49 protein-coding genes (1 of these 49 cut by a window edge) are annotated in these 57,034 nt (G+C 66.4%); 23 read left to right on the top strand and 26 right to left on the bottom strand.

What is annotated here, in order from left to right:
- Window positions 1-127, top strand: the final stretch of a protein-coding gene (locus BLP96_RS17320) for an SMP-30/gluconolactonase/LRE family protein (protein ID WP_089688675.1). The gene continues 776 nt to the left of window position 1, outside the view; only the last 127 of its 903 coding nucleotides appear in the window; its start codon lies off the left edge, out of view; the stop codon is at window positions 125-127.
- Here the strand turns inward: BLP96_RS17320 and BLP96_RS17315 are convergent.
- Together BLP96_RS17315 and BLP96_RS17310 are read right to left on the bottom strand one after the other, a co-directional pair.
- The gene (locus BLP96_RS17315) at window positions 124-888 is read right to left on the bottom strand and encodes a FadR/GntR family transcriptional regulator (protein ID WP_089688673.1); all 765 of its coding nucleotides are present in this window, start codon (window positions 886-888) and stop codon (window positions 124-126) included. The two genes, BLP96_RS17320 and BLP96_RS17315, sit on opposite strands and share 4 nt — an antisense overlap.
- A 132-nt stretch (window positions 889-1,020) precedes the next feature.
- Window positions 1,021-2,235, bottom strand: a complete 1,215-nt coding sequence (locus BLP96_RS17310) for an ROK family transcriptional regulator (RefSeq protein WP_089688671.1) — start codon at window positions 2,233-2,235, stop codon at window positions 1,021-1,023.
- A gap of 242 nt (window positions 2,236-2,477) precedes the next feature.
- Between BLP96_RS17310 and BLP96_RS17305 the strand changes: the two genes are divergently transcribed.
- The 9 genes from BLP96_RS17305 to BLP96_RS17265 all read left to right on the top strand — a co-directional run bounded on the left by BLP96_RS17305 (window position 2,478) and on the right by BLP96_RS17265 (window position 12,793).
- Window positions 2,478-3,248, top strand: coding sequence for an SDR family NAD(P)-dependent oxidoreductase (locus tag BLP96_RS17305; protein WP_089688702.1), 771 nt, complete (start codon window positions 2,478-2,480; stop codon window positions 3,246-3,248).
- The gene (locus BLP96_RS17300; RefSeq protein WP_089688669.1) at window positions 3,248-4,777 is read left to right on the top strand and encodes a sugar ABC transporter ATP-binding protein; all 1,530 of its coding nucleotides are present in this window, start codon (window positions 3,248-3,250) and stop codon (window positions 4,775-4,777) included. The genes BLP96_RS17305 and BLP96_RS17300 overlap by 1 nt, the downstream gene beginning before the upstream one ends.
- Window positions 4,758-5,777, top strand: a complete 1,020-nt coding sequence (locus tag BLP96_RS17295; protein WP_089688667.1) for an ABC transporter permease — start codon at window positions 4,758-4,760, stop codon at window positions 5,775-5,777. The genes BLP96_RS17300 and BLP96_RS17295 overlap by 20 nt, the downstream gene beginning before the upstream one ends.
- 50 nt (window positions 5,778-5,827) lie before the next feature.
- Entirely contained in the window at window positions 5,828-6,781 is a 954-nt protein-coding gene (locus BLP96_RS17290) for an ABC transporter substrate-binding protein (protein ID WP_089688665.1), read from the top strand.
- 69 nt (window positions 6,782-6,850) lie between these two features.
- Entirely contained in the window at window positions 6,851-7,906 is a 1,056-nt protein-coding gene (locus BLP96_RS17285; RefSeq protein ID WP_089688663.1) for a sugar phosphate isomerase/epimerase family protein, read from the top strand.
- A 17-nt stretch (window positions 7,907-7,923) separates the two neighbouring features.
- Window positions 7,924-9,084 (top strand): Gfo/Idh/MocA family protein, encoded by a 1,161-nt coding sequence (locus tag BLP96_RS17280; protein ID WP_245682300.1) that lies wholly within the window; start codon window positions 7,924-7,926, stop codon window positions 9,082-9,084.
- A 9-nt stretch (window positions 9,085-9,093) separates the two neighbouring features.
- Complete coding sequence (locus BLP96_RS17275; RefSeq protein ID WP_089688661.1) at window positions 9,094-9,987, top strand: aldose 1-epimerase; 894 nt, start codon at window positions 9,094-9,096, stop codon at window positions 9,985-9,987.
- Between the two features lie 82 nt (window positions 9,988-10,069).
- Entirely contained in the window at window positions 10,070-11,869 is a 1,800-nt protein-coding gene (locus BLP96_RS17270) for an IlvD/Edd family dehydratase (protein WP_089688659.1), read from the top strand.
- A 36-nt stretch (window positions 11,870-11,905) separates the two neighbouring features.
- Window positions 11,906-12,793 (top strand): SMP-30/gluconolactonase/LRE family protein, encoded by an 888-nt coding sequence (locus BLP96_RS17265; protein ID WP_245682299.1) that lies wholly within the window; start codon window positions 11,906-11,908, stop codon window positions 12,791-12,793.
- A gap of 10 nt (window positions 12,794-12,803) precedes the next feature.
- Here BLP96_RS17265 and kduD read toward each other — a convergent pair whose 3' ends face one another.
- From kduD to BLP96_RS17210, 11 genes are all read right to left on the bottom strand, one after another.
- A complete protein-coding gene (gene kduD, locus BLP96_RS17260) occupies window positions 12,804-13,556 on the bottom strand; it encodes a 2-dehydro-3-deoxy-D-gluconate 5-dehydrogenase KduD (protein WP_089688656.1) in 753 nt (250 codons plus the stop codon).
- A 20-nt stretch (window positions 13,557-13,576) separates the two neighbouring features.
- On the bottom strand, window positions 13,577-14,242 hold the full coding sequence (locus BLP96_RS17255; protein WP_089688654.1) for an HAD-IA family hydrolase: 666 nt from the start codon (window positions 14,240-14,242) through the stop codon (window positions 13,577-13,579).
- A 63-nt stretch (window positions 14,243-14,305) separates the two neighbouring features.
- Complete coding sequence (locus BLP96_RS17250; protein WP_089688651.1) at window positions 14,306-15,613, bottom strand: TRAP transporter large permease; 1,308 nt, start codon at window positions 15,611-15,613, stop codon at window positions 14,306-14,308.
- Window positions 15,610-16,230 (bottom strand): TRAP transporter small permease, encoded by a 621-nt coding sequence (locus BLP96_RS17245; RefSeq protein WP_089688649.1) that lies wholly within the window; start codon window positions 16,228-16,230, stop codon window positions 15,610-15,612. The genes BLP96_RS17250 and BLP96_RS17245 overlap by 4 nt, the downstream gene beginning before the upstream one ends.
- A gap of 55 nt (window positions 16,231-16,285) precedes the next feature.
- The gene (locus tag BLP96_RS17240; RefSeq protein ID WP_089688647.1) at window positions 16,286-17,305 is read right to left on the bottom strand and encodes a TRAP transporter substrate-binding protein; all 1,020 of its coding nucleotides are present in this window, start codon (window positions 17,303-17,305) and stop codon (window positions 16,286-16,288) included.
- Window positions 17,306-17,373: 68 nt separating this feature from the next.
- Window positions 17,374-18,444 carry a LacI family DNA-binding transcriptional regulator gene (locus BLP96_RS17235; RefSeq protein WP_089688644.1) on the bottom strand — a complete coding sequence of 357 codons (1,071 nt, stop codon included), beginning with the start codon at window positions 18,442-18,444 and terminating at the stop codon, window positions 17,374-17,376.
- Between the two features lie 111 nt (window positions 18,445-18,555).
- Entirely contained in the window at window positions 18,556-19,542 is a 987-nt protein-coding gene (locus tag BLP96_RS17230; protein ID WP_089688642.1) for a 2-hydroxyacid dehydrogenase, read from the bottom strand.
- A 13-nt stretch (window positions 19,543-19,555) separates the two neighbouring features.
- Window positions 19,556-20,530 carry a sugar kinase gene (locus BLP96_RS17225; RefSeq protein WP_089688640.1) on the bottom strand — a complete coding sequence of 325 codons (975 nt, stop codon included), beginning with the start codon at window positions 20,528-20,530 and terminating at the stop codon, window positions 19,556-19,558.
- Window positions 20,527-21,582, bottom strand: a complete 1,056-nt coding sequence (locus tag BLP96_RS17220; protein WP_089688638.1) for a LacI family DNA-binding transcriptional regulator — start codon at window positions 21,580-21,582, stop codon at window positions 20,527-20,529. The genes BLP96_RS17225 and BLP96_RS17220 overlap by 4 nt, the downstream gene beginning before the upstream one ends.
- Before the next feature lie 70 nt (window positions 21,583-21,652).
- A complete protein-coding gene (locus tag BLP96_RS17215) occupies window positions 21,653-22,690 on the bottom strand; it encodes a sodium:calcium antiporter (RefSeq protein ID WP_089688636.1) in 1,038 nt (345 codons plus the stop codon).
- An 81-nt stretch (window positions 22,691-22,771) separates the two neighbouring features.
- Window positions 22,772-23,320, bottom strand: coding sequence for a COG4315 family predicted lipoprotein (locus tag BLP96_RS17210; RefSeq protein ID WP_176761552.1), 549 nt, complete (start codon window positions 23,318-23,320; stop codon window positions 22,772-22,774).
- 360 nt (window positions 23,321-23,680) lie between these two features.
- Between BLP96_RS17210 and BLP96_RS17205 the strand changes: the two genes are divergently transcribed.
- Window positions 23,681-23,962: a hypothetical protein gene (locus BLP96_RS17205; protein WP_245682298.1), complete on the top strand. Its 282-nt coding sequence runs from the start codon at window positions 23,681-23,683 to the stop codon at window positions 23,960-23,962.
- Between the two features lie 124 nt (window positions 23,963-24,086).
- Here BLP96_RS17205 and fba read toward each other — a convergent pair whose 3' ends face one another.
- The 3 genes from fba to BLP96_RS17190 all read right to left on the bottom strand — a co-directional run bounded on the left by fba (window position 24,087) and on the right by BLP96_RS17190 (window position 27,481).
- Window positions 24,087-25,151: a class II fructose-bisphosphate aldolase gene (fba, locus tag BLP96_RS17200; protein WP_089688632.1), complete on the bottom strand. Its 1,065-nt coding sequence runs from the start codon at window positions 25,149-25,151 to the stop codon at window positions 24,087-24,089.
- Between the two features lie 84 nt (window positions 25,152-25,235).
- The gene (locus BLP96_RS17195; RefSeq protein WP_089688630.1) at window positions 25,236-26,405 is read right to left on the bottom strand and encodes a phosphoglycerate kinase; all 1,170 of its coding nucleotides are present in this window, start codon (window positions 26,403-26,405) and stop codon (window positions 25,236-25,238) included.
- Entirely contained in the window at window positions 26,402-27,481 is a 1,080-nt protein-coding gene (locus BLP96_RS17190) for a type I glyceraldehyde-3-phosphate dehydrogenase (RefSeq protein WP_089688628.1), read from the bottom strand. Before BLP96_RS17190 ends, BLP96_RS17195 begins: the two co-directional genes overlap by 4 nt.
- 197 nt (window positions 27,482-27,678) lie before the next feature.
- On the opposite strand from BLP96_RS17190, the gene BLP96_RS17185 reads away from it, so the two are divergent.
- From BLP96_RS17185 to BLP96_RS17175, 3 genes are all read left to right on the top strand, one after another.
- The gene (locus tag BLP96_RS17185) at window positions 27,679-28,137 is read left to right on the top strand and encodes an Hsp20/alpha crystallin family protein (RefSeq protein WP_089688626.1); all 459 of its coding nucleotides are present in this window, start codon (window positions 27,679-27,681) and stop codon (window positions 28,135-28,137) included.
- Between the two features lie 44 nt (window positions 28,138-28,181).
- A complete protein-coding gene (locus BLP96_RS17180) occupies window positions 28,182-28,589 on the top strand; it encodes an Hsp20/alpha crystallin family protein (RefSeq protein ID WP_089688624.1) in 408 nt (135 codons plus the stop codon).
- Window positions 28,590-28,726: 137 nt separating this feature from the next.
- Entirely contained in the window at window positions 28,727-29,779 is a 1,053-nt protein-coding gene (locus tag BLP96_RS17175; RefSeq protein WP_089688622.1) for a class I fructose-bisphosphate aldolase, read from the top strand.
- Between the two features lie 88 nt (window positions 29,780-29,867).
- Here BLP96_RS17175 and tkt read toward each other — a convergent pair whose 3' ends face one another.
- Window positions 29,868-31,862 carry a transketolase gene (gene tkt / locus BLP96_RS17170; RefSeq protein WP_089688621.1) on the bottom strand — a complete coding sequence of 665 codons (1,995 nt, stop codon included), beginning with the start codon at window positions 31,860-31,862 and terminating at the stop codon, window positions 29,868-29,870.
- A gap of 309 nt (window positions 31,863-32,171) precedes the next feature.
- On the opposite strand from tkt, the gene metK reads away from it, so the two are divergent.
- The 3 genes from metK (at window position 32,172) to ahcY (ending at window position 36,658) form a co-directional block, all read left to right on the top strand.
- On the top strand, window positions 32,172-33,392 hold the full coding sequence (gene metK / locus BLP96_RS17165; RefSeq protein ID WP_089688619.1) for a methionine adenosyltransferase: 1,221 nt from the start codon (window positions 32,172-32,174) through the stop codon (window positions 33,390-33,392).
- Between the two features lie 101 nt (window positions 33,393-33,493).
- Window positions 33,494-35,170, top strand: a complete 1,677-nt coding sequence (gene ligB / locus BLP96_RS17160; protein WP_089688616.1) for an NAD-dependent DNA ligase LigB — start codon at window positions 33,494-33,496, stop codon at window positions 35,168-35,170.
- Window positions 35,171-35,248: 78 nt separating this feature from the next.
- Window positions 35,249-36,658: an adenosylhomocysteinase gene (gene ahcY, locus BLP96_RS17155; RefSeq protein ID WP_176761551.1), complete on the top strand. Its 1,410-nt coding sequence runs from the start codon at window positions 35,249-35,251 to the stop codon at window positions 36,656-36,658.
- Between the two features lie 103 nt (window positions 36,659-36,761).
- On the opposite strand, the gene BLP96_RS17150 is transcribed toward ahcY, so the two are convergent.
- Window positions 36,762-37,352: a TetR/AcrR family transcriptional regulator gene (locus tag BLP96_RS17150; protein ID WP_089688613.1), complete on the bottom strand. Its 591-nt coding sequence runs from the start codon at window positions 37,350-37,352 to the stop codon at window positions 36,762-36,764.
- Between the two features lie 115 nt (window positions 37,353-37,467).
- Between BLP96_RS17150 and BLP96_RS17145 the strand changes: the two genes are divergently transcribed.
- On the top strand, window positions 37,468-38,121 hold the full coding sequence (locus BLP96_RS17145) for a glutathione S-transferase family protein (protein WP_089688611.1): 654 nt from the start codon (window positions 37,468-37,470) through the stop codon (window positions 38,119-38,121).
- 12 nt (window positions 38,122-38,133) lie between these two features.
- Here the strand turns inward: BLP96_RS17145 and BLP96_RS17140 are convergent, their stop codons facing one another.
- Entirely contained in the window at window positions 38,134-39,057 is a 924-nt protein-coding gene (locus tag BLP96_RS17140) for an AEC family transporter (protein WP_089688609.1), read from the bottom strand.
- A 166-nt stretch (window positions 39,058-39,223) separates the two neighbouring features.
- Here BLP96_RS17140 and metF point away from each other — a divergent pair, with 166 nt between their 5' ends.
- Window positions 39,224-40,066, top strand: a complete 843-nt coding sequence (gene metF / locus BLP96_RS17135) for a methylenetetrahydrofolate reductase [NAD(P)H] (protein WP_089688607.1) — start codon at window positions 39,224-39,226, stop codon at window positions 40,064-40,066.
- 89 nt (window positions 40,067-40,155) lie between these two features.
- Here the strand turns inward: metF and BLP96_RS17130 are convergent, their stop codons facing one another.
- From BLP96_RS17130 to prlC, 4 genes are all read right to left on the bottom strand, one after another.
- Entirely contained in the window at window positions 40,156-42,351 is a 2,196-nt protein-coding gene (locus BLP96_RS17130) for a TRAP transporter permease (protein ID WP_089688605.1), read from the bottom strand.
- 94 nt (window positions 42,352-42,445) lie between these two features.
- On the bottom strand, window positions 42,446-43,429 hold the full coding sequence (locus BLP96_RS17125; RefSeq protein WP_089688602.1) for a TAXI family TRAP transporter solute-binding subunit: 984 nt from the start codon (window positions 43,427-43,429) through the stop codon (window positions 42,446-42,448).
- Between the two features lie 339 nt (window positions 43,430-43,768).
- Window positions 43,769-44,011: a YheV family putative zinc ribbon protein gene (locus BLP96_RS17120; protein ID WP_089688601.1), complete on the bottom strand. Its 243-nt coding sequence runs from the start codon at window positions 44,009-44,011 to the stop codon at window positions 43,769-43,771.
- A 62-nt stretch (window positions 44,012-44,073) separates the two neighbouring features.
- A complete protein-coding gene (gene prlC / locus BLP96_RS17115) occupies window positions 44,074-46,122 on the bottom strand; it encodes an oligopeptidase A (protein WP_089688599.1) in 2,049 nt (682 codons plus the stop codon).
- A 147-nt stretch (window positions 46,123-46,269) separates the two neighbouring features.
- On the opposite strand from prlC, the gene BLP96_RS17110 reads away from it, so the two are divergent.
- Together BLP96_RS17110 and BLP96_RS17105 are read left to right on the top strand one after the other, a co-directional pair.
- On the top strand, window positions 46,270-47,610 hold the full coding sequence (locus BLP96_RS17110; RefSeq protein ID WP_089688597.1) for a sodium-dependent transporter: 1,341 nt from the start codon (window positions 46,270-46,272) through the stop codon (window positions 47,608-47,610).
- A 16-nt stretch (window positions 47,611-47,626) separates the two neighbouring features.
- Entirely contained in the window at window positions 47,627-48,199 is a 573-nt protein-coding gene (locus BLP96_RS17105) for a gamma carbonic anhydrase family protein (RefSeq protein ID WP_245682297.1), read from the top strand.
- On the opposite strand, the gene BLP96_RS17100 is transcribed toward BLP96_RS17105, so the two are convergent.
- The 3 genes from BLP96_RS17100 to BLP96_RS17090 are packed head-to-tail and all read right to left on the bottom strand — an operon-like array spanning window position 48,181 to window position 52,262.
- A complete protein-coding gene (locus BLP96_RS17100; protein WP_089688594.1) occupies window positions 48,181-49,563 on the bottom strand; it encodes a sigma-54-dependent transcriptional regulator in 1,383 nt (460 codons plus the stop codon). The genes BLP96_RS17105 and BLP96_RS17100 overlap by 19 nt on opposite strands.
- Window positions 49,556-51,478, bottom strand: a complete 1,923-nt coding sequence (locus BLP96_RS17095; protein ID WP_089688593.1) for a sensor histidine kinase — start codon at window positions 51,476-51,478, stop codon at window positions 49,556-49,558. Before BLP96_RS17095 ends, BLP96_RS17100 begins: the two co-directional genes overlap by 8 nt.
- Window positions 51,479-51,488: 10 nt before the next feature.
- Entirely contained in the window at window positions 51,489-52,262 is a 774-nt protein-coding gene (locus BLP96_RS17090; RefSeq protein WP_089688591.1) for a GntR family transcriptional regulator, read from the bottom strand.
- A gap of 353 nt (window positions 52,263-52,615) precedes the next feature.
- Here BLP96_RS17090 and lldD point away from each other — a divergent pair, with 353 nt between their 5' ends.
- Both lldD and BLP96_RS17080 read left to right on the top strand, forming a co-directional pair.
- Complete coding sequence (lldD, locus tag BLP96_RS17085) at window positions 52,616-53,770, top strand: FMN-dependent L-lactate dehydrogenase LldD (protein ID WP_089688589.1); 1,155 nt, start codon at window positions 52,616-52,618, stop codon at window positions 53,768-53,770.
- A 47-nt stretch (window positions 53,771-53,817) separates the two neighbouring features.
- Window positions 53,818-56,658, top strand: a complete 2,841-nt coding sequence (locus BLP96_RS17080) for an FAD-binding and (Fe-S)-binding domain-containing protein (RefSeq protein WP_089688587.1) — start codon at window positions 53,818-53,820, stop codon at window positions 56,656-56,658.
- Window positions 56,659-57,034: the final 376 nt, after the last annotated feature.

Below are 57,034 nucleotides of genomic sequence, written 5' to 3'. Positions count from 1 at the left end.
TACCACCGCGGCCGACGGCCGCGACCAGGAAGCGCTGGCGGGCAGCCTGTTCCGCGTCGCGCCTGGGTTTCGAGGCCTGGCATCACCGGCATTCGCGGTTCCGCGTAACGTGCCAGCTCAGCGCTAGGCCGGTTCCGGCCAGCTGCCCAGAGTGCCGTTGCCGGGCTCGATGCCCAGCGCCTCGGCCGTTCCCTGCAGTACCTCGCGGGCAGCCAGGAAGGCGTCGCGGGGCCGGCGAGCGCGAATCGCCTCCATCACCTGGCGATGACGCTCGAAGCTGGCCTCGGGGTCGGCGGTACTGTCGTTGGAGGTTTCCACCAGCAAGTGGATCGAGGGTCGCAGGATATGCGAGAGCTGCGCCCAGACGATGTTGTGGCTGGCCTTGAAGATGGCCACGTGGAAGGCGACATCGTGGTCGCTGTAGCGCTGCTTCTCTTCGGCACTCTCGGCATGCAGGTGGCGGTTCATGCCCTCCAGAGCCTCCTCGATGGCCACCAGGTCGAGCGCCTTGGCGTGCCGAGCTGCCGTCATCGCCACGTAGGGTTCGACGTCCAGGCGGAAGGCGAGGATCTCACGCTGGATGCGCGGGTTGGGCGAGGCGTAGCGGGTCATCCACTCGGTCACCGACGGATCGAGGATGTTCCACTCCTCGTAGTCGCGAATCTTGGAGCCATGTCCGGAAATCCGCGCGATGATGCCGACGTCGACCAGCTGTCGCAGGTCGCTTCTCACCGCCGAGCGGTTGATGGCGAACTGCTCGCACAGGTCGATCTCCCTGGGAACGAAATCGCCGGGCTGATAGCGCCCGGAGAAGATGGCTTCGGCGAGGTACTCGACCACGCTGGGACGGGTAGGCTTGACGGGGCGCTTGGGCGGTGTCGCGGTCATGGCGGCTCATGTCGATGATCTGCCCCATAACCTGCCATATGTTCAACATACGAACAATGCGGCCTAGGTCGTAACGTCGCGGCAGCGGGCGGTACATGGCCATTGCTCGGTTGGGACCGGCGCCTGGTGGCGTTAGCTGGACAGGTCGGTCAGCCGCATGGGGTCGGTGGCCTCCAGAATCAGCCCGATGCCCCCCAGGCAGGTCATGTCGCGATCCCAGGGGTGGGTGGCGAGCCGGCTCGCGCCGACCAGCTCGGGAACCAGGGCCTCGTCGATGGCCGCTTCCAATGCCGGTTGCATGGCCGCGTAGCCGCGCACGCCGGAGCCGGTGACCAGTACCAAATCCGGATTGAACAGCGCCAGCACGTTGGCGATGCCGTAGCCCAGGGCTCGCCCCGCCTTGTGGTAGATCTGTCGCGCCACCGGATCGCCTTGCTCGGCAAGACGTACCAGGGCCTGCATCTGCGCCTCCGAAGGATGGGCACTATCGCCCGGTGGCAGTGACAGCAGGGCGTGCGCTTCACGGTAGAGGGCGTAGTCGCTGGCATAGGCTTCGATACAGCCGCGTCGGCCGCAGGCACACAGGGCGCCTCCGGGCTCGAACTTGCTATGGCCGATCTCGGCGGCCGATCCATTGGCACCGAGAAGCGGCCTGCCATCGATCAGCACCGACATGCCGATGCCGTAACCCAGCATGATCACCGCCAGGTTGGGAGTGTCGGCGTAGGCTGGCTGGCGAGCCAGGATGCTGGCGATGCAGTTGGTGTCGTTCTCGAGCATCACCGGACAGCCGAGGCGCTCGGCCAGTGGGCCAGTCAGCGGGGTATTGCGGAAGCGTAGCGCCGGCGACCAGATGAGCATGCCGCTGGCCGGCGATACCACCCCCTGGATGGCTAGGCAGATGCCGTCGAGGCGACGCGGCCCACCCGGCAGAGCCGCGCTCACCGCCTGGATGTGCTCCTCCAGGACGTCGCACAGTGTGTCAGGCGTCAGTGTCGCCGTGGTCAGAGAGTGGGTTTCGGCATGGCGCACCTGGCCGGCGAAATCGCCGGCGACTACCTGGACTTCATTGAGCGACAGCTTGACGCAGACCACGTGGGCTGCCTCGGGCTCGAGGCGAATCAGCGTCTTGGGCCTGCCCCTTCCGCCCTGGCGGTGAGGTTCGGCAGGCAGCTCGCTGACCAGGCCGTGGCGCAGCAACTCGGTGGTGATCGCCGTCACCGTGGCCGAGCTGATGCCGTTTGCCGTACCCAGGTCGATGCGAGCCATGGGGCCCTGATTGCGCAGGGTGTCGACGATGGCGAGCGTGTTGTCTCTCCTGGTGGGATCGGGCACTAGGCTGGTCATGGTGACGTCGCTTCCAGATTATTTTGAGTGCTGAATTATATCAGCGCAAAACCGCTGAGAATTCCAGTCGACGATCGTGTTTTCTGCCAGAAAAGGCGATTCCTGACGAGATGCCAGCATGTGGGCCCCGTCTCCCCATGACTGACATGCGACCAAAGTTGAGTCTGCAGTCATTTATTTTTATGGCTAAAGTAAATCGTGAGTCGGCTCAGCCATGCCTACAACAACAAACGGTGATGCTCATGTCAGACCCTTCCGCCCGCTACCCCAGCCTGGATGCCCGCGTGGTCTTCGTCACTGGCGGCGGTAGCGGCATCGGTGCCGCCCTGGTGCGCGCCTTTCACCGGCAGGGGGCGAGAGTCGCGTTCGTCGACATCGACGATGCGTCCAGCCGCCGCTTATGCCGAGAGCTCGACCAGGAGAGCGGTCGCGCACCACTCTATCGACACTGCGACATCCGCGACATCCCCGCATTGCTGGCGGTGCTGGATGAGGTGCACGAGGCGCTGGGGCCGGTCGGCACCCTGGTCAACAACGCTGCCAACGATGAGCGCCACGACTGGCGCGAACTCAGTGTCGACGACTGGGACGAGCGCATGTCGGTCAATCTGCGCCCCATGTTCTTTGCCATTCAGGCCGTGGCCGAGCGCATGGCGGCGGCCGGTGGCGGCTCGATCATCAACTTCGGCTCGATCAGCGTACAGAACGCCATCGGTAATCTCTCCGCCTACGTCACCGCCAAGGCGGCGGTGCATGGCCTGACCCGCAGCCTGGCCCGCGATCTCGGCACCCGGAACATTCGCGTCAACACCGTGGTGCCCGGCTGCATCCTTACCTCACGTCAGCTCGAACGCTGGATAGGCCCGGAGGACGAGGCGCGAATTCAGGAGCACCAGTGTCTCAAGGTGCGCTTGTTGCCCGAGCACGTGGCGCCCACGGTGCTGTTTTTGGCTGCCGACGACAGCGCCCAGCTGACCGGTGCCGCCATCCCGGTCGACGGAGGGTGGGGCTGATGAGTCAGGAACGCTCTACCGTACTCGAGGCGCGTGGCATCGACCGCGCCTTCGGGGGCAACCAGGTGCTGTTCGGCGTCGACATGGCGTTGCACCCCGGCGAGGTACACGCCTTGCTGGGCGAGAACGGCGCCGGCAAGTCGACCCTGGTCAAGATTCTGGCCGGCTATCTACCGCCCAGCGGCGGGGAAGTGCGCGTCGACGGCGAGCCGAGGCGCTTTCGCGGCAGCGGCGAGGCCGAGGCCGAGGGTATCGTGATGATCCACCAGGAGCTGGCGTTGGCCGAGCAACTGACGGTGGAGGAGAACATCTTCCTGGGCCGCGAACTTCGCCGCGGCCCCTTCCTGGACCGCCGGGCGATGCGCGAGCGTTGCCGCGAGGCTCTGGCCGAGCTGGAAACCCGCGTCGATCCCCGGACCCGAGTCAAGGAACTGTCGACGTCCGACCAGCAGATGGTGGAGATCGCCAAAGCGGTGACTCGCGACGTGCGCGTGCTGATCATGGACGAGCCCACCGCCAGCCTGACCGAGCACGAGGTCGAGGTGCTCTTCGCTCTGGTCGACCGGCTGCGCCAGCGTGGCGTGGCGATTCTCTACATCTCCCACAAGCTGCGTGAAATCGAACGCATCGCCGATCGTGTCACCGTGCTGCGTGACGGCCACCTCATCGATTCCGGGCCCATGGCAGGACGCAGCAAGGAAGAGCTGGCACGACTGATGGTGGGGCGCGAGATCACCGAGATGTATCCCGAGCGCACGCCGGCTACCGATGATGCGCCGCTCGTGATGGAGGCCTACGACATCGTGGTGCCCGGAGCGGTGCGCCGGGCCAGCTTCACCCTGCGTCGCGGTGAGGTGTTGGGCTTCGGTGGCGTGGTGGGAGCGGGGCGCACGGCGCTCATCGAGTCGTTGCTGGGCCTGCGGCCCCGCACCGGCGGCGAGGTGCGTCGCAACGGACGACCCGTGCGCCTGCGCCACCTGCGCGACGCCGTGCGCGAGCGTATCGCCTACCTCACCGAGGATCGCAAGGGCAAGGGGCTGGTGCTCAATATGGGCCTGCGCCCCAACTTCACCCTGCTCAATCTGCGCGCCTACTGTCGGCCGCTGATCGATCGTCGCCGCGAAGAGCAGGCCTTCCAGGAGGCCGTCGAGCGTTTCGACATCCGCCTGCGCACCTCGGTGCGCAGTGCCGGCGAACTCTCCGGCGGCAATCAGCAGAAGCTGCTGCTGGCCAAGGTCATGTCCATCGACCCCGAGATCGTCATCATCAACGAGCCGACCCGGGGTATCGACGTGGGCACCAAGCAGGAAATCTATCGCTTCATCCGCGAGCTTACCGACGCCGGGCGATCGGTGATCCTCATCTCATCGGAGATGCCCGAACTGATCGGCCTGGCACACCGGGTCGCAGTGATGTGTGCCGGCGAGCTGACCGGCATCCTCGAGGGCGAGCAGATCAATGAACAAGAAATCATGCAGTACGCATCCGGCATCAAAGGGGGAGAAGCGGATGAACGACGTCGTGCCTGAGCGCAAAGCGCAACCGTCCAGCGGTGGTGGCTTCTCTCTGGATCTCAAGACCTGGGGGCCGTTCATCGCCCTGCTCGCCCTGGCGTTGCTGGGGGTGCTGATCAATCCCGCCTTTCTGGGGCTGGACAACCTCTCGAACATGCTCACCCGCAGCGCCTTCATCGGCATCATCGCCGTGGGAGCCACCTTCGTCATCACCGCTGGCGGTCTGGACCTCTCGGTGGGTTCCATGGCGGCCTTCATCGCCGGGGTGATGATCATCCTGATGAACGGTCTGGTGGAGCAGTTCGGGCCTGGCCTGACCACGGTGCTGTTGGGCGTCGGTGCCTCGCTGATCCTGGGCGTCGGTGCCGGCTTCATCAACGGCATCGTCACCACCAAGGGCAAGATCGAGGCGTTCATCGTCACCCTGGGCACCATGGGTATCTACCGTTCGCTGGTCACCTACCTGGCCGACGGCGGCACCCTGACCCTGGACTGGGACGTGCGCGACGTCTATCGCCCGGTCTACTACGACAGCCTGCTGGGCGTGCCCATCCCGGTGCTGGTATTTCTGGGAGTGGCGCTCGCCGGCTACGTGCTGCTCAACCACACCCGTTTCGGGCGCTACTGTTTCGCCATCGGCTCCAACGAGAAAGTGGCGGAGTACAGCGCGATCCGAGTCGATCGCATCAAGACCCTGACCTATGTATTGCAGGGTGTCTGCGTCGCCGTGGCGACCATCATCTACGTGCCGCGGCTGGGCTCGGCTTCGGGTGCCACCGGGGTGCTCTGGGAGCTCGAGGCGATCGCCGCGGTGATCATCGGTGGCACCGTGCTCAAGGGCGGCCATGGCCGCATCTGGGGGACGGTGGTGGGCGCCATCATGCTGACCATGATCGGCAACATCCTCAACCTCACCGACGCCATCTCCAACTATCTCAACGGTACGGTGCAGGGGATCATCATCATCGTGGCGGTCTACCTGCAGCGCGCATCGTGGAGGAAGGCGGGACCGTGATCCCGTCAGCACTGGCAGCGACAACAAGCACAAGTACGAGGAGCAAGAGCATGCCACACATCAAGAAGACACTACTCGCCCTGGCCGTCTCGGCGGCCGTCGGCGTGCCGACCGCCGCCACGGCACAGGAGGTCACCATCGGGGTCTCGATTCCCGCGGCGACTCACGGCTGGACTGGCGGTGTCAATTTCCACGCCGAGCAGGCCAAGGAGCGCCTCGAGTCGCTCTATCCCGACATCGAGATCACCATCTCCACCGCCGGCGACCCTGGCGAGCAGGCCAACGACCTCGAGGACCTGGTGTCGCAGCGCGACATCGACGCCCTGGTGGTGCTGCCGTTCGAGTCGGGGCCGCTCACCGACCCGGTGCGGCGGGTCAAGGAGGAAGGCGTCTTCGTCACAGTGGTCGACCGCGGCCTCGACCAGGAGGGTATCGAAGACCTTTACGTGGCCGGCAACAACCACGAGCTGGGGCGCGTCTCCGGCGAGTACATCCGCGAGCGTCTCGATGGCGAAGGCGAGATCGTGGTGCTGCGCGGCATTCCCACGGTCATCGACGACGAGCGGGTGCAGGGCTTCCAGGAGGCCATCGAGGGCAGCGACATCGAGATCCTCGACATGCAGCACGCCAACTGGAACCGCGACGACGGCTTCGAGGTGATGCAGGACTTCCTGGCCCGCTTCGACAACATCGACGCCGTCTGGGCCCAGGACGACGACATCGCTCTGGGGGTGATCGAGGCGGTTCGCCAGGCCGAGCGTGAGGATGAGCTGTTCATCGTCGGCGGCGCCGGCATGAAAGACATCATCGAGCGGGTGATGGAGGGCGACGACCTGGTACCCGTGGACGTGCTCTATCCGCCGGCGATGATTGCCACCGCCATGGATCTCACCGTGCAACACTTCACGTCCAATGGCCCGGTGGTCGGCGAATACATCCTCGGCTCGCCGCTGATCACACCGGAGAACGCCGAAGAGTACTACTACCCCGACTCTCCGTTCTGAACGGCGCGGCGGCACCCCGGGGTGTCGCCGCGCTCTCGACGTTCGTGACACCGGCAAGAGAGGCTAGACATGAAAACCATCAAGGGGCCGGCGCTCTTCCTGGCGCAGTTCGCCGGCGACGAGGCGCCGTTCAACAGCCTGGAAAGCATTGCGGCCTGGGCGGCGGGTCTTGGCTACGAGGGCGTACAGCTGCCCAGTTGGGATGCGCGCCTGATCGACCTGAAGAAGGCGGCCGAGAGCCAGACCTACTGTGATGAAATCAAGGGCACCCTGGCCGAGCACGGCCTGGCGCTGACCGAACTCTCCACCCATTTGCAGGGCCAACTGGTGGCCGTGCATCCCGTCTACGACGAGATGTTCGACGGCTTCGCGGTACCCGAGGTGCGCGGCAATCCGCAGGCCCGGCAGGCCTGGGCGGTGGAGCAACTGCACCTGGCGGCTCGCGCCTCGCGCAACCTGGGGTTGACCGACCACGGCACCTTCTCCGGCGCCCTGGCCTGGCCCTTCGTCTACCCCTGGCCACAGCGCCCGGCGGGGCTGATCGACAGCGCCTTCGACGAGCTGGCCAGGCGTTGGCGACCGATCCTCGATGCCTTCGACGAAGCCGGAGTGAATCTCTGCTACGAAATCCACCCCGGAGAGGATCTGCACGACGGCATCACCTTCGAGATGTTCCTGGAGCGCGTCGGGCATCATCCGCGCTGCCATATCCTCTACGACCCCAGCCACCTGATCCTGCAGCAGCTCGACTACCGGGGCTTTCTGGACGTCTACCGCGAGCGCATCCAGATGTTTCATGTCAAGGATGCCGAGTTCAATCCCAGCCCCAAACAGGGCGTCTACTCCGGCTACCAGGGCTGGACTCAGCGTGCCGGGCGTTTTCGCTCGCTGGGCGACGGCCAAGTGGACTTCAAGCACATTTTTTCGTGGATGGCGGCCAACGACTACCATGGCTGGGCGGTGCTCGAGTGGGAGTGCTGCCTCAAGCACCCCGAGGCAGGGGCCCGGGAAGGCGCAGCCTTCATTCGCGACCACATCATCGAAGTCACCGAGCGTGCTTTCGACGACTTCGCCGACTCGGGCACCGACGAGGCCGCCAACCGGCGCATTCTGGGACTCGACTGAAAAAAGGAGCGAGAGACATGTCCCAACACCACAGCCAGCGCCGCCTGCGCCTTGGCATGGTCGGCGGCGGCCAGGGCGCCTTCATCGGCGGCGTGCATCGCATCGCCGCGCGCCTGGACGACCACTACGAGCTGGTGGCCGGGGCTTTCGCCTCGGACCCCGAGCGAAGCCGGGCCTCGGCGGCGGCCCTTCACGTCGCCGACGAGCGCGCCTATCCCGACTACCGCAGCATGGCCGAGGCCGAGCGGGATCGCGACGACGGCATCGACGTGGTAGCCATCGTCACCCCCAACCACCTGCACTTCGAGGTGGCCAGGACCTTCCTCGAGGCGGGCATCGACGTCATCTGCGACAAGCCCATGACCACCGACCTGGGCGAAGCTCGGGAACTCCAGCGGCTGGTCGAGTCCAGCGGGCGCTTCTTTGGCCTGACCCACAACTACAGCGGCTACTCGCTGATCCGCCAGGCCCGTGACATGGTCGCTGCCGGCGAGCTCGGCGAACTGCGCGTGGTGCAGGTCGAGTATCCCCAGGATTGGTTGGCCACCCGCGTCGAGGCCGAGGGCGTCAAGCAGGCCGAGTGGCGCACCGACCCCAAGCGCAGCGGTCCGGCCGGCTGCCTGGGCGACATCGGCACCCACGCCTATCATCTGGTGCGTTTCGTCACCGGCCTGGAGGTCGAATCGCTGGCCGCCGATCTGCACACCTTCGTGGACGGCCGTGCGCTGGACGACAACGTGCATCTGATGCTGCGTTTCAAGGGCGGTGCGCGCGGCATGCTGTGGTCGAGCCAAGTGGCACCGGGCAACGAGAACGGCCTCAAGCTGCGCGTCTACGGCAGCGAAGGCGGCCTGGAGTGGCGTCAGGAGGAGCCCAACGAGCTGCTGTTCACGCCTCAGGGCGAGCCGCCGCGGCGCCTGACTCGCCACGGCCCCGGCCTGGGCGAGGCAGCCATGGCCGCGGTGCGCATTCCGCCCGGCCACCCGGAGGGCTACTTGGAGGCCTTCGCTCAGCTCTACAGCGACTTCGCCGCCCATCTGCGGGCGCGACGTGGCGGCCCCGAGGTCGCCACCCACCAGCGCGACATCCCCGGGGTGGACGATGGCGTCGACGGCGTGCGGTTCATCACCCGGTCGCTGGAGTCCTCGCGGGCGGACGGTGCCTGGGTGACTTTCTGAGGGGCGGCGATGAGCGTGCGGTTGAACAACGACCGGCTTTGCCTGGAGGTCCTGCCCGAGTTGGGCGGTTGCGTGGTGCGCTTTGATGCGTTGATGCCGGATGGGCCAAAGCCGCTGTTCCGGCCCGGGAAGCGCACGTCCCGCGATCCGAACGACATGGGACTCTACCCGCTGTTACCATGGTCCAACCGCATCGCCAGCGGCGGCTTCCGCTGGAGGGGGAACCAGTATGGACTGACATCCAACCTGGCCGGGGAGCCGCTGCCGATTCACGGTGACGGCTGGCAGCAGCCGTGGGACGTGGCGCATGCCACGCAGGATGCGCTGCGGCTCACGCTGCGCTCGGCCCGGCAGCCGCCGTTCGCCTACCGTGCCGAGCTCGACTATCGCCTGGAGGGAGAGAGCCTGTGCATCGCACTGGCAGTGACTCACTTGGGAGACGCTCCTGTGCCCTACGGGGTGGGGCTGCATCCCTGGCTGCCGCGTACGCCCGATACTCGGCTCGAGGCTCCGGCCGAGGGCGTCTGGGAGGTGGACGACGCCCAGTTGCCGACCCGCTGGCGAGCCCTCGACGAGGCCGACCCCTGGTGTTTCGCCGCGGGGCGCGGATTGCCCGCCGGGCGCATCGACAATCTGTTCACCGGGTGGACCGGCCTGGCGCATGTCACCTGGCCGTCGCGGGGAGTGGCGCTGGCGGTGGAGAGCGACCCGGCCGGAGCGCGCTACCTGGTCTACTCTCCCGGGGCAGATGCCGACTTCTTCTGCTTCGAGCCGGTCTCCCACGACGTGAACGCCCACCACTTCGCCGATCCGCTCGCCCACGGGCTGGTCGAGTTGCTGCCGGGAGGGACGCTGAGCCAGGCGTGGCGTTTCACCTGCCTCGCCCCGCGCCGATGGGCCTGACGGCACGGCCGGCGCGTGACGTGAAGCGAGTGGCTGGTTCGATGGCAGCGACGGCAAGTCAATCTCGACCTAGGAAAAGACGATGACCGACCGCAAGATCACCCCCGACCAGCTGCGTTCGCGCTGGTGGTTCGACAATCCCGACCATCCGGGGACCACGGCGCTGTGCATCGAGCGCTACATGAACCAGGGCATCACCCTGGAAGAGCTCACCGGCGGCAGGCCGATCATCGGGATCTGCCAGTCGGGTTCCGATCTGACGCCCTGCAACCGCCATCACGTGGACCTCGCCCAACGCGTCAAGGACGGCATCCGTGCTGCCGGCGGCGTGCCCTTCGAGTTCCCCATGCACCCCATCCACGAGAACGTGCGCCGGCCCACCGCGGCGCTCGACCGCAACCTGGCCTATCTGGGTCTGGTGGAGGTGCTGCACGGCTACCCGCTGGACGGCGTGGTGCTGACCACCGGCTGCGACAAGACCACTCCGGCGGCGCTGATGGCTGCGGCCACCGTCAACATCCCGGCCATCGTGCTTTCCGGCGGCCCCATGCTCAACGGCTGGCACGGCGCCGAACGGGTGGGCTCGGGCACCATCGTGTGGGAGATGCGCAAGCGGCTCGCGGCGGGCGACATCGATTACGCCGAATTCCTGTCGCGGATCACCGAATCCGCCCCCTCGGTGGGCCACTGCAACACCATGGGCACCGCCTCCACCATGAACTCCATGGCCGAGGCGCTGGGCATGAGCCTGCCCGGTTCGGCGATGATCCCCGGCCCCTACAAGGAGCGCGGCCTGGTCGCCTACGCGACCGGCGCGCGGATCGTCGACATGGTGTGGGAGGACCTGCGGCCGTGCGACGTCCTGACTCGCGAGGCCTTCGAGAACGCCATCGTCACCTGCTCGGCGCTGGGCGGCTCTTCCAACGCCCCCATCCACGTCAACGCCATCGCCCGCCATGCCGGGGTCGAACTCGACAACGACGACTGGCAGCGCCTGGGCCACGAGATCCCGCTGCTGGCCAACGTCATGCCGGCCGGGGCCTTTCTCGGCGAGGAATTCCACCGCGCCGGCGGCGTGCCGGCGGTGATGCACGAGCTGCTGGGCGCTGGCCGGCTCCACGGCGAGGTGCTCACCGTCAACGGCCGTCCGCTCGCGGACAACCTCGAGGGCCTCGAGACCCGGGATACCGAGGTGATCCGCCGCTACGGCGATCCGCTCGTCGAGCATGCCGGCTTTCTCAACCTCAAGGGCAACCTGTTCGACTCGGCGCTGATGAAGACCAGCGTGATCTCGACGGACTTTCGTGAGCGTTTCCTGAGCGACCCGGACGATCCCGATGCCTTCGAAGGCAAGGTGGCGGTGTTCGACGGCTCCGAGGACTACCACGCGCGCATCGACGATCCGGCGCTCGGCATCGACGAGCGCACCATTCTGGTGATGCGTGGCGCCGGCCCGGTGGGTCACCCCGGCGGCGCCGAGGTGGTCAACATGCAGCCACCCGAGGCCTTGATACGAGCGGGCGTCGAATCGTTGCCGTGCCTGGGCGATGGCCGCCAGTCGGGCACCTCGGGGTCGCCGTCGATTCTCAACGCCGCCCCGGAAGCGGCCACCGGCGGTGGCCTGGCGCTGCTAGAGGACGGCGACCGGCTGCGCATCGACCTGGGACGCGGCGAGGTGCGGCTGCTGATCGACGATGCCGAGCTCGAAGCGCGTCGGCAGAAGCTGGAGCGGCAGGGCGGCTATCGCTACCCCGACCACCAGACGCCGTGGCAGGAGATCCAGCGCACCCTGGTCGAGCCGCTGGACCGTGGCATGACCCTGGAAGGCGCTACGCGATATCGCGACGTGGCGCGGCGCAGCCCGCCGCGGGACAACCACTGAACATGAACGCAGGTCTCGGACGTACGGAGTCACATCGTGCAAGCTAGCGACATCGAGGTGGCGGTCGAGATGGACATGAGCCTGGGCGAGAGTCCCGTGTGGTCGGTGGAGCGGCAGACGCTCCACTGGGTGGACATCAACCGCGGCAAGATCCACGTCTGGCGCCCCGAGGCGGGAGCGCCGCCGGAAACCATCGCGCTGGAGGAAAAGGTCGGCTGCATTGCGCTCTGCGAAGGCGGGCTTCTGGCAGCGATGGCGTCGGGTATCGTGCGACTGCCTTTCGACGGCACGCCGCAGCGCTTGGCGGCCAACCCGGAGTGGCGAGGAGAGGGCGGCGGCAACCGCTTCAACGATGGCCGCTGTGACGCGGCCGGCCGTTTGTGGGTGGGGACCATCGATGCCGACGAGACGAACCCCACGGCGGCACTCTACCGTTTCGACGACGGCGAGCTGACGCCGTGCCTGACCGACATCGGCATTTCCAACGGGCTCGCCTTCAGCCCCGATGGGCGCTGGCTCTATCACACCGACTCGCTGACCCGGCGCATCCTGCGCTACCCCTTCGACCTCGCCAGCGGCACGCTGGGGGCGGGCGAAACCTGGGTCGACCTGCAAACGCTGGGACTGCCCGGCGTGCCCGACGGTGCGGCGGTGGACGGCGAGGGGTGCTACTGGAGCGCGCTCTACGACGGCGGCCGCGTCGTACGCTTCTCCCCGGACGGAGAACTGATGGCTGAGCACGAGGTGCCGTGCCCGCACCCCACCATGGTGGCGTTCGGCGGGGCCGACCTGCGCACACTCTACATCAGCACGGCGACCCAACACCTGGACGCCGAGGGGAAGCGCCGCTGGCCGCTGGCCGGCAGTCTGCTCAGCCTGCCGGCGCCCGTGGCGGGCCTCGCGGAGCCGGCGTGGCGCCCTTGAGGCGTCCGGGTCAACGTGCCAGCCAGCCGCCGTCCACCACCAGCGCGTGACCGTGAACGTAGCGCGCGGCGTCCGAACACAGGAAGACCACGGCGCCGGCCAGATCTTCCGGCTCGCCGAAACGCCCGGCGGGAATGCGGCCCAGCAGCTCGGCGCGGCGGTCGGGGTCGTCGCGCAGTGCCTGGGTGTTGTCGGTGGCCATGTAGCCCGGCGCGATGGCGTTGACGTTGATGTCGTGGCTCGCCCACTCGTTGGCCATCAGCCGCGTGAGACCCAGCAGTCCGCTCTTGCTGGCGGTGTAGGAAGGCACGCGGATGCCGCCCTGGAAGGAGAGCACCGAAGCGACGTTGACGATCTTGCCCGGAGCGTCGCGTGCGACCAGGTGGCGCGCCACCTGCTGGGCGAGGAAGAAAGCCGCCTTGAGGTTGACGTCGACCACGGCGTCCCAGTCCGCTTCGCTGAACTCCAGCGCCGGTGCGCGGCGGATGGTGCCTGCATTGTTGACCAGAATGTCGAGCTGGCCGGCCCGTTCCAGGGCTCGCTCGACGATCGACTCCGCACTGTCGTGGTCGAGTTCCGCCTCCACGGCGTGGAAACGCCGCCCCTGTGCCTCGACGCGTTTGCGGGTCGCCTCGGCAGCGCTGCGATTGACGCCGACCACATCGGCGCCGGCCTCGGCCAACGCCACGGCCATGGCCTGACCGAGGCCCTTGTTGCAGCCGGTGACCAGGGCCACCTTGCCGGTGAGGGAAAACGCACTCATCGCTGTCTCCTTGCCAGGGTTCATGTTGCCAGGTCGAGCCGGGCGATGGCCGCCGGCAGCTCGCGGGCGTGGTGAATGGCGATGGCGCCTGGCGGGGTCGCCTCGCGTTCGGGGAAGTGGTTCAGGTGAATGACCTGCATGCCTGCCTCGAGGCCGGCGACCACGCCGACATCGGCATCGTCGATCACCACGCAGCGTTCAGGGGCCTGGCCCATGGCCTCGGCGGCCTGGCGGTAGAGTGCCGGGTCGGGCTTCCATACCCCCAGGGTATAGGCGCTGAACAGGTTGTTGCCGAAGTGCTGGGCCAGCCCGGCGCTCTCCATGGCACAGCGGATCTTGCGTTCGGGGCCGTTGGAGACCACTGCCTTGGGGTGATGGGCGAGCTCGAGGAGCGCTTCGGGCATGCCGGCGATGGGTTCGAGCTCGGCGCGCATGCGCGCCTCCATGCGCTCGCGCATCTGCGCTTCCAGACGCTTGCGTCGGTCGTCGTCCAGCCCGCCGTGACGCGCTTCGAGCTCGAGCACGATGGTCAGGAAACGCACCCCGCGAAACTCCGCCATGTATTGCTCGGCGGTGAAGGGCAGACCGTATTGCGGCAGCGTTTCTGCCATCACCTGGGCGAGCAGGACCTCGCTGTCGACCAGGGTGCCGTCGGAGTCGAAGAGCAGGCAGTAGGGTGTGGACATTCGGACCTCTCGAGGGGGTGGGGGAGCGCACCGTTCAGGGTACCAGAGCGGTGCGCGTGTGCGTCAGACGAAGTCCGGCACCAGGGTGCGGGGGATCGCCAGGATCAGTTGGGGGTAGAGGATCAGCAGCAGGATCACCGCCAGCATCACCGCCAGGTAGAGCAGGGTGGTGGCCAGCGCCTTGAGCAGCGGGATGCCGCCGATCTTGGCCGAGATCATCAGGCATAGCCCATAGGGCGGCGTGATCAGCCCCAGGCCCAGCGCCATCACGCCGATCACGCCGAATTGCACCGGATGGATGCCGGCCTGCAGGGCCAGCGGCTGGAAGATCGGCGCCATGATGGCCATGGCCGGTAGCGAATCCATGAAGGTGCCGATGAGCAGCATCACTCCGGTCATCACCAGCAGCAGCACCACGGGGTCGGTGATGTTGACCCCGGCCATCAGCTTGGGCGGGATCTGATAGAAGCTGATCAGATAGCCGAAGATCGCCGCTCCCACCAGGCTGAACAACGACAGCGAGCAGAGCCGCACCGTGGCGGTGGAGGCGTCGAGCACGTCGCCGAAGCGCAGCTCGCGATAGACGAGAAAGCCCAGTGCCAGGGCGTAGAGAACGGCGATCATCGCCGCCTCGGTGGGAGTGACGATCCCCAGGGTGATGCCGCCGATGATCACCACCGGGATGCCGGCGGCCATCAAGCCGTCCTTGCCGGAGTGCAGCAGCTCGCGGAAGGTGGCGCGCGGACGCACCGGCACGCTGTAGCGGCGCACGTAGCCCAGGTTGAGCAGCAGTTGGGCCACGCCGATCATCAGGCCGGGCAAGATGCCGCCGAGGAAGAGGCCGGCGATGGAGGTGTTGGTCAGCGCGCCCCACACGATCATGTTGATCGAGGGCGGGATGATGATGCCCATCACCGAGGAGGCGGCAGTGACCGCCACGGCGAAGTGGGTGGGGTAGCCCTCGCGCTTCATGGCCGGGATCAGCACCGTGCCCACGCCGGCGCTGTCGGCGGTGGAGGAGCCGGAGACCCCGGCGAAGAGCATGCTCACCATGACGTTGACGTGGGCGAGGGCGCCCTTGAGGTGGCCCACCAGCAGCATGCACAGGGTGATCAGGCGGTCGGTGATGCGCGCCGCGTTCATCAGGTTGCCGGCGAGCAGGAAGAGCGGCACGGCGAGCAGCACGAAGGAATCCATGCCGTTGTACATGCGCTGGAAGAGTACCCAGGCGGTCAGCCGCGGGTCGAGCAGGATCAGGCTGAAGGAGGTGAGGATCAGCGCCATGGCGATGGGAACGCCCACCACGATGAGCACGGCGAGCAGGCCGAAAAGCAGCCAGGGCAGCAGGAACATCCCGTCGGCGGGCATCATGGGCGGGGCCCTCCCTGTCCGGAATTGCCGCGGCTGTCGAGGGGCGATCCGAGGCCTTCCACGCTGTGATCGGCTTCGCTGACGTCCAGCGTCTCCATCTCGCTCGGCGTATTGAGTGCCGATTCCATGGCATCCAGGCCGTGAAGCAGGCTATGCAGCAGGCGTTGCACGCTGAACAGCAGGATGAACACGCCGCTGACCATGAAGGTGGAGTAGACATAGATCATCGATAGCCCCGAGGCGGTGGCGTGGCGGCGCAGACCGGAGAGGGCGAATTCGTGGCCGTAAAAGACGAAGATGACGCCGATGGCCAGGCAGGCCAGGTCACGGACCACCCGGGTGGCAAGATCGGCCCGCGAGCCGCGGGGAAAGGCCTCGAGCACGAAGTGGTCGGCATGCAGCACGCCGACGGCGGCGCCCAGCATCACCATCCACTGGAAGGCGAAGCGGCTGAACTCCTCGGTCCAGTAGAGGCTCGGCATGAAGGCCAGGTTGCGGCTGATCACCTGGTAGATGACCAGCAGGATGAAGCCCAGCACCAACGACAGCAGGATCCAGTGGAGCACACGCTCCAGGACCCGGTTGAGCCGTGCCAGGCCGGCGAGCAGTCGGGACATGGCGATTACCTGTGGCAAGCGAGGCGCCGGCCCGGACGGGTCGGCGCCGGGCGGGTCATTCCGCGTTGACGATCATCTGGTGGTACTCGGTCAGGCCCATGTCGGCGATCACGCCCTCGAGGGGGCCCTCGACGGTCTCCATCATGGCCTCGCGGTCCATCTCGTGCAGGGTGGCGCCCTCCTCGACCAACAGGTCGAGCGCCTCGGCGTCCTGCTCGAGCTGCACATCGCGGGCGTAACTGGCGGACTCCGCGGCGGCCTCCATGACCTGCTCGCGCTGAGTCTCGTCGAGGCGATCCCAGGTGGCCTGGGAGAGCGTCAGCAGGCGCACCGTGATGTCGTGCTCGGAGAGACCGATGTGCGGTGCCACCTCGTGGAAGCGCATGCGGTGGATCCACTCCGCCTCGTTGAGCAGGCCGTCGATGGCACCCAGTTGAAGGCCGGTATAGATCTCTTCCCACTCCATGACGGTGGGGTCGGCACCCAGCGCCTCCCAGGCGGTGATCAGCGGCTGGGTGGGATTGGTGCGGATCTTCAGGCCTTCGAGATCGTCGAGGCTCTCCAGGGGTTCGGTGCTGACGACCTGGCGTTTGCCGCCCCCATAGAAGGCCAGCACCCGCACGTCGGTCTCGGCGGTGATCTGATCGGCGATGGTGCGGCCGACCTCGCCGTCGAGGACCTGGCGCCAGTGGTCCTCGTCGCGATACAGGAAGGGGATCGAGAAGACGTTGGCGGTGGAGGAGAAGTCGGTAATCAGGCCGGGGTTGATGATCGAGATGTCCAGCGCGCCGGCCATCTGCTGCTCGAACATCTCCGTTTCGTGGCCCAGCACTCCACCGCCGAGGATCTCGACGCTGATGTCGCCGTCGCTCTTCTCTGCGATCAGTTCCTGGAAGTGCTGGGCGCCCAGGTGATAGGCAGTGTCCTCGGTGCCGCCGTGGCCGAAGCGTAGCTCCACGGCCTGAGCGGCGCCGGCCAGGCCCAGGGAAGCGGCCATCACGGCGGTGCCGATCAGGCGCCGGGCGCCGGCGGGGTGTTGGGTCAACGGGGTTGGATCGATCCATTGGCGAGTCATAAAAGCACCTGTTGTTGTTGGCACCATGCCTTCGGGCATGGCGGCTGGCGTCGATGCGGTGCGCCGCATCAGGTTGTCGTGGCGGGACTCTCGAGCGGCGTGGAAAGGGCGCCGCAGGAGTCGCGCACCTGCAGTCGGGGCGATAGCACGACCTGTTCCCGCGCCCCGTCGGGGTTGCCGATGCGCCGTAGGGCGAGGCGGGCGGCTTCCTCGCCCACGGCATGGGGATGAGTGGCGATGCTGGTCAGCGCCGGGTCGCCCAGCGCCGCCTCCTCGAGATCGTCGGTGCCGATCACCGCACAGTCGCGTCCCGGCACCCGCCCCAGGCGCTTGAGGCCCAGCATGGCGCCGAAGGCCACGAGATCATTGTGGCAGAGCACTGCGGTGGGGGCCGGGGACTCGGCCATCAGCGCCGGGATGAGCTCGAAGCCGGCGCGGCGTGTCACGTCCGAGCGCAGCAGGCGCTGGTAGGCGAGGCCGTGGCGGGCCAGTGCCTCACGATAGCCCTGCCAGCGTTCGCGAGTGGCCGAGTGACCGATATGGCCGCCGAGAAAGGCGATGCGCTCATGGCCCTGCGCCACCAGGTGGTCGATGGCCAGGCCCACGCCACGGCGAAAGTCGGTACCGGCGTAGTCGAAGGGCGGCTCGCCGACATGGCGCAGGACCTGTACGCACGGCATCTGCCAGCTGGTGAGGGTGTCGATCAGGTCGGGAGCGGTGCCTTCCGCCGGGCACAGCAGAATGCCGTCGACGCGATGCTCGCGCATGCGCTCGAGGAAGCGCTGCTGGCGCGCGGGCGAGTCCTCGCTATTGGCCAGGAAGGACACATAGCCCTCGCGGTTCAGAGCGGCGTCGATACCTGCCACCATGGCACCGAAGAAGGGGTTGGCGATGTCGTAGACCACCACCCCGAGGGTGGCGGTGCGTTGTCCGCGTAGCGCCGCGGCGCCGCGATTGTAGACGTAGCCCAGTGCCTTGATGGAGCGCTGCACCCTGCGCCGGGTGCCCTCGGCGACCAGCGGGCTCTCGCGCAGCACCAGCGACACCGTGGAGCGGGACACCCCGGCGTGGGCGGCGATGTCCTGCAGGGTGACGCTGCGCGAGGCGCGGCTGTCGGGGCGAGGCGTGTCCTGGCTCATGAGTTCTCGGCTGTGGTGGCGTTTTGTTTTTGGATTGATCCAAATCGTAGAAGACGTCTCCGATCCGGACCTATTCTCCTTTCGTCTTAGGCGCGGGCGCCGGCGGGTGGCTCAGCCGTGCCGTGCCGTCCAGGCGGCCTCGTTGACCAGGCTGATGGGCCGCTCGCCGTTCAGCGCACGGGTGAGGTTGTCCACGGCGCGCTGGGCCATGGCGGTGCGCGTTTCAAAGGTTGCCGAGCCGATGTGCGGCAGCGCCACCACGTTGGTCATGTACGGCAGCGGCGACTCCGGCGAGAGCGGCTCCTGCTCGAAGACGTCGAGGCCGGCGGCGCGAATGCGGCCCATCTCCAGGGCCTCGATGAGCGCCGACTCGTCGACCACCTTGCCGCGGGCGATGTTGACGAAGATCGCCGAGGGTTTCATCTGGGCGAAGGCGTGGGCGTCGATCAGGTGGGTGGTCTCGGCGGTGAGCGGCACGGTGACGCAGACGATGTCGGCCTCGGCGAGCAGTGCGTCGAGCTCGCGGCGCTCGGCGCCCAGCTCGGCCTCCAGTGCCGGCTTGGGGGAGGATAGTGCGTAGCGCACCGGCATGCCGAAGCCGAGGGCCCCGCGCCTCGCCACGGCGGCGCCGATGCGACCGAGGCCGATCATGCCCAGCGTCTTGCCGTGCACGTCGGTGCCGAAGTGTTCGGGGCCGATGCTCGCCTGCCAGTCGCCGCGTCTCACGAAGTCGGCGAGCTCCACCACCCGGCGGCAGGTGGCCATGATCAGTGCGAAGCCGGTGTCGGCGGTGGTCTCGGTGAGCACGTCCGGGGTGTTGCACAGCAGGATGCCGCGCCGGGTCAGCTCGTCCACGGGGTAGTTGTCGTAGCCCACCGAGATGGTGGCGATGGCCTCGAGCTGCGGCGCGGCATCGAGCAGTTCGGGAGTGATCGACACGCTCGATCCGATCAGGCCGTGGGCGTCGGCCAGGGCAGCACGGAAGGCCGGGTCGTCGCCGGACTCCAGGCCCTGGAAGACCTCCACCTCGAAGTCCCGCGAGAGTTCGGCGAGTTGGGCGTCGTTGAGGCGGCCGTAGGCCAGAATGCGTTTTTTCATGGTTGTCGTCTCCTCACGCTAGGTTGGCTTCCAGTTCCACGAGGCGCGTTCGGTGGGGCAGGCCCTCCATGTCGCCGATCACCTGCACCGCCTGGGCGCCGATCAGATTGCCGCGGCGCACCGCCTCGCGCGGCGAGCGGCCGTCGAGCAGGGCGCTGATCGCGCCCACGGCGAAGCCGTCGCCGGCGCCCACGGTATCGACGACCTCGGCGACGTCGAAGCCGGGTACGGTGAAGCTCTCCTCGCGACCGCCGAGGCTACCCCGATAGTAGCTGCCTTCCGGACCGAGTTTGATGAACACCGCCTGGGCGCCTCGCTCGAGGTAGAAATCGGCGATGTCGTGGGGCGTGTCGAGGCCGGTCAGGCGGCGCCCCTCGGCGAGTCCCGGCAGCACCCAGTCGGCCCGTGCCGCCAGGGCGTTGATCGTGGTGCACATCTCGCGCTCGCTTGCCCACAGCGCGGGGCGCAGATTGGGGTCGAAGGAGATGCTGGCGCCAGCGTCGCGGGCTCGCTCCAGCACGTGCTCGGCGAGGTCACGGGCGCTGGCCGACAGTGCCGGGGGGATGCCGGTGGCATGCAGGTGGCGCAGCGCCGCGAAGTCGACAGCGGCGGCATCGTCGGGGGAGAGGTGGCTGGCGGCGCTGCCGCGGCGGAAGTACTCGACATGGGGGTCGGCGCCGTCCTCGGCACGCGCCTTGAACACCAGCCCGGTGGGATGGTCGGGGTCGTCGACGAGATGGCGGCAGTCCAGCCCTTCGGCCTCCAGGGTGCGGCGAAGGTAGGTGCCGAAGCTGTCGCGGCCCACGCGACTCAGCCAGCCCACGTGAAAGCCCAGGCGGGCCAGGCCGATGGCCACGTTGGTGTCGGCGCCGGCGATGCGGCGCTGGAAGTGCGCGACGTCGGCGAGTTCTCCGCTCGATGCGGCGACGAACATCGTCATCGCTTCGCCGAAGGTGAGAAGGGTCGGGGCACTGTCGGGAGCGGTCATGGCGACTCCTGGGAGCGGTCGTGATGGAATGGCAGGCGCGTCGACCCGCGAGGGATCAACTGCGCTTGATAGTGGGTGCGGCGAGGCGGCGACGTACGCTGGGAACTTTCCAGGCGTTGTAGCAGATTCTCGACGGCGGCGCGGCCGATGGCATCGGTGGGCTGGGCCAGGGTGGTGATGCCGGGAGGGACCAGCGCACACCACTCCAGTTCGTCGATGCCCATCAGGCCCACGCTGCCGAGCGTGACGTTGCGCTGCTGCAGCACCCGAGTGACAGCCAGGGTGACCTGGCCGTTGGCGCACAGCAGTGCTTTGGGCGCCGTGCCCGGCCGGACGAGGAAGGCCCCGATGGCGTCATCGAGCTCGGCTGCGTCGGCATCGAGCGTGAGACAGTGCGCTTCGCCGACGAGGCCACGTTCGGCGATGCCGTGCTGGAAGCGTTCGAGCCTTACACGGCGTGAGCTCACCCGGCTCGTCGGCTTGCTCACATAGAGCAGTTCGCCATAGCCCGCCGTCTGGAGGTGGTCCAGGGCCTGGTCGATGGCGCGGGCATCGTCGAGACCGACCATGTCGGCAGGGACTTCGCCAAGTTCGCGATCGACGAGCACCAGCGGCGTACCCTGCTCGGCGAGTTTGGCCAGCTCACGGTCGGGGCTGCCGGCAGCGTTGACCACCAGCCCCTCCACTCGGTAGGCGGTCAGAAGTTCCAGGTGGCGGCGCTCCTGGGCGGGGTCGTTGTTGGTGTTGGCCACCATGAGCGAGTAGCCGTGCGCCTGGCAGACGCTTTCGATACCGTGCATCACCGCGACGGAGTAGGGGTTGCGAATGTCGGCCACCAGCATCCCGATCAGCCGCGAGCGCCCACCCTTGAGGCCGCGCGCCATCTGATTGGGGTGATAGCCCAACCGCTTGGCAGCCGCGGCGATGCGCTCCTGGAGCTCTTGCGAGAGGCGCTGACGTTCGTCACCGAAGAAACGCGACACGCTGGTCTTGGAAGTGCCGGCGGCATGGGCGACCTCGACGAGGGTGGAGCGTTGGGGATTCTGGTTCATGGCCGAGCAATCGAAATGGGAACGTTCCCACTCTAGTTCCAATCTTCGGCGCGGGCAAACGTCCTTCCGCTCAGGAGGCCATCAGCAGCACCAGTGCCCCGGTCAGGTAGCAACCGATGATGCCCACGCTCTCGAAGCCGATGTGCGCCGGCCCCTGGCGCTGGCGGTGGAGCATGCCCACGAGCAGAATGGCCGTCATCAGCAGCGACAGCGCCACCCACAGCGATACCGTGTCGGGAATGGCGTGATAGATGGAACCGTTGCGATAGGCGATGTCCGCGGCGGCGACGAAAAGGGTGTCGAAGGCGTTGCCGCCGATGATGCCGGCCACAGCCAGGGTCAGGGCGCCGCGGCGTACCGCTGCCACCGTGGTCACCAACTCGGGCAGCGAGGTGACCACGGCGGTCATCAAGGTGCCCACCACCGAGTGTCCCAGGCCGGTTTCCACGGCAATCACCGAAGCGCTGCGCTCCAGCAGCCAGCCGCTGATTCCGATCAGCGCTGCCAGCAGGGCGAAACGGGTCCACAAGCGCAGCGGTGAACGTCGCATGGCGCGCGGATCGGGCACGTCGGGTTGGGTCTCCCGGGTCTGGGCGGGTCGCCACATGGGATTGTCTCGGCTGCGGCCCGCCAGGCGCAGGCCGAACAGGTAGCCCAGCAGCAGCAGAGGGGTGATGGGGTGTACCTGCCACAGGGTCCACTCCGGAGCAAAGCGTCCCACCATCACCAGTGCGAGGAGACAGAGCAGCAGGCCGCCCTGTATCAGGTTGCCGAGCGAGGCGGCGGCATGTTCCAGGTTGGCTCGCCGATAGGTGAGGTCGGCGACGGTCAGAAACAGCGTCTGCACGGCAATGCCACCCAGGGCGTTGCTCATCGCCAGGGTGGGGCGGTCGGCGAGTGCTGCCGAAACCGACACCACGATGCCCGAGAGGGAGGTGGCCATGCCTAGCAGCACGGCGCCGGCAATGGCCTCGCCCAGGCCGGTACGGTCCGCCAGATCATCCACGATGCCGGCGAGCTGCGTCCCGGCAGTGGCGATCACTGCAGTGCAGACGGCGAACAGCAACCAGGCCCATTCCAGGGTCAGGTCGCTCAGTGCCGGATTCATGAGGGCAAGATGCTCAGAATCATGGGTGCCTGGGGGATGGTCGAGGTGCGTGGATATCGGGAAGGTCGTGCCAATGAAGGATCAGAGCGATGCTTCCGTGCGTTCATCTGCCTCGATGCGCTCCCCATTGGGTGAGACCAGGAACCAATCGGCGCCCAGATGCATGACATCCTGACCGAGTGCGTCGCCGGCCGCCTTGTCGCCGATGAAGCGATAGAGTGGCCAGCCAGCATAGGTGACCTGGCGGGTGCCGTCATCGCGTCGGATGGTGTCGAGCTTATCGGCGTCGACGTGTTCACCGGCCTCGGGCGGCTCTTGGGTGGCGTAGGGTGGCCAGGCGATGGCGCAGGTCTGGTCGCAGGTGCTGCTGCCGGCCCCGGGCTCATCGTTGGCGAACAGATACAGGCTCATGCCGTCGGGATTGGTGAGATAGCGCCCGTAAGGTTCTTGCTCACGGGTCTCGATGCGGGCCCGTTCGACGGGCTCAGGCACGCTCTGCAGGTCGGGATCCGCCTCTTTGGCGCTTTGTCCCTCCACCGAGCCGTTCTCGTCGGCCGCCAGGCTGGGCGACAGGGCGACGGCCAGTAGCATGGCGGTGGCCAATCCTGATGCTCGCAACAGCAGTGTCATAGCAACCCTCTCCATGGTGACGCTTTGTCTTCACTCTAGGTAGGGCCGAGTGGGTGTTTCAAGGCGCGCTTGCGGTCGGTCACGCGACCCGGTCGATGTGTGTTCGTGGCCCATGTGTCAGATATCGCCAGGCCCGATGCGGCAGTCAGCGCATTCCATGATGACTGTGTTTTTCAATAAGATATTGTTATTTATTGAATTTTTTCGGCATTGGCCGAAAGTGGTACGCCTCCTGCTCTCTTCAGGGTGAACCATCGAGGTTGGGGCTGATCCCGATTCGGCAAAGCCGCCGCCCCGATGACTGAAGCCAACGGGCTTCCCATTGATCTCGCAAGTCCAGACCCTGATGGAGGTGCGAATATGTTGTCCAAGGAAACCCTCAAGAGACTCGGTGTGTTCGGCGTCGCTTTCGGCCTGCTGGCCAGCCCGCTGACCTATGCCGACTTCCATGAGGAAGAGGAGCCGCAGGAGGAGGAGCAGACCCTGCCGGATAGCAGCGGTAACAGCGAGACCGGCAACGGTGCCGAGACGACCGAGTACGAGAACGAGGAAGAGGAAACCGAGTCGTTCGAGTACGAGGAGGAAGATGAACAGGAAGAGTGGGAAGAGACCGAGGAGGATGACGAGGACGACGGCTGGTAATGCCAGCGCCGCCCGCAACGGGCGGCACTGTCGAGCGCATGTTTCTCCCTGAGGTAGGTTCGTTCGCCCACTGCTTCGATCGCCCTCGGCAAGGCCGAGGGCGATCGTTTCGTGTGCCTCGTCGTCAGCGCACCTTGGGCGCCAGTTCGCCGCTGTCGTAGCGGCCGACCATGGCTTCGAGACTGATCGGCCGGATCTTCGAGGCGTTGCCGGCGGTGCCGAAGGCCTCGTAGCGCGCGATGCAGATCTCCTTCATGGCTGCCACGGTGGCCTTGAGGAACTTGCGTGGGTCGAACTCGCTGGGGTTCTGGGCCAGGAAGCGCCGCACCGCACCGGTGGAGGCCAGGCGCAGGTCGGTGTCGACGTTGACCTTGCGTACGCCGTGCTTGATGCCCTCGACGATCTCTTCCACCGGCACGCCATAGGTTTCGGGAATCTCGCCGCCGAACTCGTTGATGATGGCGAGCCATTCCTGAGGCACCGAGGAGGAGCCGTGCATCACCAGGTGGGTGTCGGGAATGCGCGCGTGAATCTCCTTGATGCGCTGGATGGAGAGAGTGTCGCCGGTGGGCGGGCGAGTGAACTTGTAGGCGCCGTGGCTGGTGCCGATGGCGATGGCCAGGGCGTCGACCTGGGTGGCCTTGACGAACTCGGCCGCTTCCTCCGGGTCGGTGAGCAATTGCTCCCTGTCCAGCTTGCCCTCGGCACCGACGCCGTCCTCCTCGCCGGCCATGCCGGTTTCCAGGCTACCCAGGCAGCCCAGCTCGCCCTCCACCGAGACGCCGCAGGCATGGGCCATCTCCACGGTGCGACGGGTCACGTCGACGTTGTAGTCGTAGCTGGTGGGGGTCTTGCCGTCCTCGCCCAGCGAGCCGTCCATCATCACCGAGGAAAAGCCCAACTGGATCGAACGCTGGCATACGGCGGGGCTGGTGCCATGATCCTGATGCATGACCACGGGAATGTGCGGGAACTCTTCGACGGCGGCCAGGATCAGGTGGCGCAGGAAGGGAGCGCCGGCGTACTTGCGGGCACCGGCGGAGGCCTGGACGATCACCGGGGAATCGGTGGCATCGGCGGCTTCCATGATGGCGCGCATCTGCTCGAGGTTGTTGACGTTGAAGGCCGGCACGCCGTAACCGTGCTCGGCGGCGTGGTCCAGCAGCTGGCGCATGCTGATCAGTGCCATGTTCTCACCTGTCTATCGTGATGGCGGCGGCGCTTCGAGGTCGCCGCCGCATAGGAGTCGTCGTTACTGGGTCGCGCTAGTCTATCAGGCCTGGGTGGCGGCGGCCTCCAGGGCGGCCACCGCCGGTAGGGTCTTGCCTTCCACGTATTCGAGGAAGGCGCCGCCGCCAGTGGAGATGTAGGAGACCCGGTCGGCGATGCCGTACTTGTCGATGGCTGCCAGGGTGTCGCCGCCGCCGGCGATGGAGAAGCCGCCGCTCGCGGCGATCGCCTTGGCCAGCGCTGCGGTGCCCTCACCGAACTGGTCGATCTCGAACACGCCGACCGGGCCGTTCCACAAAATGGTGCCGGCGTTCTCGAGCAGGCCGGCCAGTCGGCCCGCGGTGTCGGGTCCGATGTCGAGGATCATCTCGTCGTCGGTCACCTGGTCGACCGGCTTGACCACCGCCTGGGCGGCCTCGGAGAACTCGGTGGCCACCACCACGTCGGTCGGCAGTGGGATCTCGACCTTTTCCATTAGCGCCTTGGCCGCTTCGACCAGGTCGGCTTCGAAGAGCGAATTGCCGACGTTGTGGCCCGCCGCGGCGATGAAGGTATTGGCGATACCGCCGCCGACGATCAGCTGATCGCATTTGTCGGAAAGGGCGTTTAGCACCTCGAGTTTGGTGGATACCTTGGAGCCGCCGACGATGGCGACCATGGGGCGCCTGGGCGTGGCCAATGCCTTCTCCAGAGCATCGAGCTCCGCGGCCAGCAGCGGCCCTGCGCAGGCAGCCGGCGCAAAGCGCGCCACGCCGTGGGTGGAGGCCTGGGCGCGGTGGGCGGTACCGAAGGCGTCCATCACGAAGACGTCGCAGAGTGCGGCGTATTGCCGGGCCAGCGTCTCATCGTCCTTCTTCTCGCCCGCGTTGAAGCGTACGTTCTCGAGCAGCACCACCTCACCGTCGGCCAGGTCCAGGTCGACCCCCAGGTACTCCTTGATCAGGCGCACCGGGCGACCCAGCAACTCGCCGAGGTGTTCGGCGACCGGCGCCAGCGAGAACTCGTCGGCCGGCTCGCCCTCGGTGGGACGACCGAGGTGGCTCATCAGCATCACTTTGCCACCGGCATCCGCGGCCGCCCGAATGGTCGGAAGAGCGGCGCGCAGTCGGGCGTCGCTGGTCACCTTGCCGTGCTTGACGGGCACGTTGAGATCCTCGCGGACCAGCACGCGCTGGCCGCGGAGGTCGAAGTCGGTCATCTTGCGCACGTTCATGCAGGATCATCCTCTTGGGAAGGCCGAAGGGTTGCAGGAGACGAAACGAGTCCAGCCAGCCGCTGGCTCACGTCGAGCATGCGGTTGGCGAAGCCCCACTCGTTGTCGAACCAGCACAGCAGCTTGATCAGGCGGCTGCCGGCCACCCGGGTCTGAGTGGCATCCACGATACCCGAGCGGGGGTCGTGGTTGAAGTCGACCGAGGCCAGCGGCTCCTCGGTGTAGCCGAGCAGGCCGTTCAGGCGGTGTTCGCTGGCGTGGCGCAGCAGCGCGTTGATCTCGGCGGCATTGGTATCGCGGCGTACCGTGATCGCCATGTCCATGGCCGAGACGTTGATGGTGGGCACGCGCACGTGCAGGCACTCGAAGCGCCCGGCCAGGTGCGGCATCAGTCGGTGGATGCCGCGGGCCAGTCCGGTGTCCACGGGCACGATGGAGTGCATCGCCGAGCGAGTGAGGCGCAGGTCGGTCTGGTGGTAGGCGTCGATCACCGGCTGGTCGTTCATCGCCGAGTGAATGGTGGTGGTGACGCCGTGCTCGATGCCCAGTGCCTCGTCGAGCACGGTGAGCACGGGAACCAGGCAGTTGGTGGTGCACGACGCCGCCGAGACGATGCGGTGCTCGGCGGTCAGTGCCCGGTCGTTGATGCCGGCGACGATGGTCGCGTCCACGTCGCTCTCCGCGGGTTGGGAGAACAGCAGCCGATTGGCGCCGGCACTCAGGTGGCGCTCGGCGGTGGCGCGATCCTTGAAACTGCCCGAACACTCCAGCACCAGGTCGATGTCCAGCTCGCTCCAGGGCAGGTTCGCCGGGTCGGGCTCGGAGAGAACGCGGATGGGGTGGCCGTCGATCACCAGCCGGTCGCCTTCCACGGCCACGTTTCCGGGAAAGCGGCCGTGGGTGGTGTCGTAGCGGGTCAGGTAGGCGATGGTGGCCAGATCGGAGAGTTCGTTGATGGCCACGATTTCCAGCGTCGCCGTGTTCGATTCGGCGGGATCGCTGCGGCGTTCGGTCAGGGCGCGCAGCACGCATTGACCGATGCGGCCGTAGCCGTTGATGGCGATGCGAAAGGCCATGGCGGTGCCGGAATCTCCTCGATGGGGCTGTCAGGAGTCGGCCATTCTAGCGCAGATTCGCCGGGTCGTCCTGGCCGCTTGAAAAGTGCGGCGGCGACCCTATTTTCCCGATTGGGAGCCACCCGTCCGTCTGCCGTCCGGCAGCGACCGGGGCCTCCCGCATCCCTTTTCGTGAGCCTAACGTGGAGGTGTTCGTGATGTTCGGAGATCTCAGGCGTTTCGATACCGGGCCATCCCGGGGTGTGGACTGGTTCCGGCAGCTGATGGACGAGATGTTTCCGGAGAGCGGTGCGGCCGATATCCGTTCGGTGCCGCGTGGCAGTTACCCGATGATCAACATCGGGCGCACCGACGATGCGGTGCGGGTCTACGTGTTCGCTGCGGGGCTTGCTGCCGAGGCGCTCGACGTCAGTATCCAGGACAACGTCCTCACCGTGCGCGGCGAGCGTCCCCAGGCACGATCCGAAATCGAAGGAGGCGAGGCCGCCTATTTCCGGCGCGAGCGCGGCAGCGGGGAGTTCGTCCGCACCGTGGCGCTGCCCGATGGCCTGGATGCCGACCGTGCCGAGGCACGCTGCCGTAACGGTGTGGTGGAGATTCACCTGCCCAAGCGCGAGGAGCTCAAGCCGCGGCGCATCGACATCCAGGCGGCTTGACGCTCAGTCGACTCGAGAACGAGACAGAGAGGAGGTGAGCGGTCATGAACGAAGTCAGTCGTCAGCAAGCCGGTCAGCAGCCCCAGACCACGGATCAGCAGGCGCGGGAACCGCAGACCGAACCGGCCATGCTGCCGCCGGTGGATATCTTCGAGGCCGACAATGCCCTGCATATGATCGTCGACATGCCGGGCGTGACGCGCGATGCACTGCGTATCGAGGTGGATAACAACGTGCTCAGCCTCGAAGGCGACATCCAGCTGGACATGCCCGAGGGGATGTCGGCGATCTACGCCGAGGTGCGGGCGCAGCGCTTTGCGCGGCGCTTCACGCTCAGCCATGAGATCGACAGCGAAGCCATCGCCGCGCGCATCGACAACGGGGTGGTGCACGTCACCCTGCCCAAGAAGCAGAGCCATCATCGGCGGCGCATCGAGGTCCAGGCGGCCTGAGCGCTCGGCCGACCGGCCAGACGCCCTCCCCATCGGGAGGGCGTCGTCGTTTACAACGCCACCGTTCGCTCGCTAGGGTCGTTCTACGCTGAAAGTGGCAATCTCGCATCTGATCCAGCACCGGGGAGAAGAACGTCATGACCGATATCGCCAAGCTCCTGGGGGACGAGGCCGAGTCCCTGCTCGACCACCGCTGTCGCGGTTTTCCCCGCGAACAACTCCACCTGCCGGGAGCGGACTTCGTCGACCGCGTGGTGGCGGACAGCGACCGCAGCCCAGCCGTGATGCGCAGCCTTCAGGCGCTGTTCGACCATGGCCGCCTCGGTGGTACCGGCTATCTCAGCCTGCTGCCGGTGGATCAGGGCGTCGAGCATTCGGCGGGGGCGTCTTTCGCGCCCAACCCGCGCTACTTCGACCCGGCCAACATCCTCGAACTGGCCATCGAGGGCGGCTGCAACGGCGTGGCCTCCACGCTCGGCGTGCTGGCGTCGGTCGCGCGCCGCTACGCCCACCGCATTCCCATGATCCTCAAGCTCAACCATAACGAGACGCTGAGTCTGCCCGTCCAGTACGACCAGACCCTCTTCGCCGAGGTGGAGCAGGCCCATGCCATGGGCTGCGTGGCCGTGGGGGCGACCATCTATTTCGGTTCCCCGGAGAGCCGGCGCCAGATCATGGAGATCAGCGAGGCCTTCGAGCGTGCCCACCAGCTCGGGATGGCCACGGTGCTGTGGGCCTACCTGCGCAACCCGGCGTTCAAGCAGGAGGGCACCGACTACCACGTGGCGGCTGACCTCACCGGCCAGGCCAACCACTTGGCGGCGACCATCAAGGCCGACATCGTCAAACAGAAGCTGCCGGAGACCAACGGCGGCTACCGGGACATCGGATTCGGCCATACCCACCCCAAGGTGTATGGCGAGCTGACGTCGGAGCATCCCATCGACCTGGCGCGCTACCAGGTGGCCTGCTGCTACCAGGGGCGGGCCGGACTGATCAATTCCGGCGGTGGTGCCAAGGGACACACCGACCTGGGCGAGGCGGTGCGTACCGCGGTGATCAACAAGCGCGCCGGCGGCATGGGGTTGATCTCGGGGCGCAAGGCGTTCCAGAAGCCGGTGAGCGAGGGGGTCGAATTGCTGCACGCCATTCAAGACGTGTACCTGGACGAATCGGTCAGCGTGGCTTGAGCCGCGCAAGTCCCGATTCGACGAACCCGCAACGCAAAGGGCGCGGCCTGTCGGCCGCGCCCTTTGCGTCGTGGCTGCCCGGTCGATATCAGGCGTCGAGCAGCTCGCGCGCCTGGCCCACCACGTTGTCGACGGTGAAGCCGAAGTGCTTGAACAGATCGCCCGCCGGAGCCGATTCGCCGAAGGTGCGCATGCCGATCACGCGGCCGTCGAGCCCCACGTACTTGCTCCAGTAGTCGGGATGGCCGGCCTCGATGGCGAGACGCTTGGTCACGGCCCTGGGCAGCACGCGTTCGCGATACTCGGCTTCCTGGCCGTCGAAGCGATAGGTCGAGGGCATGGAAACCACGCGCACGGCACGGCCCTGTGCCTCGAGTTCGGTGGCGGCGTCCATGGCCAGTCCCACCTCGGAGCCGGTGGCGATGAGGATCAGTTCCGGGGTGCCGTCGCTGTCCTTGAGGATGTAGCCGCCGCGCTGAATCTCGGCGAGTTGCTGCTTGGTGCGTTCCTGGTGGGGCAGGTTCTGACGCGACAGCACCAGCGCCGTGGGGCCGGCATTGCGCTTGAGCGCGGCATCCCAGGCGGCTGCCGTTTCCACGGCATCGCAGGGGCGCCAGGTGGCCAGGTTGGGCGTGGTGCGCAGGTTGGTCAGCTGCTCGATGGGCTGGTGGGTGGGGCCGTCCTCGCCCAGGCCGATGGAGTCGTGGGTGAAAACGTAGATCGCCCGCTTGCCCATCAGTGCCGCCATGCGCAGCGAGTTGCGCATGTACTCCATGAAGATCAGGAAGGTGGCGCCAAAGGGAATGAAGCCGCCGTGCAGCACGATGCCGTTGACGATGGCGCCCATACCGAACTCGCGTACCCCGTAGTGCAGGTAGTTGCCATCGGGGGTGTCGGGAGTGATGGCCTTGGCACCGTCCCAGAAGGTGAGGTTGGAGGGAGCCAGGTCGGCACTGCCGCCGAGCAGCTCGGGCAACTGCGGGCCGAGCTCGTTGAGGCAGGCCAGCGACGCCTTGCGCGAAGGGATCGACTCCGCGCGCTCCTGGGCGCGCTGGATCTGGGCCTCGCTGGTCAGTTCGGCGGGTAGCTTGCACTGCGTACGGCGCTGAAGTTCGCGAGCCAGCTCCGGGAATGCCTCCTGGTAGCGGGCGAAGCGTGCCTGCCACTCATCCTGACGTGCCTGGCCGGCCTCGCGGGCATCCCAGCCCTGGTAGATCGACTCTGGCACGTGGAAGGGGGCGTGGGGCCAGTCGAGCTGCTTGCGTGCCGCGGCGACCTCGTCCTCACCCAGGGCGGCGCCATGGCACTCTTCCTTGCCCTGCTTGTTGGGGGCGCCGAAACCGATAATGGTCTGGCAGATGATCAGGCTCGGCTTGTCGTCGTGGCTCTTGGCCAGCTCGATGGCGGCCTGGATCTCTTCGGGCTTGTGACCGTCGACCTTGGGTACCACGTGCCAGCCATAGGCCTCGAAGCGTTTGGCGGTGTCGTCGGTGAACCAGCCCTTCACTTCGCCGTCGATGGAGATGCCGTTGTCGTCGTAGAAGACCACCAGCTTGCCGAGCTGCTGGGTACCGGCCAGCGAGCCGACCTCGTGGGAGATGCCTTCCATCAGGCAGCCGTCGCCGACGAAGCACCAGGTGTGGTGGTCGACCACGGTGTGGCCGGGGCGGTTGAACTGAGCGGCGAGCGTCTTCTCGGCGATGGCCATGCCCACGGCATTGGCCAACCCCTGGCCGAGCGGGCCGGTGGTGGTCTCGACCCCCGGTGCGTAGCCGTACTCGGGGTGACCGGCGGTCTTGGCATGCAACTGGCGGAAGTTCTGCAGCTCTTCCAGGCTCAGCTCGTAGCCGGTCAGGTGCAGCAGGGAGTAGAGCAGCATGGAACCGTGGCCATTGGAGAGCACGAAACGATCGCGGTCGGGCCACTGGGGGTCGTTGGGATTGTGCTTCAGGTGATCGTTCCACAGCACCTCGGCAATGTCGGCCATGCCCATGGGGGCGCCGGGATGGCCGGACTTGGCCTTCTGGACGGCATCCATGGAGAGGGCACGAGTGGCGTTGGCCAGTTCGAATCGAGACGGCATGGGGGTCAGCTCCTCGCCTGCGGCAGAATGAGGCAGCGCTGCGGCGGCGCCGCTGGTGGGGCGGCCGGGCGCTGCGTTCTGGCTGGGGAGGCCGCAGGTAGTGCGGCCGGAAACGGTCGCTATTGTCGCCGACTTGACGGCCGGCATCAAATGACGGATGTCAGGGTGCCGGCCAGCGTGTAAACTCGGGTTCTCGAACCGGTTGCTGGCGTATCCGGCCCGTATCGGGCCGACCCGCGCCGGCAGGCCGCGCGGCCAGCCGGGCTGCGCTTGAGCACCTTGCCGTCACCACCAAGGGTCGAGGACGCCATGAGCGAATACTCCCTGTTTACTTCCGAGTCCGTGTCCGAGGGGCACCCCGACAAGATCGCCGATCAAATCTCCGATGCGGTGCTGGATGCCATCATCGCCCGCGACAAGCAGGCTCGCGTGGCCTGCGAGACGTTGGTCAAGACCGGCGTGGCCATCGTGGCGGGCGAGATCAGCACCACCGCCTGGGTCGATCTCGAGGCGCTGGTGCGCGAGGTGATCACGCGCATCGGCTATACCTCCTCGGAAGTGGGTTTCGACGGCGAGACCTGCGGCGTGCTCAACCTGATCGGCAAGCAGAGCGTGGACATCGCCCAGGGTGTGGATCGCACCAAGCCCGAAGATCAGGGCGCCGGCGATCAGGGGCTGATGTTCGGTTATGCCACCAACGAGACCGACTCCTACATGCCGGCGCCGGTGCATTACGCCCACCGCCTGGTGGAGCGCCAGGCCGAGCTGCGCCGCCATGGCCTGCTGCCCTGGCTGCGCCCCGATGCCAAGAGCCAGGTCACCTTCCGCTACGACGCCGCCGGCCAGCCCTGCGCGGTGGAGGCCGTGGTGCTTTCCACGCAGCACGACCCGGGCATCGACCAGGAGGAACTGCGCGAGATGGTGCGCCGCGAGATCATCGAAGAGGTGATTCCCGAGGCGTGGCTCTCGGCCTCGACCCGCTACCACATCAACCCCACCGGCAAGTTCGTGATCGGCGGCCCGGTGGGCGACTGCGGGCTGACCGGGCGCAAGATCATCGTCGATACCTATGGTGGCATGGCGCGCCACGGCGGCGGCGCCTTCTCCGGCAAGGATCCCTCCAAGGTCGACCGCAGCGCCGCCTATGCCGGTCGCTACGTGGCCAAGAACGTGGTTGCCGCCGGCCTGGCCGACAAGTGCGAGATCCAGGTCTCCTACGCCATCGGCGTGGCCGAACCGACCTCGGTGGCGATCAACACCTTCGGCACCGGCAAGGTCGACGACGCGCGCATCATCGAGCTGGTGCGCGAGCACTTCGACCTGCGTCCCTACGCCATCACCCGCATGCTCGACCTGCTGCACCCCATGTACCAGCTCACCGCAGCCTACGGCCACTTCGGCCGCGAGCCCTTCGAGACCAGCTACACCTGGAAGGACGCCCAGGGGCAGGAGAACACCGAGCGCTTTTTGGCTTTCCCCTGGGAGAAGGTCGACCGGGCGCAGGCGCTGCGTCAGGCGGCCGGGCTCTAACGCTTCTTAATCCTTCGCTTACATGACACGAAGCGCCCCGCCGGCAGAATCGCGCGAGGCGCTTCATTAGCATTCCCGGTGGTGTCCACCGGGAATCCGTCATGCTCCGATTCGTCGCCCTCGCTGTTTTGCTCTTGAGCGCTCCGGCTCTGGCCGCCGACTGCCCCGACTGGGGTGGGGCGCGCGCCGAACGCGAGCTGGCCGCCCTGACGGACCGGCTGGCGCAGTGGGACGACGCCTACCATCGTCGCGGTCAGTCGCCGGTCAGCGATACCATCTACGATCAAGCTCGCGCCCGACTGGTCGAATGGAAACATTGTTTTCCCGAAGTGTCGGGTGCGGCCGAGGCAGGGGCAGTGGCGCTGCCCGCCGGCGAAGCGGTCCATCCGGTGCCCCAGACGGGGTTGGTCAAGCTCGATGGGAAAGCCGCCGTGCAGGCCTGGCTGGCGCGGCGTAGCGACGTCTGGGTACAGCCCAAGGTCGATGGCGTGGCAGTGACTCTGGTCTACGTCGACGGTCGCCTGGAGAGAGCGATCAGCCGCGGCGACGGTCGCACTGGTCAGGACTGGACCACGCGAGTCCGCCGCCTTCCAGCGGTGCCCGAGCGATTGCCCGAGTCCCTGGATACCGTGCTGCAGGGCGAACTCTATCTGCGCCTCGACGATCATGTTCAAGCCGAGGCGGGCGGTGCCGGGGCGCGCAGTCGTGTGGCCGGGCTGTTGGCCCGGGACACCCTGGACACGGCCGCTGCCGAGCGGGTCGGTCTCTTCGTCTGGGACTGGCCGAACGGCCCCGCGACGCTGGCGGCCCGCCTGGAGGGGCTGGTGGCCCTGGGCCTGGCCGAAAGCGCTGCCATGACTCACCCGGTGTCCGGGATCGAGGATGCCGCTCGCTGGCGCGATCGCTGGTATCGCGGCGCGCTGCCCTTCGCTACCGACGGTATCGTGCTGCGTCAGGCGGGGCGCCCCCCCGGTACGGACTGGCGAGCGGAGCCGCCCGACTGGGCGGCGGCCTGGAAGCACCCACCACGCGAGGCGCTGGCCGAAGTGCGGGGTGTCGAGTTTCGCATTGGCCGGACCGGGCGTATCACGCCGCTATTGCACCTGCGGCCAATCGAGCTCGACGGACGCACCATACGCCGGGTCAGCGTGGGGTCGCTCGCACGCTGGCAGACGCTGGACGTCCGCCCTGGCGACCAGGTTGCCGTCGCCCTGGGCGGGCTGACCATTCCGCGTCTCGAAGGCGTGGTATGGCGTGCCAGTGAGCGACCGGCCGTCTCGCCACCCGACGATAGCGACTACCATGCACTGAGCTGCTTTCGCCCCATCCCCGGCTGCGAGGAGCAGTTCCTGGCGCGGCTCGAATGGCTGGGCGGAGACCAGGCCCTCGACCTCGTCGGCGTGGGGCCGGGTACCTGGCGAGCCTTGCTGGAGGCGGGGCTGTTGAACGGTCTGCTCGACTGGCTGTTTCTGGATGCCGACCAGTTGGCCGCGGCGCCAGGGATCGGCAAGGCGCGGGCCGACGCTCTCATGGCTCGTTTCAGTGCCGCACGCCAGCGTCCTTTTGCCGCCTGGCTGGCTGCGCTGGGAGTGCCGCCGGGTATCGAGCCGGCTCCCGGTGACGACTGGCAGACCTTGGCGAGTCGCAGCAAGGCAAGCTGGCAGGCCCGGCCGGGTGTGGGTGAGGTGCGCGCCGCCGACCTTCACGCCTTCTTTGCTCATGAGGCGGTGCAGAAGCTGGCCAGCCGCCTGCGCGCGGAAGGCATCGTGGATTTTTGAAGGTCGCCGGCGGTTGTTCGCCGCGTCCTCCCCTGCCTATAGTGGAAGGCATTGATCGATCCGTGGAGGAGGTGACGCATGAACGAACCCGCCGTGTCCGCTCTGAATGCTCAGGATTACCGGGTCGCCGACATCGGCCTGGCCGACTGGGGACGCAGCGAGATCCGCATTGCCGAGACGGAAATGCCAGCACTGATGACCATCCGTGACAAGTACCGCGCCCAGCAACCGCTGGCCGGGGCACGCATTGCCGGCTGCATCCACATGACCATCCAGACGGCGGTGCTGATCGAGACGCTGATCGATCTGGGAGCCTCGGTGCGCTGGTCGTCGTGCAACATCTTTTCCACCCAGGACCATGCCGCTGCCGCGATTGCGGCGGCCGGCGTCCCGGTGTTCGCCTGGAAAGGCGAAACCGAGGAGGAGTTCTGGTGGTGCATCGAACAGACCGTCGAAGGGCCAGGCGGCTGGACGCCCAACATGGTGCTCGACGATGGCGGCGACCTCACGGCGCTGCTCCATGAACGGCGCCCCGAGCTGCTCGACGCCGTCCACGGCATCAGCGAGGAGACCACCACCGGCGTGCATCGCCTGCAGGAAATGCTGCGTGACGGCACGCTCAAGGTGCCGGCGATCAACGTCAACGACGCCGTGACCAAGTCGAAGAACGACAACAAGTATGGCTGTCGGCATTCGCTCAACGATGCCATCAAGCGTGCCACCGATCACCTGCTGGCCGGCAAGCAGGCACTGGTGGTGGGCTATGGCGACGTTGGCAAGGGCTCGGCGGCCTCGCTGCGTCAGGAGGGCATGATCGTCAAGGTGGCCGAGATCGACCCGCTGTGCGCCATGCAGGCGTGCATGGACGGTTTCGAGGTGGTTTCGCCTTACCGCGATGGCATCAACCGCGGTGCCGAGAGCGTCGATCGCGACCTGCTGGCGCGCATCGACCTGGTGGTCACCGCCACCGGCAACATCGACGCCTGCGATGCCGCCATGCTCGAGGCGCTTAAGCCCGGCGCGGTGGTGTGCAACATCGGCCACTTCGACAGCGAGATCGACACCGCCCACATGCGCCGTCACTGGCACTGGGAGGAGATCAAACCGCAGGTGCACAAGGTGCATCGCGACGGCACGCCGGGCGAGTTCGATCCCGACAGCCGCGACTACCTCATCCTGCTTTCCGAGGGGCGCCTGGTGAATCTGGGCAACGCCACCGGCCATCCCTCGCGGGTGATGGACGGCTCCTTCGCCAACCAGGTGCTGGCTCAGATGCACCTCTTCGAGCGGCGTTTCGCCGAGCTGCCGGCTGAGCAGCGGGAGGAGGCGCTGGCAGTGACGGTGCTGCCCCGGCATCTCGACGAGGAGGTGGCGCGCTACATGGTGGCTGGCTTCGGCGGGGTGATCACCCGCATGACAGAAGCCCAGGCCGAATATACCGGCGTGCCGGTGGAGGGGCCCTACAAGCCCGATAGCTACCGCTACTGAGGCGGCAAGGGATTGCCTCGCATCAGACGCCACCTGCGGGTGGCGTCTTGCCATCCGGCCTCTTGCGAGGTCGTGCACTCAGTGAGTCGGCGATGTCTCGGCTTCAGCCTCCGGTGGAAGCCGGCGTCGACGGTCGGTCGTCGAGCGGTATCAGAGAGGAGGCCAGCTCTCGGCAGGCCTCGAGCAGCTCGTCGGCTAGCGCCGGATCGGTGAGGGTGCGGGCGATGGCCATGCCTCCAATCATCGTCACCGCTTGTTGCAGCGCCTGGCGCCGGGCCGGGCTGTCAGGCTCCGACTGGCCGGCATAGAAAGCGATGAAGCCTTCGAGTAATCGGGTGTAGGTTTCGCGCACTCGTTCTTCCTGCTGGGCAACGTCGCTGACCAGGCAGGCCAGTGGGCACAGCAGATCTTCGCTGTACAGGTGGGTTTCGCTGAGATACAGCGCCATGCGGGCGCATGGGTCGGACTCCTGCTCGACCCTGGCGGCACCTTCCTGGGCAGCATGGCGCAGCGCCATGGCATAGAGCTCTCCCTTCGAGGCGAAATGGGCATAGAAGGCGCCACGCGTCAGGCCTGCCTGCTGCATGATGGTGTCGATACTGGTGCCGTCGAAGCCGTGTCGGGTGAAGAGTCTCGCGGCGGCCTGCAGGATACGGGCACGAGTGTGTGGCTTGCGATCCTCGCTCCAGGGCATTGAGCACCTCTTTCTGTGTTCAGCTCACTCGGCACCACTATATGTTCTTGAACATATGGTGGCCAGCGCTAGGGTGGATCAACGTACCCGTTTATCCATCCGACCGGAGAGCGACATGAGCGAAAGCGTGCATATTCTGGGGCCACAGTTCAGCAACTTCGTGCGCAGCGTACAGTGGTGCTGTGAGGAGAAGGGCATTCCCTATACCCTGGGCTTCGAACTCGAAGGCGCGCCGCTGGAGTTCGGTGGCGAGAAACATCGCACTCTGCATCCCTTTGCCAAGGTACCGGTTCTGCTGCACGGCGAACGGTGTCTGTTCGAGACGGCGCCCATCTGTCGCTATCTCGATGCGAACTTCGATGGGCCTGAACTGCAACCGCACGCTCCCTGGCAGCGGGCCGAGGTCGATCAATGGAGCCAGGCACTGTCGGGCTATGTCGACCAAGCGCTGGTGCGCCGCTTCCTGCTGGAATTCGTGTTTCCGAAAGGTGAAGGAGGCAGCATACGCAAGGAGCGTGTCGAACAGGCCACGCCCGAGGTGGTGCGCATGCTGAACCTGCTCGAACGTCAGTTGGAGGGGCATGCCTATCTCGTTGGCGAGGCGTTCAGCATGGCCGATGCGATCCTGGCTCCCATGCTCGATTACCTCGACGGGCTGCCTGCGGGCAAGCCACTGATGGCCGAGAACCCGGCACTGGAGTCCTATCTGCAGCGGTTACGCCAGCGCGAGTCGAGCCGGCGGGTGCTGGTCCCGCCCCAGATCGGCTGACGTGACGAGCGATCACAGCCCGGCCAAGTGTGCCATGCCCGAGAGGTAGAGCGGAATCAGCAGCGGTGCGGCCAGGGTGGTGATGAGTACCGCCAGGGCACCCTTCTCCGGGCGAATGCCCAGTTCCATGGCCACCACCACCACGTTGGCGGCCATGGGCACCACTCCCAGCAGCAGAATGACCATTGCCATGTCCGCCGACAGCAGCGGTTGCAGGCCGATCACGGCTGTCAGCGCCAGCAGGGGCCAGAGGCCGAAGCGCACCGCCACGCAGGCGGCGATGAAACGGGTATCGAACTCGCGCAGCGAAACACGCCCCAGCGTCATGCCGATGATCATCATGCCCAGCAGGGTATAGGTGGCCGGAAAGGCCTCGAGTCCTTCCATGACCGGTGCCGGCACGTCGAAGCCCAGGCCACTCACGACCAAGGCAGCCAGGAAGGCATAGACCAGCGGCAAGCGCAGGATCTTGACGAGGCTGTCACGCACCGAGAACCGGCCCCGTGCGCTCAGGTAGAAGCCTACCGTGAACTCGTAGAGCGTCACGCCGAGAATGCAGAAGAGGTAGAGCGTCACCCCTTCCGGTGGCAGCAGGACCATGGCCACCGGAAGGCCGAAGTAGCCGGTGTTGCCGGTGCCGGCGGAAAACGCCAGCAGGGCGCTCTCCTGCGGCGGGAGCAGGCCGCGTGCGAGACGGTTCACCAGCAGAGCCATCGCGCTGGCGGTGGCGAACAGCGCGGCGGTAAGCAGCAGGTAGTCGGGGGTGGGGCCACCCAGAACCAGACCGCGAAAGAAAGTCAGCGGTGCGATCAGGTAGATCAGCAGGGTGGCGATGGGGCGTGGATCCACCGCCAGGCGGCGCGCTGCCAGCCAGCCCAGGGCCACGAAGGCCAGCAGCGTCCACAATGGGCCCATCAAGGTCGCAGGGTCGATCATCGGATATCGCTCATCCTCGGCAAAGCCGTCATGATGCCTGCTGGGGTGCGGGTTGTCAGGCGCCATCATGAACGCTGTCGATAGTGCGGCGCGGAACTTTCATTGGCCGTGTGGGCTCGGCCTGGGCAGAATGGCGCCAGTCACGAAAGGAACATGAGGTGAATCGATGAGTACGCAGGCACACCCGTTGGGCATCAGCTTCGAGTTCTTTCCCCCGGGCACCGAGGCGGGGCGCGACAAGCTGCTGCGCACGCGCGACGCCCTGGCCGAGCGCCGCCCGCGCTTCTTTTCGGTCACTTACGGTGCCGGTGGCTCTACCCAGGCGCGTACCCGCCAGATCGTCCAGCAGGTGAGCGAGGCCGGCATCACCACGGCGCCGCATCTCTCCTGCATCGGTAGCGAGAAGTCGGCACTGCGCGATCTGCTGCACCAGTACCGCGACGAAGGAATCGACAGCCTGGTGGCCCTGCGCGGCGACCTGCCATCCGGCATGGGTGGCGTGGGCGAGCTGCGCTACGCCAACGAACTGGTCGAATTCATCCGCGCCGAGACCGGCGATCACTTCGAGATCGCGGTGGCCGCCTACCCGGAGTCGCATCCTCAGGCGCCGAGTTTCGAGCGGGACCTCGAGAACTTCGCCCGCAAGATGAGGGCGGGCGCGAACCTCGCGATCACCCAGTACTTCTTCACCGCCGATGCCTACTTCCACTTCGTCGAGCGAGCTCGCGCACTCGGTGTGGAGGCGCCCATCGTGCCGGGCATCATGCCGATCACCAACTACACCAAGCTGGCGCGCTTCTCCGATGCCTGCGGTGCCGAGATCCCGCGTTGGATACGCAAGCAGCTCGAGGCCTACGGCGATGACAGCGAGGCGATCGCCGCCTTCGGCGAGGAGGTGGTCTCTCGCCTCTGTCAGCGACTGCTCGACGGCGGTGCGCCGGGGTTGCACTTCTATACGCTGAATCAGGCCGAGCCGGCGCTGGCGATTCTTGACAATATCACCGTCTGACTGCGCCGAGCAGCGCGCCGTCACGCACAACGAGAAAGGGCCCCGCCATGGCGGGGCCCTTCTGCTGATGCGACGTCCCAACGGTGCGTTCAGCCCGAAGAGGCTGCCGGTTGGGCGCCGCCGCCGTGACGGCCGCGCTGCAGAAGGAAGAGCGCGGCACCGATCACCAGACCGGCGATATCGGTGTAGATGCCGCCGTAGATCATGCACAACGCGCCGATGAGCATCACGACGCGCATCCACGCCTTCACCGGCCCGAAGAACCAAGCCTGGACGGCGGCGGCGAGCAGCACGATGCCGAGCGTGGCGGTCACGCCCACGCGCAGGATCTGCAGCCAGGAGCCCTCGAGCAGCATGGCCGGGCTGTAGAAGAACATGAAGGGCACGATGAAGGCGGCCAGACCGACCTTGAAGGAAGCCACCGAGGTGCCCATGGCGTTGTCGCCGGAGATGCCCGCGGCCGCGTAGGAGGCCAGCGCCACCGGCGGGGTGATCGCCGAGACCACCGCGAAGTAGAACACGAAGAAGTGCGCCACCAGCGGTTGGATGCCGATGTTGATCAGGCCCGGTGCGACCACCGAGGCGGCCACCGCGTAAGCGGCCGTGGTGGGCATGCCCATGCCGAGCAGGATCGAGATGCACATGGCGAAGAACAGCGCCAGCAACTGGCTGAAGCCGGCCAGGCCCAGCAGCAGCGACGAGAAGCGCGCGCCGACGCCAGTGAGCGAGATCACCCCGACGATCAGGCCGGCGCAGGCACATACGGCGATGATCTGGATCGACATGGTGCCGGCCAGCTGCAGGGCGCGCAGGATGGCGCGAATGCCCATCTTGTTGGGCGAGATCCAGCTCACCACGGCAGCCGAGGCGGTGGCCAGGGTGCCGGCGCGGATCACCGAGTAGCCCATGAACAGTGCGACGATCAGGATGATGATCGGGGCGAACAGGTAGACCTGCTTGGCCAGCTTCGAGAAGAGCGGGATCTCCTCCTTGCGCATGCCGCGCATGCCCTTGCGGGCCGCTTCGAGGTCGACCATGAAGTAGATCGACACGAAGTAGAGAATGGCCGGAATCACTGCCGCCACGGCGATCTCGGTGTAGGGAATGCCGGTGATCTCGGCCATGATGAAGGCGCCGGCGCCCATGATAGGCGGCATGATCTGTCCGCCGGTGGAGGCGGCAGCCTCGATGGCGCCGGCGCTGCGGCCGGGATAGCCCACCTTCTTCATCAACGGAATGGTCAGCGAACCGGTGGAGACGACGTTGCCGGCGCTGGTGCCGTTGATCATGCCCATCAGGCCGGAAGCGAAGATCGCCACCTTGGCAGGGCCGCCTCGCGCTCTGCCGGCAGCGGCGAAGGCGAAGTTGACGAAGTAGTCGCCCACCTTGGAGGCCTGCAGGAAGGCGGCGAAGATGATGAACAGGATGATGTAGGTCGACGATACGGCGGTGGTCGGTCCGAGGATCCCGGCATCGGTGTAGACCTGACTGAAGAAGCGGCCTACCGAAAGCCCGGGATAGCCGAGAAAGCCGGGCAGGTAGGGGCCGACGAATACGTAGAGCAGAAAGATGGCCGAGATCACGACCAGGGCGAGGCCGGCGACGCGACGCGTCAGTTCGAGGATCAGCAATGACCCGGCGATGGCGGCGTAGGAGATGCCCATGGGGGCGAACGAGGTGCCGGTAGAGGCGCGCAGCGGCGTATTGTAGATCACCACCAGGTAGCCGGCCACGGCCAAGGAGCAGACCATCAGCACCAGGTCGGGCGGTGACAGCTTCTGGCGCACCTGTCGATAGCCCCAGGAGAGGAGGATGGCCGCCGAGCTGGCCAGTATCAGCGGATAGCCGTAGTGCCAGGCTTCGACGTGGGGGGCGATGCGCATGGCGCCGTCGGCGATGTCACGCTGCATCAGGAATACCTGCATCAGTGCGTACAGGGCTGGTAGCAGCAGCGCATAGCTGACCCAGGTCAGCCATGGAGAAGCGGTGCCTCGGCTGTCGTCGGCGAAGCGGGTGCCGGCATAGAGGCCATAGCCGAGGATCAATGCACCGGCGATGTGCACGATGCGAAACGACCAGGTTTCCATCGGGAAGACGTTCAGCGACACCAGATGGAACGTGGAGTAGACGATGGCCAGGACGGCGAACAGGATCAGTTGCCACCCTTTGTAGAGGCGCCGGTTGGACTCGACCACCTCTTCGTCGACGCCCTCGGCAACGCTCTCGGTTACGCTGCCGACGGCCTCGTCATCGTGGCCGGGGCGGGTGTCGGGTGTATGGCTCATGGGAAGGTCACCCTCGGGTGTGGGACGTTGGAATGCCAATCATGCCCCGGCCGTTGACCGGCGCGGGGCATGACTCATGGGAGTGAGGCGTGCTTCAGTTCAGCTTGCGCTCTTCGGGGATTTCGTAGCCGTTCTCCTCGTACCAGCGCACGGCACCCGGATGGAAAGGCAGTACGGTGTTGTACTCGATATTCTCCGGCACGCTGGTGGCAGCGCTGCGGTGAATGTCACGCATCCGGTCGTTGTTCTCGAGGCTCAGTTTGGTGATCTCGTAGACGAAGTCCTCGGGCAGATCGCAGCCGGCGATGGTGAAGTTCCACATGGAGACGGCGCGAGCATCCTCCTCGAGGGTCTCGTAGGTGCTGGCCGGAATCTCGAAGGGTGAAACCGGGAATGCCTCGAGCACCTGGGCCTGCTCCTCTTCGGTGAACTCGACGATGTTGACGTCGGTTTGCACCTCGAGTTGGCTGACCGCCGGAATCGGGATGCCCGCGGCGAAGGCGATGACGTCGATGAGGCCGTCCTGAAGCTGCCCGCCCAGGTCGGTCCAGCCGCCGTTGCGGCGTTCGAAGTCGACGCCCAGCTCCTCGAGCATGGCCGGGAAGTAGGTGTCGGAGGTGGAGGCTGCGGGACCGAAGCCGATGCGCGCGCCGTCAGGGATGTCGGAGATCGACTCGATGCCGCTATCTTCCAGCGTGGTGATCGAGAAGGGGGTCTCGTACATCGGGAATAGCGCGCAGACGTTGTCCATCGGGACGCCGGGTGCCAACGGGCTCTCGCCGGCCAGTGCCTCGGCGGCCGGACCCATGGTGGTCAGGCCCAGGGCCAGCTCCCCGGTGTGCACCAGGGCGAGGTTCTGGTTGGGACCGCCGGTGACCTCGCCGCCGCCGGAGACGTCCAGTTCGTCGGCGATCAGGTTGGCCCAGCCGGAACCGTAGACGAAGTAGGTGCCGCCCTGGCTGGCGGTGCCTACGGTGAAGTTGTCCGGCCAGTCGGAACGGTCGGCCTGGGCGCTACCAGCGACCAGCAGGGCGCCGGTCAGGGTGCCGGTGAGGACCTGGCTCATTGTGATGCGCATGGCGTCTCTCCTGTTGCGATTGTGGTTGTACGTTTGCATGTCACGCCCTTGGCGAACGTGTCATGCGAACGTGTGACAGGCACTTCGCCAAGCAGTATGGCAAAGACGGGCCATTGCTGCCCTGTCCCTGTCGATGGTCAGCAATGTTCAGGAGAATAGTTTGCAAAGGATCTGCCAGTTCGCGTTTTTTATTATAAAATCAATCATTTATGCTGGATTAATTCGACTAAGGTCGAGTGCTTCATGACTTCGTGAGTCTGGATGTTCGCACGTCATACCGCCATTCCTGTGCGGAAATCCGCACAGTTGCGCAGGAGGAATTTCGGCGCCCCGGTGTCACTACCGCTTGGGGTCGAGGATTTTCACCGGCTGCAAGTCGTCCTGACGCCGCTCTTCTCGGTGGCGGTTCACGCGGGTCTCGAGTTCCGCTGCGTTTTCGTCTTCGATGGGCAACTGCTCGAAGAAGTCGCAGTTGACGCAGTCGCGGTAGCGTACGCCGTTCTGCTCCCAGGTGCGGATGCGGTCCATCGCGGCGCAGCGAGGGCAGATGGCACCGGCGATGAAGCGTTTCTGAACGGCCATGGGGCCTCCCGGATGGGCCGCCGAAAACTTCGGCCTTCGGCGGCGATGGTCGATGGTCGGTGTCAGGCAGCGCGAATGCCGCTGTGGCGCAACAGCGGTTCGACGCTCGGCTCGCGGCCACGGAAGGCGCGGAACAGCTCGGCGGCATCGCGCGAGCCGCCCGCCTCGAGAATCTCGCGGCGGAAGCGCCGCCCGGTCTCGGCATCGAAGATCCCCGCCTCCTCGAAGGCGCTCCAGGCATCGGCAGAGAGCACTTCGGCCCACTTGTAGCTGTAGTAGCCTGCCGCATAGCCGCCGGCAAAGATATGCCCGAAGCCGTTCTGGAAGCGGTTGAAGGGGGCTCTGGGCACTACCGAGACGGCGTCGCGCACGGTGTCCAGCAGGGCCTGTACCTCCGCGGCGGAAGGCGCCGAGAGTTCGTGATGCAGACGCAGGTCGAACAGCGAGAGTTCGAGTTGGCGCACCATGCCCATGGCCGACTGGAAGTTGCGCGCGGCTTGTAGCTTTTCCAGCAGTTCGGCCGGTAGCGGCTCGCCGTTGTCGACGTGACCGGCGATCAGGTCCAGGCCGTCGCGTTCCCAGCAGAAGTTCTCCATGAACTGACTGGGAAGCTCCACGGCGTCCCAGGCCACGCCGTTGATGCCGGAGATATCGGCGATCGTCTGGCGAGTGAGCATGTGATGGAGGCCGTGGCCGAATTCATGAAACAGCGTGGTGACCTCGTCGTGAGTCAGCAAGGCTGGCCGGTCGCCCACCGGGCGGGTGAAGTTGCAGGTGAGGTAGGCTACCGGCAGTTGCAGAGTGTCGCCCTCCTGGCGACGGACTCGGCATTCGTCCATCCAGGCGCCGCCACGCTTGCCCTCACGGGCGTAGAGGTCGAGATAGAAGCCGGCAATGGGGTTGCCGCCCTCGAGGATACGAAAGTAGCGCACGTCGGGATGGTAGCGAGGTGCCGATGGATCCTCCTCGAAGGCAATGTCATAGAGGCGCTCCACCACCCGGAACAGGCCGTCTACCACTCGCGGGGCGGGGAAGTAGGGGCGCAACTGCTCCTGGGAGATGGCATGGCGCGCCTCGCGCAGTTTCTCGCTGGCGTAGCCCACGTCCCAGGGTTCGAGGTGGGTCAGACCCAGCTCGTTGCGAGCGTAGGCTTCGAGTTCGGCGAACTCCTCGCGTGCCTGGGGGACGGCACGGCGTGCCAGGTCGTCGAGGAAGTGAAGTGCCTGCTCGGGAGACTCGGCCATCTTGGTCTGAAGCGATAGCTCGGCATAGCTGGAAAAGCCCAGCAGCCCGGCGAGCTCGTGGCGCAGCCGTAGTGTCTCCTCGATGATGGGAGCGTTGTCGTACTCGCCGGCATTGGGGCCCTGGTCGGAGGCGCGGGTGATGAAGGCCGTGTAGACCTCGCGGCGCAACTCGCGGTCGTCGGCGAAAGTGAGTACCGGGTAGAAACTGGGGAAGTCCAGAGTGATGCGATACCCCTTCACACCCTTGGCCTCGGCGTTGGCAGCCAGAGTGGCGAGTGCGCTTTCCGGCAGGCCGGCAAGCCGATCGGCGTCGTCGATGTCCGCGTGCCACGCCTGGGTGGCGTCGAGCAGCTGGTTGGAGAAGGTGTTGGCCAGCTCCGAGAGGCGCGCCTTGATCTCGCCGTAGCGGCGCTTCTTTTCGGCAGGCAGATCGACGCCGGCCAGGCGGAAGTCGCGCAGGGTGTTGTCCACCGTGCGGCGCTGCGCCGCGTCGAGCTCGTCCCAGGCGGGGCCCTCCTTCAGTGCTTGCCAGGCGCGGAACAGTCCTTCGTGCTGACCGAGCCAGGTGCTGTAGGCAGAGAGCTTGCCCAGGCACGCCTGGTAGGCTTCGCGCAGTTCGGGGCTGTTCATGGTGCCGTTGAGGTGCGAAACCGGCGACCAGGCTCGCGACAGGCGGTCGTTGAGTGCCTCCAGCGGGGCAGCGAGGCTCTGCCAGGTGGGTGTTTCCCGCTCGGCGCGCGCAACCAAGTCGTCGATGGCAGTGCGGTTCTCGGCCAGCAGGGTGTCGATGGCGGGCACCACGTGTTCCGGCTGGATGGCCTCGAAGGGAGGCAGCTCATGGGGCTCGAGCAGGGGGTTGCGGGTCATGCGCACCTCGGCGACGGTGAAAGAGACGAAAAGAACGTGCCTTGCTTAGATGCGGTCGACGGGGCCGGGTTTCAACGCCGACAAAGGGTTTGGTGGCATCGCGCCGGCCTGATAGGCTTTGCGCCTTTCCATCGAGAGGGCACTGGCATGCAGGCAACCCTGGAGCGCTGGAGCACCCGACGCGCCTTCATCCTGGCGGTGACCGGGGCTGCCGTGGGGCTGGGCAACATTTGGCGCTTTCCCTACATCACCGGCGAGAATGGGGGAGCCGCCTTTCTGGTGCTCTACGTGGCTTTCGTGTTGTTGTTGGGGCTGCCGGTGATGATGGCCGAGATCCTCATCGGCCGGGCCGGCAGGCGCTCGCCGATGGCCTCGCTCGGTCACCTGGCGGCGCAGGCGGGAGCCAGTCGTCACTGGCGGCTGCTGGGGGTGTTCGGCGCCGTCACGGTGTTCTGCATCCTCTCCTTCTACTCGGTAGTCTCGGGCTGGTCCATCGAGTTCCTGGTGGCCGCGATCAACGGCGACTTCGTCGGCGCCGACCCGGCAGAGATCGGCGCCGGCTTCGATGCCTTCCTCGCCGACCCGGCGCGCATGACCTTCAACCACACGCTCTTTCTGTTGCTGACCATGACGGTGGTCGCTGCCGGGGTGGCCAAGGGGCTGGAAAAGCTCAACAACCTGTTGATGCCGCTGCTCTACCTGCTGCTGGTGCTGCTGGCCGGCTTTGCCGCCACCACCTCGGGTTTCGGGCCGGCACTGGCCTGGCTGTTCCAGCCCGAGCTTTCGGCCATTACCCCGCTGGTGGTGCTGCACGCCATGGGCCATGCCTTCTTCACGCTGGCGGTGGGCGCCTGTGCGTTGATGGCCTACGGCGCCTACATGCCCGAGAGGCAGAGCCTGCCGAGAGCCGCCGGGGCGGTGGCGCTGCTCGATGTCACGGTGGCGCTGCTGGCCGGCATCGCCATCTTCTCGGTGGTGTTCACCCAAGGCCTGGATCCCGCCGAAGGCCCAGGGCTGATGTTCGTCACCCTGCCCATCGCCTTTGCCGAGCTGCCTTGGGGAGCGCTGTGGCTGTCGCTGTTCTTCCTGTTGCTGCTGCTCGCCACCTGGACCTCGTCGATCAACCTGGCCGAACCCATGGTCGCGACCCTGCAGGGGCTCGGCTTGGGCCGCGGCCGGGCGGCGGCGCTCACCGGTGTGGCGGTGTGGCTGGTGGGGCTGCTCTCGGTGCTGTCGTTCTCGATCCTGGCCGACTGGCATCCGGTGGCGGACAAGACCTTCTTCGATCTGGTGACCAGCGTGCCTACCGAGGTCTTTCTGCCCCTGGGGGGGTTGGTGATCGCGGTCTTTGCCGCCTGGGTGATGGCTAGCGACACCGTTCGCAAGGCACTGGGCGTGGGCCCAACGGGTTTTCGACTGTGGCAGGGCGTGGTGCGCTGGGTGTCGATTCCGCTGACGCTGGTAGTATTGGTAGCCGGTTTGATCTGATCTCGGGAGGAGAGCCATGAACGAACGCGCGAACGCCTGCGCTGGGGCGCTACGCCCCTGGCGGGGCATGATCCCGCAGCTCGGGGAGCGAGTCTACGTGGATGCGGCCAGCGTGGTGCTGGGTGACGTGATGTTGGGCGACGACTGCTCGGTATGGCCCATGGCGGTGATCCGCGGCGACATGCATCGCATCCGCATCGGTGCGCGGGTCAGCGTGCAGGATGGCAGCGTGCTGCACATCACCCACGCCAGCGACTTCAACCCCGATGGCTTTCCGCTCACCGTGGGCGACGACGTCACCATCGGCCACAAGGCGATCCTGCACGGGGCCACTCTGGGCAGCCGCATCCTGGTGGGCATGGGCGCCATCGTCATGGACGGGGCCGTGGTCGAGGACGAGGTGATCATCGCCGCCGGTGCCGTGGTGCCGCCCGGCAAGCGCCTGGAGAGCGGCCATGTCTACGCCGGCAATCCGGCCAAGGCGCTGCGCCCGCTCAAGGAGAGCGAGCGCGCCTTCTTTCCCTATACCGCCGGCAACTACGTCAAGCTCAAGGACGAGTATCTGGAAGCTCAGGTTGCGGTGTCGTGACGATAGTCATCGGCCTTGAGGCCGTACTTCTTGAGCTTGTCGTAGAGCGTCTTGCGCGGCAGGCCCAGGTGTTCGCACACCTCTGAAATGCGGCCGTGATGGCTTGCCAGTGACTGGGTGATCAGGCTCTTTTCGAAGAGTTCCACCTGCTGAGGAAGGGCGATGTCGGTGCTGTCGGTGTCGACGCCCTCGAGCAGTGCATCCAGGCGGTAGTCGAAGGCGGAGCCGAGCAATACGTAGCGTTCGGCGAGGTTGCGCAGTTCGCGCACGTTGCCCGGCCAGTCGTGCGCCATCAGCGTGGAGATGCCGCTGGTGTCGAGCGGCGGCGCCTCCAGCCCGCTGCGGTTGGCGGCAACCACCGCGAAGTGCTGGAAGAGCAAAGGGATGTCCTCCAGTCGTTCGCGCAGTGGCGGAATGGGCAGGGTGACGACGTTGAGGCGGTAGTAGAGATCCTCGCGAAAACGGCCCTCTTCGGCGGAGGCCTTGAGGTCGACCTTGGTGGCGGCGATCACCCGAATGTCGAGGTGCACCGGCTCGTTGGCGCCCAGGCGTTCCACGCAGCGTTCCTGGAGCACTCGCAGCAGCTTGACCTGCAGCGCCAGCGGCATCGATTCGATTTCGTCGAGGAACACGGTGCCGCCATCGGCATGTTCGAACTTGCCGATACGCCGTTCCAGGGCGCCGGTGAAGGCGCCCTTCTCGTGGCCGAACAGCTCCGACTCGATGATGCTCTCGGGCACGGCGCCACAGTTGATGGCCACGAAAGGGTGGCCACCGCGCGGGCTCCGCTCGTGGATGGCGCGTGCCACCAGATCCTTGCCGGTACCGGTTTCACCGAACAGCAGTACGTCGGTCTCGACCTGACTGATGCGTTGCACCATGGAAGCGAGGCGCTGGATCGCCGAGGTGCGCCCCACCAGGCGCGGCCCGGGTGCGGCTTGCTGTGCCTCGAGCTCGGCCTTGAGCTGACGGTTCTCCAGGCTCAGTCGACGCTTTTCCACGCCGCGACGCACCATCTCGACCAGCCGCTCGCCGGCAAAGGGCTTTTCAAGGAAGTCCCAGGCTCCCTCGCGCATCGCCTCTACGGCCGTCGAGATGTCGCCATGGCCGGTGATCAGGATCACCGGCAGGTCGGGGTCGCGGTTTCTTACCTCGCGTAGCAGCGCCATGCCATCCATGCCGGGCATGCGGATGTCGCTGACGATCACGCCGGGAAAATCCCCCGGCAGCGCGGCCAGAGCGTGCTCCGCGCGCTCGAAAGGTTGGGGCCGGTAGCCAGCGAGCTCCAGGGTCTGGCCGGCGGTGATGCGCAGATGGGGTTCGTCGTCGATGACCAGCACCGGGGTGTCGACCGGGTCATGCATGGGTGGACGGCTCCTGTGTGGATGAGGGGGTCGCAGGGGTCGTGGCCCGCGGCAAGGTCACGGTGAAGCAGGCGCCCCCGCCAGGCCGATTGGCGGCAGTGAGATGGCCTCCGAGGTCGTCGACGATGCGCGACGAGATCGACAGCCCCAGGCCCAGGCCGCTGCCCGGCGCCTTGGTGGTGAAAAAGGGTTCGAAGATTCGCCCGAGGTGCTCTTCGGCGATGCCGGGTCCGGTATCGGCCACCCCGATGGCGACGTCGGTTTCGAGAGGCTCGATGGTCAGTATCAGCCGGGGCCGGGGCGAGTCGCTCATCGCCTGCAGAGCGTTGCCGATGAGGTTGACCAACACCTGCTCGAGACGGACCGGGTCGGCCACCACCCAGGTCGTCTCCGCCGGCCAGTGGCGTTCGACCTCGACCTGGGCGCTGCGCAAGCGTGCCTGGTAGAGGCGCAGCGCATAGTCGAAGCAGGCGGGTACCGAGATGGCCGTCAGGCTGTCGCCGCTCTTGCGCGAGAACTGACGCAACTGGGCGCTGATCTCGGCCATCCGTCCGGTGAGCTCGATGACCTGGGCGAGGTTGGCGTCGGCCGCTTCGAGTCGCTGGCGCTCGAGGAAGGCTCTGGCATTCTCGGTGTAGGCGCGAATTGCCGCCAGTGGCTGGTTGAGTTCGTGATTGATGCCTGCGGCCAGCTGGCCCAGCACGGCGAGTTTCGCGGCCTGAACCAGCTCGTCCTGGGTGCGCCGTAGATTCTCCTCGGCGCGACGGCGCTCCTCGATCTCGTCGGAGAGTCGGCGGTTGGTGTCTACCAGGTCGCGGGTGCGCCGTTCGACGTTGCGTTCCAGCTCGTCGCGGGCATGGGCCAGGGTATCGCGCTCGCGCTCGGCAAACTCCTCGCGCTCGCGGCGCAGGCGCAGGCGCTGCCAACCCACGCCGCCGGTCAGGACCACGACGCTGTAGAGGCCGCCGGCCAGCAGGGCGGCCAGCCATTGCGCCCGATGCACCGGGCCCAGTGGCTTGAGGATGTGCATTTCCCAGTCGAAGGCCGGCATGGCGCGCGACAGACGCAGGTAGCTGCCTTCTTCGAGCGGGCCATCCGCGAAGCGCACCAGCTCGCTGCGGTCGCCCCGAGTTTCCAGCACCTCGATGCCCGACGGCGTGAGCGGTTCGTCGGCATAGCGGCGGGTGGCCAGCAAGGCCTGGCGTTCGTCTTCGGAAAGCGGGTGCAGGGCGGCCAGGCGCAGTTCCGGCTGACTGGCCATGAAGATGATGTCGTCGCGGTCGGTGACCAGCAGCTCGGCATCCTGGTCGGCCCAGCTGGCCTCGACCTCGTCGAGCAGTACCTTGATCACCATGACGCCGTCGGGGCGTGCGTTGGGGGCGGTTTCGTCCAGCCATACCGGGGCGGAGAAGTAATAGCCGCGCTCCATGGACTGCACGCCAAGGCCGTAGAAACGGCCGCGTTGGCCGGCGATGGCATCCTGGAAGTAGCTGCGAAAGGCGTAGTTCTGGCCGATGAAGGTGTTGGGGCGGTGCCAGTTGCTCGCCGCCAGGGTGTCGCCGTGGCGGTCGATCAGATAGACGTCGGAGACGTCCGCAGTGGCGCGGAAGCGATCGAGCAGCAGGTTCAGCGGCATGGGATCCTGGCGGCCGCGCTTGGTGAGGAAACGCTGGACCATCTCGCGGGAGGCGAGCAACTGAGGCAGATAGTCGTGACGGGTCAGATGTCCTTCGAGGCCGGTTGCCGAAAGGCGCAGCTCGTTCTCGGCTTCACGCGCCAGGCTGGCCAGGGCCTGTTCGCGGGCGATCTCTGCCGCTTGCCAGACGCTGATCGCCAGTCCTGCGGGCAGCAGCACCAGCAGAGTGCGCCGCAAGGCGCGCGGCATGCGTGAGGGGCGGTGCGGCGCATGGTTCATGAGGCTGCCCTCACGGTTCCTGCTCGGGCAGCGCCTGAGCGCGGCGCAGCGCGCGCTGGGCGCGGGTCTCGGCGCGTTCCATCTCCAGCAGGCCCTCTTCCACGAACACCAGGTGCTCGTGGGAGCGCGCACGGGCATCTTCGGCTCGCCCTTCGAGAATGGCGTCGAGCAGGGCTCGGTGCTGCTTCATCAACAGCGGCCGCGACTGGGGTTTCTCGAACAGATGCGCTAGGTTGTCGACGATGCTTCGCTCGAGCAGGTGGAAGATGCCGCGAATGGTGTGCAGCAGCAGCACGTTGTGGGCCGCCTCGGCGATGGCCAGGTGAAAGGCGGCGTCGGCACCGGCTTCGAGTTCGGGGTCGCGGCCGGCGAAGCTGGCCTCGAGCTCTTCGTAGCGCTTGATTAGCATCGCCTTGTCGGCGGGGGTGGAGCGCAGTGCCGCGTAGTAGGCCGAAAGGCCTTCCATGGCGTCGCGGAATTCCAGCAGGTCGAGGTGGAACTCCTGGTGCCGCGAGAGCATGTCCAGCAGGGGGTCGCTGTAGCCGCTATTGAGCTCCTGGGTGACGAAGGTGCCACCTCCCTGGCGGCTGCTCAGCAGGCCACGGGCGGCCAGTTTCTGGATCGCTTCGCGCAGCGAGGGGCGCGAGACTCCGAAACGCTCGGCCAGCTCGCGCTCCGGCGGCAGGCGTTGCCCCGGTTTGAGACTGCCCTCGAGGATCATGGCTTCGAGGCGTTCGGTGATGACGTCGGCCAGCCGTGGCTGCCGGAGGGCTTGGTAGGTCATGCGCGATTCCCGAAGGGTGTCAAATTGGTCAAACCAATAGTGCCTGCGTCGATGGGCGTCTTGCAATGCCGGAGCCAGCGCGGAAAGTCGATGCATGTCAAACGACTGGCGCATGCCGACTCTCGCTTGATACCAAAGTATAGGGGGTTTGAAGCGGCAAAAGCCGGTAGTGCGTTTGACAGTGTGAGGGCCGGCCCCTAAGGTTCAAACACTTTTGTCGGTAAATTGGTTTTACCAATTTACCACAATGATGATCGTCTTCGTTCGCCTATTCCGTCAATACCCTCTGAGCGCTCGACATGATGTCTTCGATGGCCATTCATGCATAGCGCATCAACTGCACAGGGCCCGCCATGATCATTTCAGCATCCACTGATTACCGCCATGCCGCCAAGCGTCGCATTCCGCCCTTTCTTTTTCACTATGCCGACGGGGGAGCCTACGCCGAGCACACGCTGCAGCGTAATGTCGAGGATCTTGCCGGCATCGCGTTGCGTCAGCGCGTGCTGAAGGACATGTCCACGTTGTCGCTGGAAACGGAGCTGTTCGGTGAGTCTCTGGCCATGCCTATTGCCCTGGCTCCCGTGGGGCTGGCCGGTATGTACGCCAGGCGTGGCGAGGTGCAGGCGGCGCGTGCGGCGGCCGGGAAAGGCATACCGTTCACGCTGTCGACGGTATCGGTATGCCCCATCGACGAGGTGGCCTCGGCGGTGGAACGTCCCATCTGGTTTCAGCTCTATGTGCTCAAGGACAGGGGGTTCATGAAGCATGTCCTGGAGAAGGCCAAGGCCGCCGGCGTCAAGACGCTGGTCTTCACGGTCGACATGCCGGTGCCGGGGGCACGTTATCGCGATGCCCATTCCGGCATGAGCGGCAAGCACGGCGGGATTCGGCGGATGCTGCAGGCCGCGACGCATCCTTTTTGGGCTTGGGATGTGGGCATTCACGGCCGCCCTCATGATCTGGGCAACGTGTCGGAGTATCGCGGTCATCCGACGGAGCTCGAGGATTACATCGCTTGGCTCGGCAACAACTTCGACCCCTCCATCTCCTGGAAGGATCTGGAGTGGATTCGTGAATTCTGGGATGGCCCGATGATCATCAAGGGAATACTCGATCCCGAGGACGCCCGCGATGCGGTCCGCTTCGGTGCGGACGGCATCGTCGTTTCCAATCATGGCGGTCGCCAGCTCGATGGCGTTCCCTCGACCGCGCGTGCCTTGCCCGCCATCGCCGATGCGGTCAAGGGCGATCTGGCCGTTCTGGCCGATTCCGGTGTGCGCAATGGGCTCGATGTCGTGCGGATGATCGCTTTGGGGGCCGATACCGTTCTGCTCGGTCGTGCCTTCATCTACGCACTCGCCACTGCCGGGGAGTCGGGCGTGTCTCATCTGCTCGAGCTATTCGAAAAGGAGATGCGGGTCGCGATGACGCTCACCGGGGCGCGTTCCATTGCCGATCTCGGTTCGGCCTCGCTGGTGTCGGGGGCGAGCCACGGCGTTGACTGAATGCCTGGCCACGTCCGCTCTTATCCCTTCGCTGATCGAGAGTCGTCATGAAAGCTCCCTACAAGGCACTGCTCGAAACGCTGCGCGACACGCTCCCCGCCGAGCGGCTGATCGACGACCCGCTGCGTACCCTGGCCTATGGCACCGATGCCAGCTTCTATCGGCTGATTCCCCAGCTGGTAGTGCGCCCGGCCAATGAGGACGAACTGTCTCAGGTGCTCGCTGAGTGTCGAGATCGCCGCCTCCCGGTTACTTTCCGTGCGGCAGGCACTTCGCTCTCGGGCCAGGCGGTGACCGATTCGGTGTTGATTCAGCTGGGCCGCGGCTGGCGCGGTCACGAGATCCTCGACGGCGGCCGGGCCATCCGCCTGCAGCCCGGAGTGATCGGCGCACGCGCCAACCAGCTTCTGGCGCCTCATGGTCGCAAGATCGGTCCTGATCCGGCATCGATCAATAGCTGCATGGTGGGTGGCATCGCCGCCAACAACGCCTCGGGCATGTGTTGCGGCACGGCCCAGAACAGCTATCGCACGGTGCGCGACATGCGCGTGATCCTCGCCGACGGCACACGGCTGGATACCGCCGATCCGTCGAGCCGCGAAGCCTTCCGCCGCAGCCATGCCGACCTCGTCGAGGGGCTCGAGGAGCTCGCTGCCGAGACTCGCGCCAACGCGGCGTTGGCCGAGAAGATTCGCCACAAGTACCGGCTCAAGAACACCACCGGCTACGCGCTGAACAGCCTGGTGGACTTCGATGATGGCATCGAGATTCTCAAACACCTGATGATCGGCTCCGAGGGCACGCTGGGGTTCATCAGCACCATCACCTACGAGACCGTGGTCGATGAACCGGAGAAGGCAGCAGCGCTGGCCTTCTTCCCCGACATGGCGGCCACCTGCCGCGCCACTATCGCCCTCAAGCGGGCACCGGTATCGGCAGTGGAGCTGATGGACCGCGCCGCCCTGCGCTCGGTGGCTGACGAGCCGGGCATGCCCGAGACGCTCGGCACCCTGCCGGAAGGTGCAGCGGCACTGCTCGTCGACGTGCGCGGCAATGATGAGGGCGACCTCGCCGCCCGGCTCGAGGCGGTACAGACGACGCTGGCCGACATCGAGACACTCGAGCCCGTCGCCTTCACTCGTGACCCCGCCACCTATGCGCTCTACTGGAAGATCCGCAAGGGTCTCTTCCCCGCCGTGGGGGCGGTGCGCGAGGTCGGTACCACGGTGATCATCGAGGATGTCGCCTTTCCCATCGAGCGACTCGACGAGGGCGTGCTGGCGCTCACCGACATCTTCCACCGTCACGGCTACCACGACGCCATCCTCTTCGGCCACGCCCTGGAGGGCAATCTGCACTTCGTCTTCCCCCAGGGCTTCGAGAAGCCTGGTGAGGTCGAGCGCTACCAGGCATTGATGGATGAGGTGGCCCGGCTGGTGGGCGTGGAGTACGGCGGCTCGCTCAAGGCCGAGCACGGTACCGGACGCAACATGGCTCCCTACGTGGAGCTCGAGTGGGGACCCGAGGCCTACGCTCTGATGTGGCGGATCAAGGCACTCTTCGACCCGGAGAACCTGCTCAATCCCGAGGTGATCCTGAGCCGCAACCCCACGCTGCATCTGGAGAACCTCAAGCCGCTGCCGTCTGCCGATCCCATCGTCGACAAATGCATCGAGTGTGGTTTCTGCGAACACGTCTGTCCCTCGAAAGACCTGACCCTGACTCCGCGCCAGCGCATCGTCATCGCGCGCGAGATGGCTCGGCTCGAGGCGCTGGGCGAAAGCCTCGACAGTGAAGAGGCCGAACGTCTCCAGCGGCTGCGTAAGGATTACCGCTACGCGGGTGACGAGACGTGCGCCGTCGACGGGCTTTGCGCGACCCAATGTCCGGTCGGCATCAATACCGGCGAATTGATCCGCGACATTCGCCATGAACGGCTCGCTCATGCTGCTGGGCTGGCGGCTCGCGTAGGGCGACATTTCTCTGCCGTCACGCGCTCTGCGCGGGGCGTATTGCGCCTGGCCGGCGTCGGTCGTGCCACGTTGGGCGAGCGCGGGCTCGCCGGGGTGAGCCGCACCGTGACGCGTCTCAGTGGGCAACGGGTCCCGCAGTGGGTGCCCAGCGTACCTAAGGCAGCGCCGGTTCGGGTATTGCAGCGCCCAGCCACGGGTCGCGGCGAGAGGCGAGACAAGGTGGTGTACTTGCCTTCCTGTGCCACGCGCGTATTCGGGGCGAGCCATGGCGACAGCGAGACGCGCTCGATCATGGAGGTCGTCCTGATCTTGCTCGAGCGCGCCGGCTTCGAGATCATCGTGCCGACACAGTCCGATCGTCTCTGCTGTGGCATGGCTTTCCACTCCAAGGGACAGTTCGATGAGTCGGCACGCAAGGCTGGCGAACTCAACCATGAGTTGCTGGTGGCCAGCGAGAACGGTCGCTATCCGATCGTCAGCGACACCAGCCCTTGCGTGCTGCACCTGCAGTCGCGCCTGGATGAGCGCTTGTCGGTGCAGGAGCCCGTCGGCTTCGCGCATGACCACTTGCTGCCGCGTCTCCGGGTCACGCCGCTGGATGAGCGCGTAGCGGTGCACGTCACCTGTTCCAGCACCCACATGGGGCTCGGCGAGCGTATGGTCGCTTTGGCTCGTGCCTGTGCTCGTGACGTGGTGGTGCCGGCGGAAATCACCTGCTGTGGCTTTGCGGGCGACAAGGGTCTGGTGACGCCGGAACTCAACGCGTCGGCGCTCCAGGGTCTGGCTGAACAGGTGGCCGGCTGCGATGCCGGATATTCCAACTCCCGGACCTGCGAGATCGGGCTGGCTCAGCACGGTGGCATTCCCTATCGTTCGATTCTCTCGTTGCTCGAACGAGCCAGCCAGCCGCTGTAGCAACCGTGAAGCCGGAATACCCACAGGCGGATGATGATGCGTGCCTGTGGATAAAAGGATCGAGCGCGAGACGAATTCTGCCCCCGGAAATTTTCTGCACGAACCCCTTGCGTCGTACGCGGGTTGCCCGTAAAGTACGCATCCGCTGCCGGCGACGGGCCACGTTGCCAGCGGTGGAGAGTGACGGAAGCGTTTGATGCGGCGAGGTTTTTTGCCGGCATTGCGCGGGTTTCGTCACTGGCGTGAGTCGGCCGCCGAGCGACACGTTCGCTCTTGACAGTCGGCGCCGATCACGTAGAATACGCCTTCCTCGCCGGGCGCTGGCGGCACTGCCGACAGCAGGGTGAGACGCTCCACTCCGTTTTCACGGGAGATG

This window comes from Billgrantia gudaonensis (genome assembly GCF_900100195.1).
GTDB lineage: Bacteria > Pseudomonadota > Gammaproteobacteria > Pseudomonadales > Halomonadaceae > Halomonas > Halomonas gudaonensis.
The sequence above is the reverse complement of the archived record's forward strand: the minus strand, read 5'-3'. Positions and strand labels throughout refer to the sequence as shown.

Coding starts and splice junctions, on each gene's coding strand:
- BLP96_RS17315 (WP_089688673.1), bottom strand. CDS start 888: ATGACCGCGACACCGCCCAAGCGCCCCGTCAAGCCTACCCGTCCCAGC.
- BLP96_RS17310 (WP_089688671.1), bottom strand. CDS start 2,235: ATGACCAGCCTAGTGCCCGATCCCACCAGGAGAGACAACACGCTCGCC.
- BLP96_RS17305 (WP_089688702.1), top strand. CDS start 2,478: ATGTCAGACCCTTCCGCCCGCTACCCCAGCCTGGATGCCCGCGTGGTC.
- BLP96_RS17300 (WP_089688669.1), top strand. CDS start 3,248: ATGAGTCAGGAACGCTCTACCGTACTCGAGGCGCGTGGCATCGACCGC.
- BLP96_RS17295 (WP_089688667.1), top strand. CDS start 4,758: ATGAACGACGTCGTGCCTGAGCGCAAAGCGCAACCGTCCAGCGGTGGT.
- BLP96_RS17290 (WP_089688665.1), top strand. CDS start 5,828: ATGCCACACATCAAGAAGACACTACTCGCCCTGGCCGTCTCGGCGGCC.
- BLP96_RS17285 (WP_089688663.1), top strand. CDS start 6,851: ATGAAAACCATCAAGGGGCCGGCGCTCTTCCTGGCGCAGTTCGCCGGC.
- BLP96_RS17280 (WP_245682300.1), top strand. CDS start 7,924: ATGTCCCAACACCACAGCCAGCGCCGCCTGCGCCTTGGCATGGTCGGC.
- BLP96_RS17275 (WP_089688661.1), top strand. CDS start 9,094: ATGAGCGTGCGGTTGAACAACGACCGGCTTTGCCTGGAGGTCCTGCCC.
- BLP96_RS17270 (WP_089688659.1), top strand. CDS start 10,070: ATGACCGACCGCAAGATCACCCCCGACCAGCTGCGTTCGCGCTGGTGG.
- kduD (WP_089688656.1), bottom strand. CDS start 13,556: ATGAGTGCGTTTTCCCTCACCGGCAAGGTGGCCCTGGTCACCGGCTGC.
- BLP96_RS17255 (WP_089688654.1), bottom strand. CDS start 14,242: ATGTCCACACCCTACTGCCTGCTCTTCGACTCCGACGGCACCCTGGTC.
- BLP96_RS17250 (WP_089688651.1), bottom strand. CDS start 15,613: ATGATGCCCGCCGACGGGATGTTCCTGCTGCCCTGGCTGCTTTTCGGC.
- BLP96_RS17245 (WP_089688649.1), bottom strand. CDS start 16,230: ATGTCCCGACTGCTCGCCGGCCTGGCACGGCTCAACCGGGTCCTGGAG.
- BLP96_RS17240 (WP_089688647.1), bottom strand. CDS start 17,305: ATGACTCGCCAATGGATCGATCCAACCCCGTTGACCCAACACCCCGCC.
- BLP96_RS17235 (WP_089688644.1), bottom strand. CDS start 18,444: ATGAGCCAGGACACGCCTCGCCCCGACAGCCGCGCCTCGCGCAGCGTC.
- BLP96_RS17230 (WP_089688642.1), bottom strand. CDS start 19,542: ATGAAAAAACGCATTCTGGCCTACGGCCGCCTCAACGACGCCCAACTC.
- BLP96_RS17225 (WP_089688640.1), bottom strand. CDS start 20,530: ATGACCGCTCCCGACAGTGCCCCGACCCTTCTCACCTTCGGCGAAGCG.
- BLP96_RS17220 (WP_089688638.1), bottom strand. CDS start 21,582: ATGAACCAGAATCCCCAACGCTCCACCCTCGTCGAGGTCGCCCATGCC.
- BLP96_RS17215 (WP_089688636.1), bottom strand. CDS start 22,690: ATGAATCCGGCACTGAGCGACCTGACCCTGGAATGGGCCTGGTTGCTG.
- BLP96_RS17210 (WP_176761552.1), bottom strand. CDS start 23,320: ATGACACTGCTGTTGCGAGCATCAGGATTGGCCACCGCCATGCTACTG.
- BLP96_RS17205 (WP_245682298.1), top strand. CDS start 23,681: ATGTTGTCCAAGGAAACCCTCAAGAGACTCGGTGTGTTCGGCGTCGCT.
- fba (WP_089688632.1), bottom strand. CDS start 25,151: ATGGCACTGATCAGCATGCGCCAGCTGCTGGACCACGCCGCCGAGCAC.
- BLP96_RS17195 (WP_089688630.1), bottom strand. CDS start 26,405: ATGAACGTGCGCAAGATGACCGACTTCGACCTCCGCGGCCAGCGCGTG.
- BLP96_RS17190 (WP_089688628.1), bottom strand. CDS start 27,481: ATGGCCTTTCGCATCGCCATCAACGGCTACGGCCGCATCGGTCAATGC.
- BLP96_RS17185 (WP_089688626.1), top strand. CDS start 27,679: ATGTTCGGAGATCTCAGGCGTTTCGATACCGGGCCATCCCGGGGTGTG.
- BLP96_RS17180 (WP_089688624.1), top strand. CDS start 28,182: ATGAACGAAGTCAGTCGTCAGCAAGCCGGTCAGCAGCCCCAGACCACG.
- BLP96_RS17175 (WP_089688622.1), top strand. CDS start 28,727: ATGACCGATATCGCCAAGCTCCTGGGGGACGAGGCCGAGTCCCTGCTC.
- tkt (WP_089688621.1), bottom strand. CDS start 31,862: ATGCCGTCTCGATTCGAACTGGCCAACGCCACTCGTGCCCTCTCCATG.
- metK (WP_089688619.1), top strand. CDS start 32,172: ATGAGCGAATACTCCCTGTTTACTTCCGAGTCCGTGTCCGAGGGGCAC.
- ligB (WP_089688616.1), top strand. CDS start 33,494: ATGCTCCGATTCGTCGCCCTCGCTGTTTTGCTCTTGAGCGCTCCGGCT.
- ahcY (WP_176761551.1), top strand. CDS start 35,249: ATGAACGAACCCGCCGTGTCCGCTCTGAATGCTCAGGATTACCGGGTC.
- BLP96_RS17150 (WP_089688613.1), bottom strand. CDS start 37,352: ATGCCCTGGAGCGAGGATCGCAAGCCACACACTCGTGCCCGTATCCTG.
- BLP96_RS17145 (WP_089688611.1), top strand. CDS start 37,468: ATGAGCGAAAGCGTGCATATTCTGGGGCCACAGTTCAGCAACTTCGTG.
- BLP96_RS17140 (WP_089688609.1), bottom strand. CDS start 39,057: ATGATCGACCCTGCGACCTTGATGGGCCCATTGTGGACGCTGCTGGCC.
- metF (WP_089688607.1), top strand. CDS start 39,224: ATGAGTACGCAGGCACACCCGTTGGGCATCAGCTTCGAGTTCTTTCCC.
- BLP96_RS17130 (WP_089688605.1), bottom strand. CDS start 42,351: ATGAGCCATACACCCGACACCCGCCCCGGCCACGATGACGAGGCCGTC.
- BLP96_RS17125 (WP_089688602.1), bottom strand. CDS start 43,429: ATGCGCATCACAATGAGCCAGGTCCTCACCGGCACCCTGACCGGCGCC.
- BLP96_RS17120 (WP_089688601.1), bottom strand. CDS start 44,011: ATGGCCGTTCAGAAACGCTTCATCGCCGGTGCCATCTGCCCTCGCTGC.
- prlC (WP_089688599.1), bottom strand. CDS start 46,122: ATGACCCGCAACCCCCTGCTCGAGCCCCATGAGCTGCCTCCCTTCGAG.
- BLP96_RS17110 (WP_089688597.1), top strand. CDS start 46,270: ATGCAGGCAACCCTGGAGCGCTGGAGCACCCGACGCGCCTTCATCCTG.
- BLP96_RS17105 (WP_245682297.1), top strand. CDS start 47,627: ATGAACGAACGCGCGAACGCCTGCGCTGGGGCGCTACGCCCCTGGCGG.
- BLP96_RS17100 (WP_089688594.1), bottom strand. CDS start 49,563: ATGCATGACCCGGTCGACACCCCGGTGCTGGTCATCGACGACGAACCC.
- BLP96_RS17095 (WP_089688593.1), bottom strand. CDS start 51,478: ATGAACCATGCGCCGCACCGCCCCTCACGCATGCCGCGCGCCTTGCGG.
- BLP96_RS17090 (WP_089688591.1), bottom strand. CDS start 52,262: ATGACCTACCAAGCCCTCCGGCAGCCACGGCTGGCCGACGTCATCACC.
- lldD (WP_089688589.1), top strand. CDS start 52,616: ATGATCATTTCAGCATCCACTGATTACCGCCATGCCGCCAAGCGTCGC.
- BLP96_RS17080 (WP_089688587.1), top strand. CDS start 53,818: ATGAAAGCTCCCTACAAGGCACTGCTCGAAACGCTGCGCGACACGCTC.